The sequence below is a fragment of the Nitrospinota bacterium genome (assembly GCA_027619975.1).
GTDB lineage: Bacteria > Nitrospinota > Nitrospinia > Nitrospinales > VA-1 > JADFGI01.
Genome location: JAQCGX010000017.1, coordinates 1 through 57,671 on the forward strand (window position 1 = coordinate 1; position 57,671 = coordinate 57,671).

Consider the following 57,671-nt stretch of genomic DNA (forward strand, 5'->3'; position numbering starts at 1 on the left):
CCCAAAAATAGTTTTTCAGCAACCTGCTAATGCTCGTTTTGCTCACGAGTCCACACACGGGGAAAAGGTCAGGGGCTCGCAAGCCCCTGATGACCTCCTGATTAAATGGGTCCAGCGGCACGCTGGTTAATTATTTTTTTCAAAATATTCCTGCGAGCCTTTAGGATCGGGCTTCATTCCGCCCTCGCCTTGTTTCCAGTTCGCTGGACAAACTTCGCCGTTATTTTCGTGGAATTGCAGAGCGTCCACCATTCTCAGGGCTTCGTCAATATTTCTTCCCAACGGAAGATTGTTGATCAACTGGTGCTGAACAACGCCCTCCTTGTCGATCAAAAACAGACCGCGAAAGGCCACGCCAAAGTCGGCCAGAACATCGTAGTCTTTGCTGATCTGCTTGGTCATGTCCCCCACCAGAGGATAATTGATTGCACCCAATCCGCCTTTTTTGCGGTCGGTGTTTCTCCAGGCCAGATGGGAAAACTTGCTGTCTATGGAAACTCCAATAACTTCAGCATTGCGCTTTTTAAAATCAGCGGTTTTTTCGCTAAAAGCAATAATCTCCGTCGGGCAGACAAAGGTAAAGTCCAAGGGGTAGAAAAACAAAACCACATATTTTCCCCGGTAGTCCGAAAGCTTGATCTGCTTGAAACTTCCATCGGGCATGACCGCATCGGCAGTAAAATCAGGTGCGGGCTTGGAAACTAAATTGGACATATTATTAACTCCTAAATGAAAGATATTTTTGTGAAGGGAACTAATCTATCATAAATATATCTTTAGGTTCAAATTTGATCCACCATAAATCGACTTTCCAAAGAAAGCGTTGGGTATGCTGTTAGAAAGCTTGAATAAGCCGAAGGGCTCACGGCTTCCCTTGACAGGGTAAAAATCGCTATTTAGAATGAATAGATGCCTAAGGCAATGTTTTTTTACGCTTAACGAAAGCTCAAAATATGGACTCGATCTCTACCCGGAAACGCCTGACCCTGGCAATATTTTTGACGTTTCTGGTCCTGGTAGCGGAAGCTGTCGGCGGTATCCTCGCCAACAGTCTGGCCCTCTTAAGCGACGCCGCACATATGTTTGGAGATGTGTTTGCTCTATGCCTGAGCTGGTTTGCACTCAAGATCGCCTGCCGCCCCTCCACCCAGACCAAAACTTATGGCCTCCATAGGCTGGAAATTTTTGCGGCCTTTCTCAACGGAGTGCTCTTGGTGGTCATGGCGGGGTGGATTTTTTATGAAGCTATTGATCGGTTCCAGCACCCTACGGCCGTTAACAGCCAGACCGTTACCGTCATTGCTGTTATCGGGTTGATCACCAACCTGACCGTTCTTTTCGTTTTAAAAGAACATGGCGCACACTCCCATGACCTCAACATGAAAAGCGCGTTTTTCCATGTACTGGGGGACACCATCGCCTCGGTCGGTGTCATCATCGGCGCCATCGTCATGATGACCACCGGTTGGTATATTGTCGATGCGATCCTGAGCGCCGCAATCGCCACCCTCCTCATCTGGGGAGCCAAGAGTGTTCTGGCGGATTCGGTACACATCTTACTTGAAGGCGTTCCCAAGGGCATTTCCGTTGCCGATGTGGAACGGGAATTGACGGCGATTCCGGCCATCAAGGAAATTCATGAACTGCACATCTGGTCCATCTGCTCCAACATTTATGCACTGAGCGCCCACGCGCTGGTGAATGACCAGAAAGTCAATCAGGTCGAGTCGGTCTTGACCGAAATTCAGGAATTGTTGAAAAGTAAATTCAACATCACCCATTCCACCGTTCAATTCGAGTCGCGCCCTTGCCAGGAAGGCGAGATCCTTTGTCAAATAAATCACTGATGACATGAAAATTCTTTTTTTGGGAACGGGCACCTCCACGGGAGTCCCTTCCCTATGTTGCGACTGTGACGTTTGCCTGTCGAGCGATCCTAAAAATAAACGGTTGCGGGCATCGGTTCTGATCAGTGAAAACGGCCACAATATGCTGATCGACACCTCCACCGACCTTCGGCAACAATGCCTCACTCACCGGGTTCAACACATCCACAGCGTGCTCTACACTCACCATCACGCCGACCATGTGCATGGCATCGACGAGTTACGGAGTTTTAATTTCTTCAATAAAATCGTCATCCCCTGTTACGCGAATGCGCCCACTGTGGCGGAACTGAAAAAAAATTTCAGCTATATTTTCACGGGAACCAAACAGATAGGTGGAGGCATCCCGCAATTGGAGTTACATACGATTAACGAAGAATCTTTCGAACTTGGAGGGATTCCCATTCAGCCGCTGGAAATAACGCATGGAAAGTTGGATATCGCGGGGTATAAAATTCATAACACCGCCTACATCACCGATTGCAGTGAAATTCCTGAAAAAACCAAAAACAAATTGCATGGCCTGGATTTATTAATACTGAACGCCCTGGGCTACGACCCGCATCCCACCCATTTCAATTTGCACCAGGCCCTGGCAGCTATCGAAACGTTAAAACCCAAACGTGCGATTTTGACCCACATCAACCACAAGTTTGATCATTCCCTGGTTTCCAAAGATCTGCCCGAAAATGTAGAACTGGCATATGACGGGCTGGAACTGAACCTTTGAGGATAAAACGTTACGTTTAATCAAGATCGAAGTCGCGGATGGGTTTGTCACCGGATTTATCCACGTTCTTAGCCGATTCCTTAAATTTTTCCTCCAGCAACCGATTGCGGTCCTTATGCGTTTCGCTTTGCTTCCTGAACAGCTGTTCCTGCGCTTTTTTCTGGGCATCCAGCCCCTTGACCATGTCCGAAAGCGAAACCACAGGCTTGGCTTTCTTTTCGTGCCAGATGACCTCCCCTGTTTTAACATCCACCGTCAGTTTGGCTTCGCAACAGGGACACATCACATCAATCGAATATCCACTCATAAATCATCCTCGCAAATAATATCCCCTAAAACCCATTATTTCCTTAACCTTAATGTTATTATAGCAAATTCTTCAGAGACCTTTAGCCCGCTTTTTCTGGGGATTTTTGCGTAAGCCGAGAATCATAATGAAACTTACCTAAACTATCAAATACGTCATCGCGAGCCGCAAGGCGGCGTGGCCGTTATAATGCTCCAAAGCTTTCGTGCCCCGCAGGGGTAGATCCAGAGTCTCTGGATTGCTTCGTCGCTAACACTCCTCGCAAAGACGAGGTTATGCAAAGGTCTCCTTTTTCGAGGCTTCTTCTTCAAAAACTATAAAAAATGAAACCTCAGGGATTTTTCATCACAGGAACCGATACCGGCGTCGGAAAGACCGTCGTCACCGCCTGCCTGCTAAAACTCTATCAAAAACACAATTTGAACGTTGGGGTCATGAAACCTTTGGAAACCGGGGTTGACCCGGAATGCAGTGCCAATTCCGACGCTAAATTTCTTTTGAAAATCTGCCGCTGCGATGATCCTTTGTCGCTGGTGTCTCCTGTCCGCTTGAAAACGGCGGCCTCACCCTATCAGGCGGCTAAGATGGAAAACAGCCACATCAACGTAGACACCATCATCCAGAGCTTTCACACCCTGGCCGGTAAATATGAAAACATGCTGGTGGAGGGCGTTGGCGGTCTTTTGGTTCCCCTGACGTCCAACTATCTGGTATGCGATCTGATCCGTGACATGGGCTTGCCCTTACTCGTGGTCAGCCGCAATGCCTTGGGAACTCTGAACCACACCCTGTTGACATTGCGTGTGGCCAAACAGGAAGGAATTCCTGTCCGGGGAGTCATCTTGAGCCGAACCGAACCGGGGGAAAGTAATGCCATAGAAAAAGGGCACGCTGAGATCATCACCGAATTGTCCGGCGTTCCGGTGCTCGGGGAAATTCCCTTCATCGGCAATATCTCCGATGAAAGTTTCACGGAGGAGAGGCTGAGTCAGCTGGAATCCAACCTCTGTTTTGATCTTTTAATTCCAGAAAAAACGTCAGACGGAACCAAGGGATTTTAGTCAGCTAGGGGTCGGGATTGAACTGGTAGCCTTTTTCTCGAACCGTGATTATAAATCGCGGTTTTTGGGGTTTTTTCTCAAAGTATTTTCTCAACCTAGCGATGAAGTTGTCCACCGTCCGGGTTTCTGTTTCAGGATCATATCCCCAGACTTTTTCCAGCAGTTCTTCCCGCGTCACCGCCTGACCCTTTTTAGAGATCAGCAGTTTCATCACCAGAGCTTCCTTGGCGGTGAGATAAAATTCTTTGGAAACCCCTTGGGCCTTTCCGGTGTCAAAATTAATCCACATTTCGCCAAAGTGAAACGTCTCCTGATCATGGATGGGTTCCTTGTACCATTCCCAACGCCTGAGAATGCCCTTCACCCGGAGCAATAGTTCCGGAAGATGAAAGGGTTTTGCCAGATAATCGTCGGCGCCCGCTTCCAGCCCGGCGGCTTTATCCTCCTCCGTCGATTTTGCCGACAACATCAGGATCGGAAACCGGGTATTGGTTTCACGAATTTTCCTTGCCACCTCGATGCCTCCCATCTTGGGAAGCATCAGATCCAGAACCATCAAATCGAAGGTTTGCCCCTTCATGAGTTCCAGGGCGGCTTCGCCATCGCCGGCCACCACCACGACATACCCTTCCCGCTCGAGGTTGAACTTGAGTCCCTTGGCCAGATGAGATTCATCTTCGACCACCAGTATTTTTTTGGGTTGAGCCATGATTTAAATCAATCCCCTTCCCTATTTGACGGCGGCTTTTCGCTTGACCACCCGGTTCAATGGCAAAGCAACGGTAAAAACCGACCCTTTTCCGCGACCCTCACTGAATACGCGTATCTGCCCCTTGTGACTCCGCACAATTTCATTGGAAATGAAAAGCCCGAGGCCCGCGCCCTCAATATTCTGCGAGTCCTTATTCGTCACCCGGTAAAACTTTTTGAAAATTTTCTTCATATCTCTTTTATCAAGACCCATCCCCTGGTCTATAAATTCAATTTCGCAGTATTTTTTATTTTTTTGCATCCGGATAGTCAATGGAGAGCCCACCGGTGAATAACGAAGCGCATTCCCGATCAGGTTATTAAACACCATGCGCATGGCCCGCTGATCCAGCAGAAGGATCAGATCCTCCTCCCCCTCCAACTTGACCTGACAGTTCCTCTCCTCGAATTGACGCTTGAGCCCTAACACCACCTCACGAATAAACGCTCCCATTTCTACCGGCTGAAACTGCAACTGCATGCTTTTGGGATCGTATTTACTCGATGCCAGAATATTGTCGATCAGGGATGCGAGCCTCTCGGTATCCGTCAACATGGTCTCGACAAAATCTTCAGAATCTTCTTTAGATACTTCCTGATATTTCAAAGTCTCCAGATAGAGCTGAATTGATGCGAGCGGAGATTTCAATTCGTGGGAAACGCTGGAGACAAAATTACTCTGTAACTTGTTCAACCGGGCCTGTTTATTCCAGTAAACAAATATAATATAGACCCCCGCCAGGATAATCAGCATTAGAAAACAGCCTTCCAGCAGGATGATCCAATTGAACTCGTCGGCAAACAGATCCGGGCGGATTTTTTGTGCAAACTCCTGAAATTTCCGGCTGTTTTTTAAATACCAATTGATCCAGACAGCCATCAGCACAATCCAGGCAACCTGGATGCCGACGAAAATAAAAATAGGGTGAAATAAGGCCTTAAGCTTACTCATTCCTCACCCCTCTAATTCCTCTTGAGTTACTATTTCTCACTCCTCGAATCTCCATTAGGAAACAATGGACCACCACTTAAGTTCCAATTTATAGCCCCTTTTTCCGGGAGTTTCCCGGGAAACCCCCAATATTACATAAGTTTTACAATAGTTTTGATAAATGATGGTTATTATAAAACCAAGTAATATTAAAATATTTTTTACTTTATAGAGGAAATCCATGACGGCCACAATCAAAGAAATCCAACCGACCTACACGTTCAACAAGGGGACCGCAGGTTTTTTTGTATTTTTACATGTGGGGGCTTTACTCGCTTTATTTCCATTTGCGTTTTCCTGGAGCGCCGTTGCGGTATTCTTTTTCCTCCATTGGCTGACTGCCTCCATCGGCATTTGCCTTGGGTTTCACCGCTACCTCACTCACCGGGGAATGAAACTTCCGCAGTGGCTGGCCTATTTTGTAGTCTTTTGCGGCACCCTGGCCTGTGAAAATGGCCCCATCAAATGGGTCGCCCAACACCGGATGCATCACGCCGGGTCCGATACACCCCGCGACCCTCACAGCGCAAAAAAAGGGTTTTGGTGGGCGCATTTCAAATGGATGTTATATACCCATCCGGAATTCGATGACAAGCAAACCCTGCTCAATTATACCAAGGATTTTGCGGACGATAAGTTTTACCGTTTCCTGGACGATCACTTCGTTAAAATTCAGGTGGCCTTCGGATTGATTCTCTTGGCCATCGGCGGGATTCCCTGGGTGGTCTGGGGTGTTTTCCTGCGACTCGTCATGGTTTATCATAGCACCTGGTTCGTAAACAGCGCCGCCCATTATTTCGGCTACAAAACAATCGCCTTAAAAGACGACCTCTCCACCAACTGCTGGTGGGTCGCTATCATCGCTTACGGGGAAGGCTGGCACAACAACCATCATGCATTTCCTAAATCCGCCAAGCACGGACTGCGTTTCTGGGAAATCGATATGACCTGGATGGCGATTTGCGTTTTGAGATTTTTTGGATTGGCCAAAGATATCAAAATCGCGAAACTAAAGCCACAAACCTGCGAGATAACTTCGAAAAAAATATTTGTCGGGGAAGTGGTGGAACAAGCCGCCTGAACCGGAATCATTTTCTATACAGCCGCTCTGTGCATCAGCACGGGGCGGCTTTTTTTTATTCCACGATCCCAGCCTCCGCTTACCAAATCACTCTTTTGACCCCGGCCAATCGGGATATTTCCAAGACCATCTCTTCTTTCGAGCCTCCCTTTTTAAATTTAACTGTATATTTGATTTCTATCTCGGTGATCGGACGGTCGACGATCAGATGTTTGTCGTCGACATTAATTCCAGCCGCTTTCAAAAGCGTTTCGCATTGCCCGGTGACACTTTCATAGCTTTTACCGTCGACCTTCACGATCAGATCCCTGTATTCAAGACCACTCACCCAGTTCTCCACATAACGGAACAAAACCAGAACCGTCAGTGCCGCCAGCGTGGAACAAACCGCCAGGGGATAAAACTTCTTACCGATCACAATCCCCAATCCTGCCACAAACCAGATGCTTCCAGCTGTCGTCAACCCCCGCACCATGTTTCCTTCCCGCATGATGGCGCCGGCGCCTAAAAAACCAATGCCTGTAATGATCCCTGCGGACACGCGATCGGGATCAAACACCCCCCGGCCCGTTGCCACTAGGGTGCTTTGGGAATACTCCGACCCCAGCATTAAAATAGCGGACCCAAGGCATACCATCATATGCGTCCGCAAACCCGCTGGACGTCCGTGCATTTCCCGCTCCAAACCGATGGCTCCTCCCAACACAAGCGAAAGAAACACACGGAAAAGCATCGAAGAATCTATAAACCAATCGCCAGAAAACATCAATTTCTCCCCTCGATCCCGAGTGACCGATTAATCTTGAAGCGCAAATTCGACATGGTATCCCGCGTATTTTCTCAGATTAATCACCGTTTTCTCAAATATCAGATATTGCCCCTTAATTCCTGTCAATACCCCCGTCAATTCGCTGACTTTGTCCAGGTTATGACTTGATATCTTATCGGGAACCGCTTGCACTGGATAAGTGAAATTCTGCACCGGTTGATCCGTCAGGGCATATTCACGTAAATCCGGCGGGATCCATTCCAGGGCCTGACCGCGAACCTGTTGCAAGTCAACAGCATCCACCTCTCCTTTCAGCATTTTTCGCCAATTGGTCTTATCCGCCATATGTTCCGAAAGAGCCACTTCAATTTTCCCAGAAAGAATCCGTTCGGGAACTTTGGCGATGATCAATCCCTGAACCGCTCCCTGGTCGATCCAGCGCGAGGGAATATTGAAATAGCGGGTGATCCCAACCTTCACCCCCGAAGTCAAAGACAAGTAAACATAATGATCGACCGCGCAATAGTCCCGATAAAATTCCCGATCGGCCTCATTGCCGTGTTCGTGCTGACACAATTCAGGACGAACGGAACACATCGCGTTTTCAGGAAGGTCACGGGCGCAGGGAAAACAATATCCCTGATTATACGTTTTCTTTATTTTCCGTCCGCACTCGACACAGGTGATGGTTCCGGAAAACGTCAGGGTGATTTCATTGCCTACCTGGGCCGTAATCGGAACGGGGTTTTCATCCAGACTTAAAAAGTACTGGATGGGGCTGGCGGCTTCATGGGTCATTTTTCGCAACTGACCTGAAATTTTCATAGGACCTGTTCTGTAAAAAAAAGTAGAAGAGAAACTCAACGCTGATTCTTTTGAGCCAGGTTGTGGGTAAAATGATAAAGCGCGACCAGGGCAACAAAAACCCCGATCATCAAGGTTGCAGAATCAAACACCATAAAAGACATTAAAAATAAAAACAAGTAAACTAATATGTTTCGAAACACCTGAATCTTGCCCATTATGACACTTCCATTCAGCTAAAAAATTCATTCATTATAAACTATTTTTTCTCTGACCGAATTTTCAGCATGGAGAAGCCTCCTCACCAGGCAGATGCCTCACCGAGTGCCCGATTGTTTTTTTTCTTCAAATAAGGTAATTTGATACTAACTCTCCCCGACTTCTGGATAAAAAACGTGCAACACTTGGAAAAACTGGTTATTTTAACCTTATTGATTTTAGTGTTGATTTACACCATTTTAGTCAACCGGACCATTATCCCTAAAGATCTGGCTCCCGCTCCAAAGCCGGAAACCCACCTCTCGGGCTCTTCCAGCGCCACAAATAAAGATAGTTTTTTCCCTCCCCCTGGGCCGCCAATGGGGGAAGATATTACAGAAGAAAGCTTTACGGAGTCTCCTTAACGGAATATCCACATACTGAAACAATATTGGAACATTATTTTCCTAGTCAGCTTGCCATCTTTCCTTTAAAATGTTTATTGTAGTAGTGAATTGCTAGGAAAATAATTTTTGAAATCTTAGGGTTTGTTTTCTCGAAACAAAAGTTAGAAGCTTTGTCTTAAGGAGAAAAAAGTACTATGAAGAACTTAAATATTTCAAAAGGCTGGTTTAATGAAGACAAACCCGCAGAAGCCAAGCGGAAGTTTTGTGAACATGACAGCGCAATCACGATTGATTATGATCACGGCATAGAACATTGTCCCTATTGTGGCGCCCTCGGCCATTACAGCGTGGATTCAGACTCTGTTGAATGGACTCTTCCTGAATATCTGGCGAAGAAGAATTACAACTGAGGAAGGGTTCATGAGCAAGACTTCGCTTGGACCCTCAATGGGTCCAGGCGCTGTAGTTCCTTAATAGTTTTAGATCGCTTTAAAGCGGTCAGACTAATTGAGGGCTGTTACTCGACTTTTCTTCCTCATTTTTTTCAGCGGGTTTTCTAAAGAAACTCCCTTTGGCTGGGTGCCGTCCTGCCGCGGTCTCAAGGAAAGATGAAAAGCATCATCTTGAAAAAAATTATCGAAAAAACCGCCGTAAATGGAATGGTAGCCGCCCAGGAAACAAAAATTGTTTTTATGATGGACAGATTTAAGGTAGGAAGCCCCCGCGCCAACCCGACCCCAACCACAGACCCTACCAATGTATGAGTTGTCGAAATGGGCAATCCCAGTTTGGAACAAATCAGAACAACGGTGGCAGCGCCGAATTCTGCGCAAAATCCGCGTGATGGAGTCATTTCGGTAATCTCTTTGCCCACCGTTTGCATCACCCGTCTTCCCCATATCAAAAGCCCGAGAACGATACAAGCGCCGCCCATCCCAAGGATCCAAAGCGGCATTTCCACCTTCATTTGCACGGAACCTTCCTTGAGGATGGAAACCACAGCCGCCAGCGGCCCCACCGCGTTGGCCACGTCGTTGGAACCATGCGCAAAAGCCACATAAAACGCGGTGATAACCTGCAGGTATCTAAAAATGGCCTCTGTTCCCACAAATTGTGTCTGCAAATTTTCGCCACGATGATCCTTATTCGTCGGAACCAAAAATTTCGCCCCAAAAAATGCGATGAACCCCACCGCAATGGAAATCACGGCGGCCTGACTGAATTGCAGGTCCAGATGAAGATTTTTTAGCCCTTTGTAAACCATTGACTGAGATAATATGACAAAAACAAGAAAAACCAGGTAGGGAAGAATTTCTTTTGTGTGCTGCAGGGGATTGCGGGTACTAAAAATCTGTCGCTTGAGGAAACGAAATAGCAGATACGAAACCAAAGCCCCAAGCGCCGGCGAAATGATCCAACTGAGAACGACTTTACCAACCTGGACCCAGTTCAAGGCATCCCATCCACCGGCAACGATCCCAAAACCCACCACCGCACCCACAATGGAATGGGTGGTCGACACCGGCCATCCCAGAGAGCTTGCAATGTGTAGCCAGACACCGGCGGCCACCAGGGACGCGATCATTCCATAGACCAGGTGTAGCGGAGTGTCCTGAAAAATTACCGGGTCCAATATACCTTTACGAATGGTATCGGAAACATGCCCGCCGACTAAAAATGCTCCCGCAAATTCCGCCACCGCCGCGATCATTATGGCCTGCTGAAAAGTGAGGGCTTTTGAACCGACGCTGGTTCCCATGGCATTGGCAACATCATTGGCGCCAATATTACAGGCCATGTACACACCTGCTAAAATCGCAACGGCTAAAAGTATGGTGTTAAAATCCAAAAAAAAACTCCGGGATCAAGTTGGGGAATTATAGTGTGAACAGGGTGGGTTAATGTGCAATGAAAAGACGAAGGATTTTACCGATTTTCTCCGATTTATCAGAAACAGATCCGAGATTTTTTAAAACCTCATTCCACAGTAATAAATCAGTAGCTTTTATCTGATCCCCAAGGGAAAACAGCTGTTGCGCCAGTAAAAATTGTTTGCGGTCTGCTTCCCACTCGGCCGTCCCTAACTCAGCAGCTGCCTTCTCCACTTTTTCCGCCTCCGCTCCGCCAAAAGATGCTTCCAGCAGGGCATCCAGTTCACAGATCAGGTCACATGCCATATTGGCCGTTTTTACAACATGATTCACCAGATTTTTTAAAGGTTCCCTTATCTGGTCCGGAGTTTCAAGATTCTTGATGCGGAGAAGAACGGCCAGGTCTTCGACGGAATCGGCAATATCGTCCTGGGCTGACAAGAGGTGCATGAAATCGCGCTTATCCACCGGCAAAAAAACGCTTTGCGGTAAAGATTGGCGGATCTGGTCCTTGATGGAATCCGCTTCGTGCTCAAATTTGACTATGACCTCGGAGATGTCCATCACCCCCTGATAGTCATGGCCTTCCAAGGCCGCGAACAGGGGCTTCAATTGCCCCACACACGCTCTGACCTTTTCAATATGGCTCGCCAAAGGCCGGAAAGGAGATTTGGAAAACATAGATAAAATGGAACGCATGATACCTCCGAGCCAAGTGGGTTGGATGCGACCTGATTAAATCAACCCATATAAATTAGGTTATTTGCCCACCATATGCAAGACCATTAAATGAGGTTCGAGTTGGGATGGCCCCTACCACCCCATGACCTGAAACCAATCCTCAAGCCGATTGATTTTGAGATAGGAGTTGTTTTCTCGAACTTCTCCCATAGGAGCATGAGATTTTCCTCCATAATTATGTCCCGGATAAAGAATGATCTCGTTCTGAATTTTTGCCAGACGCTGGGTGAGCGTCCGAAACAGCTCCTCACTGTTGCCTCCCGGCAGGTCCACACGGCCGCATCCCTGTAGAAATAGAGTGTCCCCAGCTACAAGGGTATCCTTAACCCGGAAGCATTGAGACCCTGGCGTATGCCCCGGTGTATGCAAGCAGGAGATCTCCACTGACCCAACACGGACGGTGTCCTCCCCGTCCAGCTTACGCATGTCTGAGAGGGAGATTCCGGTCACCTGATTCAAACCCTCGGCTTCATGCTTATTCACATAAATGGGGACAGAAACTTTTTCCATCAATTCTGCAAGCCCGGTGATCTCGATGCCAAAGATCTCTCCGCCAACATGATCGGGATGGTAGTGAGTCACCAACGCCCCGGTCAACTTCATGCCCTCCTGTTCCACGACGTCAAGAATGCCGTCGATATCCCAGGCCGGGTCCACCACAACGCATTCGCTCGTTTCGCGGTCGCCCAGTAAATACACAAAATTCGCCATCTGTTTGGCGGAGGAATCGGCCTTGGCAATATCCTGACCGCAAAGCAACTGCTTAAAATAAAACGTACTTTCTTCGTTCAAAATGGACTCCACTTTATCCGTTGCGGCATCCCGGGTTTATTTCAACAAACGATTCAACAAACCCGCAAGGCGAACTCCCGCTTGGGTCAACCGCAAATCAATAATTTCCCGGCTTTTTTCAATATACCTTTTAGACAAGGTTCCACTGTCCGCCCTCTCTAAAACATAGGCATGATCGAGAGCCCAAACCCGCGACTCATTAGCCCACTCAGTCACATGCGATTGATTCCAGTCGTCGGCCTCCCTGTCGGTGACCCGGCGACTCAAATCGCTCGCGTATTGTACCAGACTTTTTCCGGCAAGGTAAATCAAGCCGCCATCCCACAGAGCGTGCAGGTTCGTGCGTCGCCCTTTAAAGCTCAAGGAAATATTATTGCCCCCACGGTCTCTGGCATTGCCCAGATGCAGTGGTTGATGAATGTCTCCGACAAAATGCACCAGATACATCAACGCTTCCCTGCCCTCTTTTTTGGAATGCCCCCTCCCCTGAAGGATGTGGACAAATTCCGAAATTTTTTCAACCACACAAGCGCCATGAGAGCAATCCCGGTCCCTGTCATAGGACCTGTTCAACTCCTTAATATTACAATAATGCCAGGAACCTTGCGATCGCTTTTTCTTGATCGTATCCGCCCAATTCGCAACATCGGATAATTTCTTTATGCTAAAATTTTTCTCAATTTTGATCTTCACTGAGGGCAAAAGGTGGCTATCTGCTATTTCACCCACAATCCTGTGCGCTGGCGGTCCCCAGGCCCAAACGTTTTGCACGGAGAAGAGGATCAGGAACAACACAATCTCTGGTATCCATTTTTTAATGGGGGCCATAAATTTTTTCACTGGATTATAACCAGCACCGATCAACAATAGAAAAAGAGAGATGGACTTTGAAGTTTTTAGTACAATTTTTTAACACCCTCAAATTCTGGATTTTAATCGCACTTCTTTCCCCCATACTTGGAACCTGTGCACTACTGGCAGCCTGTGTGGACCGTAGCGGCAACCGTTCGCACCGAGTCTCCAGCCTGTGGGCCCGCTGGCTCTGCCAATTCAGCGGCAGCCCCGTTGAAATTATCGGCATTGAAAATATTTTACAGGACCGAGCCCAGATATTCATTGCCAACCATCAAAGTTTTTTCGATATTTTTGCGCTTTCGGGTTATCTGCCCGTGCAAATTCGATGGGTGGCCAAGTCCAGCCTGTTTCGCATACCATTCGTGGGTTGGTCGATGAAAGCGGCGGGATATATCAGCGTGGATCGGAGTAATAAAAAAAAGGCGTACCAATCCTTCGTTGCAACCGTTGAAAAAGTAAAACAGGGAAATTCGGTGGTGATTTTTCCGGAGGGCACGCGGTCGGAGGATGGGACCATCGGTCCTTTTAAGAAGGGAAGTCAACTTTTGGCCGTTCGGGCCAAAGCGCCCATGGTCCCGGTGACACTCATTGGAACGGGAAACATCATTAAAAAAAACAGCTTCGTCATCACCCCCGGCCCCATACGCATTATTATTTCCCCGCCGGTTTACACGGATTCTTCAAACACTAAAGATGGAGAAAGTATGCTGGAAGAAATCCGCGAAACCATTTGCACAACCTACGCGGAAAAAACCCGCAAGGGCCTGTAGTTATTCAGCCCGCCCCTGCGCTAGAGATGAAACCGGGAGGGGGGTTATTTCTTTTCCTTCTGAATAAATTCCCAAATCTCTCTGGGATGTTCCCGAAGATCCTCAATATTACGCCATATGCCGCGGATCATGCCGGTTTTATCAATGACAAAGGTTGTTCTTTCGATCACCTTCACCATCGTTCCCAAATCATCGATTTCTTTGATGACTCCATAGGAATCCGTCGCCTTTTTGTACTCATCGGCCAGCAACGTGAAACCCAATTGATACACTTCAATGAACTGTTGGTGAGCATTCACTCCGTTCCAACTGCACCCCATTACCTCGACTTCACGGGTTTTGAACTTGCGGTTCCATTCATTAAAACCGATCATGAGACGCGTATCTTCAGGACTGCTGTCCTGGGCGTAAAACGCCAGGACAACCCACTTTTTATCTTCAAAGTCCTTCAGCTTGATATGAACTTTTTCTTCCGCAGAAGGACTTGTGGCCCCCGCTTTGTAACCATAAACCGCAGGCAAATCAAACGACGGCGCACGGTCCCCAACTTCTAGTTCATCTGGCATGCCAACCTCAAGGGTAGAGTTTTAAAGTGAATTAAGAACGTTTAGTCGCCAAAAGCAACTTTCAGCAAAGGTTCCACTTCTCCCTTGGTTTCCATTTCATCCAGGATGTCGGTGTCGCCGTAAAATTTTCCGTCGATAAATACCTTTGGCAGTGTGGGCCAGTTGGTCATTTTATTCAGAGCTTCACGCTTGTCCATATTCTCTAAAACATTAACGACTTCAAATGGATATCCATATTTGTTGAAAAACTGAACGGTCTCTGCGGTGAATCCGCATTGCGGAGCCGTTTTGGTGCCTTTTCCATAAATAAGAATTTTGTTGTTTGCGATTTCTTCTTTAATCTGATCATCAATACCGGCCATTCGAAAACTCCTTCTAATTTTTTTTATAAATGTTAAATAACGCCATCCCAAATAACCACAGGTTATTCCGGGGTGGCGGTTTTGATTTCAACGGCATGAATTCTTCCATCCTGCATGGCGGGGGTCAAAATTTCCTGAACCGCCCGGTGCCGCGCCATGAGATCCAGGTCTTTAAAAATCTCCGATGTCACATGAACCATGAAATGGTCCTTCATCCCCGTCCGGTCCATGACGTTGACTTCCGCATCGGCGATCTTACTTGTTATCAGCCCGACTAAATCCTCAATGCTTATCATTATACTATTTTTCTCCCCTCAACGATTCGTGTTTGATCCCCTAATAGGTTATTGGATTCAAAATCCAGCAAAAGGTTCTAACTTTTGGCTTCACTTGACGACCATCATACCACAAACAAAATCTGCAAAAAACGTCCACATAACTAATTGAATTTATTGCTATTAAAGCAAAATATGAACAACTTAAACAAACACATTTCAGTGAGGATGGAGAATTATTTTTATTTCACGTATAATGGGTGAATCTTTAGTCGCACTCAAACTATCTAAGTCAGGGTATTCAGGATTTTACTTTTCACAGGAGGCAGTAATGGCCACAGTTTCGGATTTTGTAAAAATCACTCCCAAAGCTTGCGAAGAGGTAAAAAGACTGGTCGCGGCTGAAGGCAAACCCGAAATCGGACTTCGACTTGGGGTTAAAGGCGGCGGCTGCTCCGGGCTTTCTTATGAACTGAACTTCACCCCTACGGAAAAAGGCGATACTATCCTTGATTTTGAGGGATTCAAAGTATTCATGGATGCGAAGAGCATGATTTACCTGAAGAATATGCAACTGGACTTTAATGACGGACTTCAGGGCAAGGGCTTTGTTTTTTCCAATCCCAATGCAACTTCCACCTGTGGTTGCGGAGAATCGTTTTCCATCGCTTGATTCTGAGAGACCCAATAAATAATCTTCACCACCGTCGGGTTGTTCCTCCTCTTTAAAGAGGAAACGATGGACTGAATTTAGTCTTTCAAAAAAGCGCGTTTGAAATTTGTCAAATGCGTTTTTTTTCTTATCTCTATGGAAACCACAATTAACATAAAAGACGAGCACGAAAAAGTCCGCGAGCACTGCGGGCTGTTTCCTCTGGATGCATGGTGCCTGGTTCAGGCTACGGGTAAAGATATTTTCACCTATTTTCAGACCCAGACCACTAATAACGTCCTCCAACTGGAAGAAGGCCAAGGCCAGAACAGCGCCATCGTCGATCGCAAGGCCCGCCTCATCGCCTCCTTCTCCATACATCGCAACGGAGACCACTCGGTCATTTTTCTGCTGGAGTCTCAGCTTAAAGAAACATTTCTAAAACACCTTGACAGCTACCTTTTTCGTGAAGACGTTCATGTCCAACCTTTAAACGATAGCCTGCTCGCCTTACAGGGCCCCAAAAGCGCCCTGATACTCGAAAACCTTGTTCAAGAGATATCAGTGCCTGAAAAGCTAAACTCCATTGGCAGTTTTAACTATCAGGGAAATGATGTTGTTATTATCAACAAATCCCTGACCGGTGAGGAAGGATATATTCTCGCTTGTGATCCCTCTCAAAAGGAAAGTTTAATCGCAGGTTTTGAACAAGCTGATGACAAATGGGTTCCGGTATCTGTCAGCCCCGAGACCGTCGAGGTCCTCAGAATCGAAGCGGGCATTCCCCTGTTCAACAAAGATATCAGCGAAAAAAATATCCTCCCGGAAACAGGTCTGGAACATTCGTCTGTAAGTTATAACAAGGGTTGCTACATTGGTCAGGAGGTCATCGCCCGAATCAAAACTTATGGCGCTCCCAGTGTTGCCCTCATGGGACTGATTATAGAAGGAGATTCCCTGCCTCCCAGCGAGGGTGTCATCCTTTTAAAGAATAAAAAAATCGGCACTGTAAAAAGCTCGGCTTATTCCTTTTCCCTAAGCAAAAATATCGCGCTCGCTTACATTCAAAAGGAGCATAGAAGCCCCGACGTGGACATGGAAGTGACCATTGATGGACTCCCATTCAAGGTAAAAACCAGCTTGACGCCTTTTTACCAACCCCAGACCCGAAAAGACCACTCCATACGGATTATGGACCAGGCGTTAAAAATTTATAAAGAAAGTGACGATCTCGATCAACCGATCGCCCTTCTCCGGGAAGCCATTGATCTGGACCCAAAAAATGCCGCCGCTTATGAAGCCCTGGGGGTTTTTCTTTCCAGGCAGGACAAGCTGGACGAAGCCATTGCCCTGATGAAGCGACTGGTGGAAATCGATCCCACCGAAATCATGGCGCATTCCAATTTATCGATCTATTACATGAAGCAGGGTCGCATCGAAGATGCAGAGTTGGAAAAGGGCGAGGCCACAGCCATAGAATTTGAACGGCTCGTGGAGAATAATATGGCCAAAAAGAAAAAAGAAAAAATGGCCGCGCAAGAAAAGATCGAACGGGAAAGAATGGTCGGAATGTTTGAACAGGTTCTGGAAATCGACCCCGTAGATCAGGTTGCCAACTTCGGCCTGGGCTCCATTTATCTGGAAACGGGACAATACGAAAAAGCCTTGCCACCGCTACAAATTGTCATTCAGGAAAATAAGGATTACTCTGCGGCTTATCTGCTGTTGGGGAAAAATCTGGAAAAGTTGTCAAAAAACGAGGAAGCGATCGAAGTCTATCGGCAGGGAATCGCCGCCGCTTCTAAAAAGGGCGATCTCATGCCCTTAAAAGACATGCAAAGCCGCCTCAATCAGCTACTGCATTCGGACGACTGACTTTTTAAAAATCCCCACAAATCAAATCCAGGCAGGAAAACCCCCTTTTGCACCAAACTTGGCGTTATTGAAACCCCATGGTCTTTCAAAAACCAGAACTTAAGCAATAGTTTTTCCTCAACCGTTGTATAGGAATCCTCCCAGAACGTAATCGACCGGTGCTTCTCAAGCGCAGTCAAAAGATCTTCAGGGATCGTTAAGCGCTTCTTAGTGATAAACTCCTTCAATCCTTCACGGAGAAGAGGTTGCAGTTCCTTGCGACTGATCTTGATCAATTCAGATACGCTGGGAACCTGCTCGGCATGATATTCAAAAAACTTCAACTTGTAATATTGATGTATCGTTTCCAGACGAAAATAACAATGCAGGTTAACGACATTCTCCCCATAGATTTTAATCATGTATTGGCGAATAAGGGATTTTCCAGCCTGAAGGAGTAATTTATTCAACCGTCCACGTTCAAATAAATGAATACGAACCGTGCTCAAATGCTTGCAACATTGTGCCTCGATGGCTTCCTTAATCTTAGGGGATTGAGGTGGAATCCGGTACCAGTAAATTTCGTCCTGAGCCACCTGCAAGGCAAATTCAAAAGCTTCGGAAATCTGGTGGCTGTTGGACTTCTTGGCTTGCCTAGCGATTTGATAGGAGTTCTTGTGGGAAAATCCAAGATCAATTAATTGATCCTGAAATCCCTTACGGCGACCCATTAAATTTCCGCCACGTTCACGAATATGATCCTTGGCCTTATTCACCCCGCGCAATGCCAGACTGACGTCTCTGGGAGCTAAATTCAGTCCCAACTCTTGTGCGAAATTATGGATTTCCTCAAGGGTCTTATAGTTTAATTTATCAATATATAAAAATTTTTGAATGCTCGATTCTTGAAAATCACAACTCTCAAAAATTTGAATTTTTTTATATTTAACTTCTTCCCAATATTTTCTTGTTCCTTCCTTTTTCTTAAACTGAGCCTGGATTTCAGACTTCGCCTTAAAAAAGTAACTGCGAAGCAAAAACCATTTTATTTTAAGAGTCGACTCAAGAATCCATCGATATTTAGAAGTCAAAATATTAAGTTTGGGATCCTCCAGCAGTTCCACTTCTTCGGTTTCTAAAATATATTCTAAAAGTTCCAGATGTCTCTCTAGAAGAATGGGGTTGATCTGCTCAATAAATTTCCTGAAAATGGTTTTCCATCGATAGACTGCGAATTCTTGAATATCATTGCAATTTTTGGCATTTCTCTCGCGCAACTGGAGTTTAATGGACAAAATCCCGCCTTTTTCAATCTTCTCGAAAAGTTCGTCTCGAGCCACAATGTCCCGGATTTTGATTTGCTTTAACCGATTGATGACAGGGGGAATACTATTGGAGATCGCTAGATCAAACTCTTCGTAAGTTCGAATGGGAAGAAAATAGAGTTCTTGCAAAATCTTGCTGATTTTTTCCAGGGAAATATCAGTTGTGTTCGCAATTCTCTTATAGCTGTCAAAGTTCAGGGTTTTCGCTCCTGTCTGGCAGGCCCGAATATCTTTTAAGTAATTTCGTGCTTGTTTTAACTCATCCCTTTGAGAATAAGGATCATTAACTATGCTCAAAAACAAATGCTCTGCCCTTTGCAGCTCCCTTTGTGAGAGCAATTCCAGGCCTTGATTCAGGGGATCAAATATGAACATGGGGCATTAAACTCCGGCCTGCTTCTCATATTACCCTCGGGGGCCTTATTACGACCCAACACAAAAGTAAAGTGATGCAGACTAGGGATTCAAAAAAACTCCACCGAATGCGGGGCAGGCCCCAAAACCAAATATGCAAATAAAAGTTTTGGATAAAATCAGATAATCGGCTAAGCGATTCAATGGTGCCTGGTAATAAACGCCCGGTTGAGTCTAAAAAATTGATTGTCGAGTTTATTACGTGAACGGTTCCCGTACAAATTCGGGAATAGATGGGAACCATTCCCTTATAGTTCCTTTTAGATGCGTTTATTCAGGTTGGGGATTTCTTTAAAAAAAGAAATTGAACAAATTTCACAAGCGGTTTTAGGGGAAGGGTGAAAAGAGGCAAAAAAAAACCCAGAGACAGGCCGGTGACGGCTTGTCTCTGGGTTAATTCCTGCAATCAGAGAGCTTAGTATTTCAACTCATGCCACTGGGTGACACCTTTCTGACCGTTTCTTTCTTTATTCTGACCATTCCATACGGCCATCGCCATCGGGGTTTTACCCGATTTGAACTGCGTATCGTTCTCGTCACCGGTAGCCAAAGCACGCTTGAACACAACCGCCCAGCGGTTGTTGCTCCAGTTGCCGGCACCCATTACATCCTGATGCGCCTGGGTCGTCAATGTGCTGAACCCTTCTGCATTAAGATCTTCAACAGGAGATACTCTCATGCTGGCATCGGAAAGAATGTTGCCGGTTGCCCGACCAGTGTTATAAACACCCTCATTTTTGCCCATACCAAAGTCAACATAAGTGCTCCGCTTGGTGATGTCACCGGTTCCGGTTGTTTCGGACCCAGTTGCATTCCGTGCGGATTTACTGCCTGACTCATGCTTTGTGTCGATACCACCCAATTTTCCATCGGGTTCATATATGTAGTAACTACCAGAGCCCATGGCCATATTTCCATATTGGTCTTCCATATCAGCCATACCCGTATTTCCGGCAGATCCAGCGCCCTCTTTGTCCCAGGTCGCTTTCCATTGCCAGATGTTGACGCGTTCACCCTCTCCACCCATGGTGAAGGGAGGCTCTTCGCCAGCCTGATTCACAGGAAACATAACCGCCGCTTGGTCCTTATACTGCTGAGACTGAACCATGACGTCGTTTCTGGTAGCATCGGTCCATTCCAATCGAACAGCGATTTCCTTACCATTGTTCACAGCTTTCACGTTTACCCATTTTGTAGCCGGGTTCGGCCACATGGGATTGGTGATCATCTGTGGGTCGAGATCAATAACAAGATGCTTTCCCTTGGTAGGACCGTATTGAGACCAAAATGGGTCAGTCGGATCCGTGGGAATGTCGCCCTGTATTTTCAATGCCTGAATGGTTGTTGCACCCACATTGGATACAAACATTCCAAACAGAAAAAAGCTCATGAAAATTAATAATAATGGTTTCTTCGTATTCACAATCAATCCTCCTCGTTAGCAGATAGTTGAATCCTTGGACTTGACGAGAAGCTTCTACCTCGGCTCACATTCAGCAGGAGCATTAGCAATCAGATCGTTTTCCATACTATAAGATAATGATCGATATTCAGGCTCTTCAACCTTAACAGCCTGGACATCCAACAATGTCATTTCATTTTTAATGAAGATTGACAATATATCTATAATATCCTTATACAATCCACGTTCGGCTTTCCTGGCGGTAAAGATGCAAAGCAAGGGTGTCCAGCGTCCCAGATGGTTACGCAAAAACTTTTTCATGCTGCTTAGCAGAACCCCTACTTTCCGTTCTTCATGACCATGCTGTATTCCATAAGCAGTCCTAAAGCTCATGTAATACATGAAGGCCAATTCGATGGAAACATGATCGACTCGCTCTTTAGACTGATTTCTTGGCAATTCAAAACCAAAAGTTTCATAAAACCCACCCAGCTGAATCAACACGTCCGTTTGCGATTGAATGCCACCTTCTGTTCCATACTGCATTTCATATGGAGGGCATTCCATTGAAACAGCGTGTCCGAAAACATGGACATATTCTTTTTGCACTTGCGCGATGGTCATTTTCGGCAGGTATTTGCTGAATCCTTTAACAATGGATTCCACCTGCTTCCAATCATCCTCATCCACAATCACAATGTCCATCGCTTCCATCAAGGACTTGGGCCTGAAAAACTTTCGATTCCATGGGTAGCTTAAAGCACGTGACAAAATGTCATATGCTCTTCCCCGGGCAAGATGCAAAGAAATTCTCTGCTCCTTAAGCTCATCAAGAGTGCCCGTTTCACCCAGTTTTGCCAACATAGGATCAGTTGCTTGAACAATATCAACCATATCAATTCATCTCCAAATACCGCAGGTTACCGCCCCTTCGGGGCAGGGTTTGAGCCCTGCCCCGGAGTTGCCGGAAATACTCATACTTCAGTGTCCAATCGTTGAGCTTCGCCTTCGCTTCATACTCCTTAGATCGCGCCGGGATGCTCCTCGGGCCGTACATAGAAGGGCTCCTCAACCGTAACACGGATGATTTCTTTACCCTTCCTGTTAAACCCGATAACAGTATCGTTATACATCTCAAACTTCTTGCCGTGAATATTGGTCTCGAAAATCTTCGGACCGGGCTCACGTTTCCATTTGAAGATGATGCGCTGGGTCGTTCTGAAAAGTTGAAGCACTCCCAACAGATCCCGATCCGGAACCATGTACTGATCGATCGAATGATCGACGCCAGGTCCGAACATCTGCTGCGAGTAGGCCCTGGGAACGTGACGAGACGGTACATAGTAGCCGTTAGGCTCCGTTCCGAGCTGCGGGTACAACGGCAGTGCGACTTTACGATCCCGAATCAGATAATACTGTGGATTATCAGGATCATGCGCCCATTCGCCGTTGCTGCCGATTTTCACCAGGCCCTGCAAACGAATCTTGCCCACACAAGCCGCCATACAACGCGTTTCCATCTGATCACCCTCGGTCAAAGGATCCAATCCTTCGATTCGGGGGTAACAGGCGATGCACTTCTCGGAGATCCGGGTCGTGCCGCGAAACATCGGCTTTTTGTAAGGACACTGCTCAACACACTTCTTGTAACCACGGCATCGGGACTGATCGATCAGAACGATCCCGTCTTCCTGACGTTTGTAGATTGCCTTACGCGGGCAAGCTGCCAGACAGCCAGGATAGGTGCAGTGGTTGCAGATGCGCTGTAAATAGAAAAACCATATTTTATGCTCGGGCAATACCGATTTCACACCGTTGTCGCCGCCAAATGTTCCTTCGCGGGACTGGGTGAACTCACGGCCGTGAGCGGTGTCTTCTCCGAAGTTCGGGAAACGCCACTCTTCGTCCGTCGGTACGTAACCGACCGCCTGCTGATTCAAACCAATCTTGGCAGGCGCTTCAAAGATCGTTACTCCTTCGTATACGCCGTGGATCGCTTTGTTCGACGTCTTACGAACGTTCCATACGTTCTGACCGGGATTGGACTGCTCCAGCATCTTCAGAATCTTCCAGTCCCAGAACTGCGGGTAACCGCCGTAAGGTTTCGTTTCTACGTTGTTCCACCACATATACTCCTGGCCCTTGGAAAAGGTCCAGGTGGATTTGTGAGCCATGGTACAGGTCTGACAGGCGATACACCGATTCGTATTGAATACGAACGTAAACTGCTCTTTCGGATGTTTCTCCTCGTAGACATATGTAGCCATGCGACCCAATTGCCAGTTATAGACTTCAGGCATTATCATACCTCCTTAGCTTGCGTGTTAAGTTCCGTTAAATTTCCAACAATGCAGGGCGGGCCCACAAGGGCCCGCCCCCGTGACTAGATCTTCACGCGGATGTACTGTCCTGCCAGGTACATCTCTGCAAATCGGTCTTTCAACGGTGACTCAGGCGTATACCCGGTTCGTACGGGCTCCCAGAGTCCTTTACCATGTAATCCACCGTCCTCAGCTTTCGAGAATTTAACCAATGTCTCTTTCGGGACCGCGTTGACCGCGTGGTTGTCAGCCTCGTAACCGTGAAGGAACTTCATCTTGGATTTTGCCTTATGAAACAGACTGTCCGTCTGATGCATCGGCATCAACCAGGATCGGGTGATGGACTGTTGTCCACCGTACCTGAAGTTTGATTGATACGGCGTCGTCATTGACATCGCGCGTCCGTCAGGCCGTTCCTCATGTGCCTTGACGGTTCGCTCTGTACCAGTCCACGTCGCATGCTTCATCATGGTGGTGTGATACGGATATGCCGGGTTGTACTTGGCTCTCAGCATCAAACGTGCCACTTTGTACCTTGGATCTGAAGGTTTCCAACCCATGTACGGTCGATCCGCGGGATTCGCGTCACAATATACATAGTCACCATCATTGATTCCAAGATCCTTACACAGGAACGGATTCATGTGTACCTGCCACTCACCAACACCAGGAGATCGTTTATCCATTCGATAAGGATCGCCGAAGTTGTTGTTCCAGATCATGTTCCAGTCAGTCGTCGCCCATGACGAATGCGCGGTATGTCGGGATTTTGGAGTGACACAGTAGAAACGATAACCCTTCTCCCACAAGAAGTTTTTGGTCGTTCGTACGGAAGACCAGGGCTTCTTGATGTTGCGGACATGACGAAGATCCGGATCCTGCTCGTCTTCCGGAATCCCGTAATCATCCGGGCGGATGTAGGGGTTGGTTGAAACAATGACGTTCGGCAGGTAAGGCGTTGCTTCAGGGCCTTCTCTGTGAACGATGAAGTTTTCACCGAACTCGATCGCTTCCGGCTCATCGTTGTAGAACTGGATGCGGCCATTAGGCGTATAGAACGGTTTGGACTCCGTGTACATCTCCCAGAAGGGAGACCTAGGATAGGTCCGGAACAACAACAGACACGCACCCGGCTCGCCGTACTTGCCGTTGATGATGTCATCGATGTTGTAACCCATTCCTGTGGTAGACGTCGTGAACAAGCGACGGATCATCGCTTTCGTCCGGTTGGGAGCTTCACCCTCATATACTTTCATATGATCGGCGAAACGCTTGTCACCGGTAACTTCAGCCAATCGGCGAGAGAACTGGCGATGGATCAAGTTATCATCAATGGTGTCGAAAATCGGCTTGATGCCGGTTCCGCCCCAGATCTGATGAAACGGATTCGAACACGCGGATGTGATCTCGTAACTTTCGAACTCGGCCCATGAGTTCGGCGCGAGCACGATATCCGAGTACTCACAGGAACCCGTGAACTCGATGTCCTGAGCCACGATCATGTCTACGTTGTTGTTGGTGTTGAACACCAGCTCGTAGAACCACTTCGCGTTGTTGATGACGTTCACGTTAACGAACCATACCAGCTTCGTCGGTGTCGGCATATGGGTTCGACCCGTGAATACTTTTCGACCATACCGTGGGGTATTGACGATCAGCGCCTTATCACGATGCGCCCAGTAGCTGACTTCCTCACCCTTCAAATAACCCTTGACGTTCTTCCAGTCGATATTCTTGGAAGCGTCGAGGACTGTATTGAAAGGATCTTCCGCAACCATCGCTGCGAATCCGGGTCCCGACCAATGCGATCCCTGGTAGTTGCCGGCTTTGTAGTTACCTGCCCAGGTGTGAGACCCTGAACCCTTCGGTCCTACGTTACCAGTCAGCATCAGGGGCACATAAGACGCCCGGTTATGCATCGTTGCATGGAAGTAATGGTTGATACCCTCTCCGTAATGGATCTCGACAGGCTTGATCGTGCCTATGTCGCGAGCCAGACGCAGAATCAGGTCTTTAGGAGCATGACTGATCTGGTTTACAGTATCGATGTCATAGTCCTTCAGATGGACTTTATACATCTCGTAAAGAGGCATGACAGTGATCGTCTTGCCATTCACGAGTTTGATGTCATAAACACCGTCCAATGCAGGATCGATGTTCTTTTTTCTCATTTTAGCGCCGATGTCCTCGCGGGTGATCGCAACCGGTTTGTCGGTATTGATATCCCATACGGTGAAATCGGGCATCTTGTCGCGGTTGAAGTTCTTCATCCACTTGGTGGTGAAGCCATCCTTCGGCAACGGTTGAACCTTATAACCAGGAATGAAATCTTCTGGATGCAGGCGGATCAAGTTGTCCGTTCGTACCAGAAGAGGCATGTCGGTATAGTCTTTAACGTAATCTATATCGACCAGGCCTTCATCCATGATGATCTTAGCGACACCGAGGAAAATGGAGATGTCAGACAATCCAGCCCGTACCGGAACCCAGTAGTCAGCTTTCGTCGCAGGAGGATTGTACTCCGGCGCGATAGATACCAGCGTACCGCCGCGCTCCATGATCTCGGTGTACCAATGCGCTTCAGGCATCTTGTTCTCGATCAGATTCTTACCCCACTGAATGGTCAGCTTCGCATAACGATGATCCGCAAAGTCGATATCAGAGGTCTGCATACCATGCGTCCAGGAATGTCCCGGAGCCTGATCGCCATGCCAGGTGTAGTTGGACCATGCGCGTCCGCCCAATACCTTGCCGGGACCGCGACCACGAATGATCGAGTCCAGAAGAGCTACCTGATTGGCCAGACGGTAAACACCGTATTTACCGATAACGCCGAGAAGACCCATGCCGCCACGATACTTAAATGTACGCGGACCAGATCCACCCATGGCTTCGATCATTTCAGGCTGATAACCTTCGTTCTTCAGACGTTGAGCACCACGTACGCCACTGTAAGCCTTAGCAACCGCTACGTGACCCTTCGCCAGATACGTGAAGGTCTGATCCCAGGTCATGCGAACGAACTCGTCCGTGCCTCGGCTCGTGAACTTATATTTTTCCCGGTTCTCTTTGTCCAGATACGGAAAACCGTCGTCCGCCCACTGCTTCCAGCCCACGCGAATCATCGGATACTTGTTCCGATAAGGACCGTAAGCACGTCGGGGATACGTCATACCACGCAAACACATGCGGGGATTCCATGCCGCGTCGGCCTGGTTTCCATACAAATCACGCACCTTGTGATGATCGTAGTTCTGCTCGATCCGCATCAAAATGCCATTACGAACGAATCCACGAACACGACACTGATGGGTGTCATTCGGAGAACAGCAATAGGTAAAAGACCGCTCGTACTTATACTGATCGCGGTAAACTTCTTCCCAGCGCCGATCCGGATACGAATCCAGAGGATTGCCCACCTTGACTACGGGCTTCAACTGCGCTCCAACCTTCTTGCTTGATAACGCCATAGCTGTCGCTACACCAGCGCTCACCTGCAAGAATTTCCTTCTATTTAACCTCATAAATCTTGCCCTCCTTTTCGGTTATAATAATTAATAACCAATGGATCAAATGATTGAGCCAACTATCAACTCAAAACACACTTCCTAAAAAACCTAAAAACTTTCGTCCCCCCTTCTTAATATTTTTAAAGTTATACCCAAGACTGCTTACTCGCAACTAAACTTAGCAACAATACTTTCATCCGGCTCACCCTACGCCGGCTCTTAACTCATACACTTCAACACAACGATCACAGGCGCCATCCTTGCTTTCCCAATCCGGAAAATCAATCTGTATCGCCTCAATGACCATTTCATCACAAATACTCTCTGGATCATCCACCCAGTTATAGGTCGGAAATTTACAAAGCGGACAAGGCGAACCCTGAAGATGAATATAATCTCTCTCCTCCGCCCCCATTTCGCTCACTTCCACAAACTTACTCATCAAGGTGTCCAGATCGGTCGCCATCGACAGAAGCTCTTCGTGATTAAATTTCTCTGTAAGCCAAAGCCCTTCAAAAATCCCTTTTCTTTGTTTCTCAGGAATCTTCCTGTAAAAGTTATCGAACTCTCTAAACCTTGCCTGCTTGGACAAAACAGAAACGACCCCCATCCTTTCCAACCTGGAATCTACAAAAATATTCCACAGCAGACGAAACCGCGCGGTGATCATATTTTTCACAGACGGATTGCCGGGAATAAAGGCATCTTCATAGTCGAACTCAGGATCAACCATGTCTTTCGCATGCATGAACTCATGAATGAGAAAAGCGTTCAACTCTTGAGCTTCTTCAGGATTATTGAACCGACTGGCCAAAACCCGCATCTCGATAATAGGTTTGTTGGAGGTTCGGGATAAAACGTTGGACCCTTCATCCACTTTATTAATTGCCCTTTTAACGAAAACCGCTTGAATCCTCTCTTCAAATTCCCGAGCGAGATCATAAGTGACCTTGCCTTCATTCTCTTCTTGAACTTCAGAGACTGAAGACGGGTCAACTTCAACTAAATTCTCATCATTATTGGAGTCTGGGGTATTTGACGGGACTGCTTTATCGGTTTCTGAGGAAGGGGATTCTATGCTGGCTTGAGGGATGGCTGGAGTTTCGGAGACCGCTCTCTTTGCGGTGCGCTGTCTTTTGGGAATTAATCCCACCGCCTCCAAAGCCCGTAATACATGGTCACCCAATTTAATTTTCTCGACAAAGAAAATTCGGTTAACCTTTTCAAATGCTTCTTCTCGGTCGTCTTCAGGCAGTTCATATATTGGATCCGCGAGAGAATGATACTCATCGTAATCCGCACGATACCCTGAACGTTCGTGATGGTTCAGATACCGAAAGACGGCCTCTTCCATGAGCTGAGGACTATAGGTTACTTTCATACACCCTATTTCGTAATAATTGCAGTGAATAGCACTGGTTAACAGGGATTTCTTTTGCTTCTTCTAACCTAGATGACTCACGTTATATTTAATTTCCCTACAGTTGTCAAGAAAATACACTAAACTTTTTCGGGGGAAATCTGGGGGAAACTTTTGAATTTTCCCCGTTGACTTCCTGTTTTTTATTTCCTTGAGACAAACAATCCGAAAAAACCATCAATAAACTATTGAAACAAAATAAATTAATCAAACTAGAGTTCTTTACAAATCCTTACTTTCTGAAATTTAAAACGAATTATTCCGCAACAAGCACTTTGTTTACACATTTAACTACAATTGCAGTATTAAACATTTTGCACCCAGTTTCTGGAATATTTCCGCCTACTCCATTTGTAGGAAAAATACTTACTATTTAAATGGTTATGAACTGAGATCGCGTTATTTTTTGTCGATTGAGTCTTTCAACTTATCAATCTCTTGAATCGCCTTCATCAAATGTTCAGGGTCCCCCATTTCTTTTGCGATGGCCCTGGCTTTATCCAGATATTTATCCGCTGGATCTTTACGACTCACAATCATTTCCATGCGTGCCAACGTTAGGCAAAGCTGAATCTGGTTGCCCAGGCTTTTCGCCGCAGCAAAATTCTCACTGGCTTGATCGAAATAATTTTCGGCTTCATCAAATTGACCTTCTTTAAAACGCAAATTACCAATATAAGTTAAATCCTGCGCAGAGCCTACCTTATCGCCAATTTCTTCAGTCAATTTCAACGCCTTCAGATAGTTTTCTTCAGCTTTTCCTCTTTCTCCATTGCTAAAGCAAAGATTGCCCAGGTTACGGTAATCTTCCGCCAACTCTTTTTTATCACCAGTTTTTTTTGAGATATCAAAGGAAGCCTGAAATTTTTCCCGCGCTTTTTCTTTATAACCCCGGTCCATATTGTAATTCCCTAGTGCTCTGAGGTCGAAACAGGTTTCTCGCGAGTCATTCAACCCACTGGATTTTTCAAGGGCTTTTTCCAGATAATTTTCCTGTTTCTGCCGGTCCTTTTTCTCGCTGTATATATTGGCAAGATTCCTGGCATCGTAGCAGGCAGCGCGCAGGCTCTTAAGTTCCTCGGCAACTTCAAAGGCTTTCAAGGCATATTTTTCAGCCTGACCCCAGTTCTCTCTTTGCACGTAAAGGGTACACAGATTCCGGTTGTCTTCCCCCATTTCCGGCTTATTACCGTCTGCCGTATTCAATTCCAGAGCCTTCAAGTAATTCTGCTCGGCTCCGGCCCAATCCGTTCTCTGTAAGGACATATCCCCCAGGTTTCTATAATCGCTGACAACTCCCGAAGAGTTTCCCAGTTTTTGATTCAGCTTGATGGATTTCTTAACGGTTTTTTCTGCCAACTCGACCTTACCGAGCTTCATCAGAGCTTTGGCGCGATTTTGGTACAATTCAGGAAGACTCTGATACTCCTGTAAATTTTCCTTTATTTTTATGGCCTTAGAATAACTTTCCTCAGCTGACTTGGAATCGTTGCTCTCGAATTGAACATTCCCCAGGTTTGCCAGTGTCTCACCACACCCCGCTTCATCTTTTATTTTTTCCTGCAGAGAAACCACCTGATTAAAAATTTCAACCGCTTTTTCAAACTCCTGAGACAAATAATGAGCATTGCCCAACTCACCCATGAGGGCGATTTTCAATTTATCGTCTTTCTCGACTTCAGGCTTTTTCAGCTCTTCCTCGAGTTCCTTTTTCCGCCGGCTCAGGTATTCGGGTTGGCTCATGATGTAAAGTAGCTTTTCCTCGACCTGGGACACACTTTTTGAGTCCTTCATGGCATCGAACAAAGCGCTGGCACGGCTGAGATGAATTTCAGCTTCCTCCAAATTGCCTTTTTTAAGAAAGATGTCTCCTAAAACCTCGCACTCCTGAGCGATTCCCGGACGATTCTCCATCTTTTCCATAAGTTCGAGAGATCTCTGATGATTCTCCCTGGCGGCATCCCAATCTTTTTGCAGAGTTTTAACGTTGCCCAGATTGGAGTAACTCCGCGCTTCCCCTAAAACATCGCCCAACTCTTCCATAGTCTTCAGGGATTGGCTGTAATAATCCCAGGCGTTGTCCAAGTCCCTCTTGTGCAAACAAATATTTCCCATACTCCCCAATAAATAGGATTGCCGTCTTTTATCCTTCCCTTCCCGAATAAGATCCAAAGCTTTTTTGCAGTTTTCTTCGGCCAGATCAAAATTTTTGGAATCACCGGACAATCCGATTTGCAGGTAAGTGGTCGCCAGGTTTCCATAGCAAATCCCCGCCGAATGCTTGTCTCCCAGCTCCTCAAATATAGCAATGGAATATCGAGTCGTTTCCGCAACCTTGTCCATTCGGGCGCCTTTATAATATATCTCTTCCAGGTCCTGATATTTTTTCAGCAATTCACGCTTATCGCCTTTTTGGGCAACTTCTTTAATCTCAGAAAGCAATCCGCTTTCTCTGCTTTTCAGGTAGCCGGGATGCTTCTCAATGGAACCGGATTTTTCCTGCAATTGCAGGATTTTATCTTGGTCTTTCGTGCTATCCAGACAATCACAGGCCTTGGTGAAATAGTCCCTGGCGGAATCAAACGCCTCCCGTTGCAGGTGAACGTTGCCCAGATACTCATAATAAAGCCCCTGCCCCTGAGCATCTTTTTGCTGCACCATCAGATCTAACGCCTTCCTATAATTTTCTTCCGCCTTATCCAGGCTTCCCTGATAGAGGTAAACACTTCCCAGGTTGCCCAATGAACTTTCCATGCCTTTAACATCCGCCACCTTTTCCATCAATGCCAGGGATTTGGAATAGTAATCCTCTGCCATGTCGAGGCGTTGGTTCTGGAAACAGATGTTTCCCAGACTGCCCAACACGTAGGCCTGCCCTGTTTCGTCTCCAGATTTTCCCATCAAATTCAGAGCTTTCAGAAAATTAGATTCTGCTTCCTGAAGGTTATTATTTTCCAGGCTGGCATAAGCAAGCTTTTCAAATTCTTTTCCGTTATCCATTGGGTCCATCATCCTCTGAAATTTTTAAGGAACAAATCGCTCCCACCCCTCTGCCAAATCGAGGTGTGTTGAAACGCACGGTGGCGCAACAAAACAATATTTTGTTATTTTTTGATTACCCGGAATTATATTGGGAATGTCGGCAGGATGTCAACCCACGGAAATTCTTTGACAAATCAGCGTCTGGGCCAAAACCTTCCACCCAAACCAGAAGAACACCGGGGCCATTAAAAGATAAATTGATAGAATCCACCCTCAACAAGTCTGCATACGGCTTAAGCGTGGAGTTTAAGTTCAAATTGTGAGCGCTTTATTTTAAGCTGGATTCTATATACCCTGATTTATCATGTGGTTAGAAGCTGTTCGATCAATCAAAAAATCAACGAACTCCAACGAAAAATAAGCTTTCATGATAGTTCATTTTCAAAAATTTTTAAACGGTTAATTCAAACTATTAACATATAGCTTCAAACTGCCTGTATTACCACTGCCTGTTTGGGAGTTCAAACCCAATGTTTAACAGCGTGGTTTTCACGGGTTCTTAATTTATTTAAATTCAGGGCACCTCTAAAAATTAGTTTTTAAAAGGGAATTGAACATTGTAAAGAGTTTCTTAAATCAGTGGCACGGGCGACCTATCCTTAAATTTTATGCGGAAGTGCGGAATTTAATTCCGCCTTTCCAGCCCGTGCGAACAGGCTGGAAAGCCTGTCCCACTATAACAAAGACACTTCTTTGAATTGACGATATAAGAACATTTAGTCAGTTTTTAGAGGTGCCCTTCAGACTATCTCACCGTTTCGATGCCGGTGGCTAAATCCTCATCTTCATCGGGGCCCTTCACATTTCCATCCAAGCCCTTAATCCTTCGGATCATTCTCAGGCTACCCATGAGGTGCTCGTTGCATTTCAGGCAAATCCATCCTTCCCCCGAATAAATCCAGCATTCGTCCTCGACCCAGTCCTGAGCTTCCTCCTCACTGTCGCAAAACTCCCCATTTTGCAGGCAGTCTTTGGCCACTTGGGTCTGACAGCCCACAGAATATTGATTGTCCTGCTTAATGATAAAGTCTGGCACCTTCTCCTGCCTGTTTTCCTCATTCACAACCATTTCCCTTTAAAATGGAAACCAACGCGGCAATTATAAGTGATTTTAAAGATGGGAATTGTGCGGTAGCGGCAGGGTCAGGTATTTGCCGCGTTCGTGGTAGATTATTTTTTTATCTTCCAAATCATGAAGCGCTTGGGCGACAGCCTCCTCCTCAACATTATCAGGCGCGGATTTCTCCTTCACATGCGCCTGTATTTTTTCAAGGGACATGGGCTTCTCATTGCAATAAGACAGTATCCACGCCGGAATTCCCTCAAAACGCGTTTTGGTGGATTCGTTCACCGACCGGCCATCGTACACAGTCACAAAATCCAGCGATTTGGTAAAAAACAGAAACGGAACTTGCTCCGATTCATGGCGGCTCCGCCACTCCGCGACGGTTTCCTTCAATTTTTGACTCATTTGCGGGCTGACCTGATTTTCCGCTTCAAACTCGAAATCGTAAGCGATTTTCATCAGGTCCATTTTATTGGCATCGTATACATACGGATAAGCTTCGCTGGGGCCTTTAATCGTAACGCCGTAATCACCAGGGCGGGTAAAATACGGACTGAACCGCTCCAGCCAGAGGTCGCCGACGCCAATCGGCGGTTGCAGATGCGTCAACGATTGGAGGATGTCGATCTGGCCCTGGTAATCGGCATCGATCTCGCCGGGAAACCCGGTCAGAATGTTCCAGGTCACATCGACGCCGTAATACAGCGCCCACTTCAGGAAAAAAATGTTCTGCATCGGGCGCACGCCCTTGTCCATGTCGTTTAACTGATTGGCGCTGAAGCTTTCAATTCCCGGCTGGATCACGTTGACGCCGCCCAGGGCCAGGGTTTTGATCTGCTGTTTGTTCAGGTTGCTCTTCACCTCAATAAAAAACTGCAGGTCGTAATTTTCTTTGGCAAATTCCTGGAACACTCCGTCGATATAGCTCAACTCCAGAATATTGTCCACCAGCCGAAACCGAAAGGTATCATAACGTTTGGATAGCTCCGAGATGTCCGCATGGACTTGCTCAATGCTCCTGGCTCTGAATTTCATGGTGGAGGCATTCAGTCCGCAAAAAGTACAGTGATGCTTCTCACCCCACCAGCAACCCCGGGCCGTTTCGTAAAGGATGATGGGGTTTTCCAGCAGAGGGGATGCGGGATCGATGCTTCGCAATTGCTCGAAGTAGTCTTCATAATCCGGCGGACCGTATTCTTCAAAGCCCTTAAACATTTCGGTGCTCTCACGGTAATGCACTTCTCCATCCCGGCGATACACGACACCGGCGGGAATCTCGCCGCCGTTTTGCATGGCTTGCATCAATTGCGGCAAAACCGGCTCCGCTTCGCCCTGCACCACATAATCGATCCAATCAAAAGCGCGAAAATATTCCAGCCCCATCTCGGAATCGAAATTCGAGCCACCGAACAAAATTTTAATATCAGGATATTTTTCTTTGATCCCTTTGGCCAACGTCACACTGGCCAGGTTCTGATTGAAGGTGGACGTGAACCCCACGGCGGAATATTGCCCCCAATCCACCGACTCCACTGCCCAGTTTAAAAACTCCGGGACCATTTTTTCTTTCACGTCCAACAAAAATTGCGCGGGCCGGTCGATGGATTGACAGACATCCTGAACATACCCGCCAAAAGTTTCCATATATTCCTGGTTTTTCTCGGAATCCCCGAACAGGGAGTGAGAAAACAGCCACTCGCCGATCAGCAGTCTTTTTTCGCAAAGTTCGTTGTATACGGGGAGTCCCAGCTGATTGGCGAATTGCAGGTTGAGGTAGAAACTGGTGACTTCGTGCCCATGACTCTTGAGCAGGGTGGAAAGCGTCCCCAGTTGAATCGAGGGATAGATATGGAAGCCAAACGGCATGTTTACTAAAGCGGTTCGAAACGGCATGCTTGAATTTTAGCAAGTCAGGGAAAACAAATCACAATAAAATGGAGTTTTTAAATTTAATTATCTGCTAAAGGCTTCGCCATGCGAATATTTCCTGTCATTCAATCAGAAACAACACACAAGGTATCAATTGACAGGCCGGGGAAAGCCTTTCTATAATCGGTCCATCCTGAATACTAATCTGCACAAGGTCGTCATCAAATGTATGATAAAGAAAAGTTTCTCTCTGCCCTCAAAAGACCGGGTTCTATCCTTTTCCCAATCAATCAGAGCTTCGTGGAAGCTTTTGAAGATAAATTTCCGCAGTTGAAGAACGTTCAAATCGACGGGGCCACCTACTGGTTTGAAAACGACCAACCGGGCGTCGCCAACACCCGCATTAAAGTCTATCCCACGGGACACATGGCGTTTTACAACCTGGAAGGAAGACGCTTTTTCACTGCAGACCCAGGCGGAGAACCGCTCAACGAATGCGAATGGGCCACAGCCGGAGCCTTGGGAGAAACAAGGCTTGTCCATGCCCGCATGCAACTCGACTGCCAACAATGGATCGGCATCAAGCCCAGGGCGAAAACTTTCAGCACCGTCATCGACATCAAAGGGCAAGACGGATGGGAAACTCTGTCGCTGGACGACCTCCGGAAAAAAGCCGCCGAAGCCTGGCGCGTGCCCTTCTCGGAAGTAAAGTATTTTTATTCAGATGAAAACATGATCCCCAAGGGCGACGGCAAGTACGACATCCACCTCACCAAGGACGGCCTTTATGCCTTAAACGACGGCGCATTCGACAAAACCCTGTTCATCAGTTTCATGTTCACAGTCAATTGGGCCAGGCTGGATCTCATCCCTGTGGTCGAATTATTTCAGTCAACCCTGCCGGGCAGTGGCGGGGCGACGTTTGAACTCATTTGGGGGCTTTATGAAGACCAGTCCCGCGAGCAGGATTTAGGACCGTTGCGTTACCGGGGGCTTCCCACCTACCCTTCCAAGGAAGCGTTCAATATTTTTTCCGCATTTTTCATGCCCGAAGGCCCCGAGGGCAAGGACATCATGAAGGTGTTCACCGACCCCGACCGCTCGCACCAGATCACCTGGACACCCAAAGCCAATCCGCCCTGGCGCTATTTCAGCCAAAGCCATAAACTCACGTTAACGGTTCAGGATAAATTTTTATACAAGGTGACGGTACATAACGATCCGTTAGCCGTTCCTTTTGTCAATTGTTTCCGGGGCGCCAAACCTTCCTGCCAGCGCGAACTGCAAGTGACCCATAATTCATTCATATTGGTTGAGGGGGAACTGGGCCGGGAAATTCCGTTCGAGCCGCTATGGGGAATCCTTCCGCAAACGGAACCCTCTAAACCCCCGACTAAATTTCCCTTTGGCTGGAAGTGGTTTTTTAATAACTTCCCACCAACCGTAGACCCGGTCAAAGTCCTGTACACGGTGCCCTTTTACCCCGAGGGAGCCACGGCGATCGACGAAGCCGCTCTCCAACCGATGGTTCTCGACCAGATGTTTTATTATCTGGAAATGTCGCCGGCGATGCCGTCGAAACTGGAAAAAATCGACAAGGTACTGATTCACACTTTCGATACCGTACTCGCCGGTTGCATCGATTGCACCCGCGACCGGCAATACACCGTGCTGTTCAGCGACTCGGAATTCAGCCAGAAAAACGCCTGCCTGCTGTGGAACTACGCGGCCTCCCGCAATCAACTGCACAACCTGAGCAAGGTGTCTTTTCTGCCGGAACGGGAACACGTGATCGATGTCTATAAGGAAAAATACGGCCTGATATTCAAGTGGATTCCCTTCATGTATTTTCAAGACCGCGAGGCCTGCCAAAGCATGCTGCAAAGTGCGGTCGAGGCGCTGCAGCCTGAAGGCATCCTGTTTCTGGTCGGCCCCAAGCCCATTCAAGGACTGTTCGACCACTACGGAATGGAATGTTTATACAACGACCCGGTCATGAACATGCCCTTTTATCGTCAGCATTTGAAGATGTGCCCGGAGAACCAGGTGAACCCGGACTTGACGGTCTTCCTGCTTGAGAAAAAACAGATGCAACTTGAGGAAGAGACGCCCCCTCCCCCACCGGTGGAAACAAAAGAGGGCCTGCCACAACCCAATTTGCGCGGCTTTCGGCGGAATTAAGTTCTAATAATTTTAAACTCGTTTTAGGGAATTTGTAATTTTCCTTGACTTATGGACCAATCGGTCCCATAATAAACCCATCATGAATATCGGACGCCCCAGAGAATTTGATTCGGACCAGGCGCTTCAGGCCGCCATGCAGGTGTTCTGGAGCAAGGGCTACGAGGCCACTTCCTTAGCCGACCTCATCACTGCGATGAATATTTCCAAGAGCAGTTTTTATCAAACCTTCGAAAACAAGCATCAGCTTTTCCAGAACTGCATTAATTATTATCAGGATCGTTTCATTAGTGATTTGATCGACTCTCTTAAAAAAGCCAAAACGGGCCGCACCTTCATTGAAGATACCTTTATGTCGATGGCGGAAAAAGCCAGGCCTAAAAGCGACCGCCGGGGATGCCTGATATTAAACTGCGTCAGTGAGTTTGCGCAAAAAGATCCGGTCATCTCCAAAATAATCACAAAAAGCATCCAACAAATGACCGATGTGTTTTTGTCAGCTGTGAAACGCGCTCAGCAAGAAGGGGGCATACCAGCCAATAAAAAACCGCTTCCTCTGGCCCGCTATTTATTGAGCAGTATGAACGGTCTGACAACGATGATTAAAGCCGGTGCGGGCACAACCGAAATTAAAGAAGTGACCCAGGTTGTCCTGGCGGCCCTGGATTAAAATTTTATTCCTGATTTTGAACTGGTTGGTTCAAATTCATCAATGCTCTCAACTGAAAGGAGATAAAGTCATGCCTCTCGCTCAAATTAAAGGAATCAGTGGATTATTAAGCCTTGAGCAAAAGCAGGAAATTATCAAGAAAGTCACTGATGCCATCGTATCTGTGGCGGGCGAAGGCCTGCGTCCCATCACCTGGGTCATCCTTGAAGATGTCAATTCTGGCGAATGGGGCGTCGGCGGAACCCCGGTGACCACCCGAGGGGTGCAGGAATTGGCCAAAATGAAAAAATAGCCCTGGTAACGGACGCCAACAGAGGAATTGGCCGCGCCCTTGTCACCACTGGCGACTGCGGGGAAATACTGCCGACTTCAGCTGTCCGACTTTCCGTTTTTATTATTTTTTCCTTAATTGAATCTATTCATGGAGGCTATCGTGAAAAAACTGCTCGTTCTGTTCCTGGTTTTTGGCATCACCTCGATTGCAAATGCAGGAGTTCACACTCAAATTATCCAGTACGAATCCGGCGGAACCCAGTTGACGGGGTTTCTGGCCTATGACGACAGCATCAAAGGCAAGCGCCCCGGTATTCTCGTCGTCCACGAATGGTGGGGACACAATAAACACGCCCGGCAACGGGCGCAAATGCTGGCGCGGCTGGGTTACACCGCCTTCGCGCTCGACATGTACGGCGAAGGCAAGCTGGCGGATCATCCGGAAAAAGCCGGCGAGTTCATGACTGCGGCGTTCACCAACTGGGAAGCCTCGCAAGCCAAATTCAGGGAAGCCAAAAAGTTTCTGCAGGCGCATGAGACTGTCGATGCCGAGCAAATAGGAGCCATCGGGTTCTGCTTCGGTGGAGCCGTCTCGATACGCATGGCGCGCGGTGGTGAGGATCTCAAAGGCATCGTCGCTTTTCACAGCGCCCTGCCCGACCAACCCAAAATGGAAAAGAATAAAGTGACCGCCGCCATTCTGGTGATCAACGGAGCCGAAGATGCTTTTCTGAAATCCGACACCGTAGCGTCTTTCACTAAAGAAATGGTCGAGGCCAATGTCGATTTCACCTACAAGAGCTTAAAAGGGGTTCGGCACAGTTACACCAACCCCCAGGCCGATGAATTCAGCCAAAAGTTCAATCTGCCCGCTTTGAAGTATGACCAGGCGGCGGACAAACAATCATGGAAAATGATGGACCAGTTTTTTAAACGTGTGTTTGGAAAATGAGAGGAAACCACAGAGGAAAGTTTTCACCGCAAAGACGCAGAGGACGCAAAGAAAACTAAAACCATTAGACAGGATTAACAGGATGAAAAACAAACTCCCCCTTTCATAAAGGGGAGGGTGGCTAATGCCAGCAACGAATACCGATACGGAAAAAACAAAATTAACCAAGCAATCCGCTAACCTATTTGGAAGGACTTCTATGGACACCTTTGACGCTATTTACAAGCGCCGCGCCATCAAACAATACGATCCAAAGCACCAACTATCCAAAGAGGAAGAAACCAAACTTCTGGAAGCCGCCATTCAAGCGCCGACCAGTTTCAACATCCAGCACTGGCGGTTCGTGATACTGCGCGATGCGGAACTCAGGCAGAAAATCCGCAAGGAGTTTGGCAACGATCAGGCGCAGATGACCGACGCTTCGCTACTCATCCTGATGACGGCGGATACCAAAGCCTGGCAGAAGAACCCCGAACGCTATTGGCAGAATGCTCCCAAAGAAATCAACGACCTTCTGGTCAACTGGATGAAACCCTTCCATGAAGGCAGGGAATGGTTACAGCGCGACGAAGCCCAGCGCTCGATCGGCATGGCCATGCAGACTTTGATGCTGGCCGCCAAGTCGATGGGTTACGATTCCTGCCCGATGATCGGCTTCGACATCGAAAAAGTTGCAGCACTCATCAACCTGCCCGACGATCATGTGATGGGCGCGATGGTCGCCATCGGCAAGGGAACCAAAGCCCCGTGGCCCAAGCCCGGCCAGTTACCGCTCAGCGAGGTGGTGGTAGAGAATAGGTTTTAAAAGGGGGGAATTTTGCTCCCCCTTCTGTGAAGGGGGCTGGGGGGATTTTCATCCTGCCAAGCCTTACAAATCCCCTCACATAGGGAGAAATCACATCATCACTCCGGAGGCGAGTTTCCGACTGATGGTAGGATCGTTTTTGACGTAGAGTTGCGGCAGGTCGTTGGTGCCGAAATGGGTGATGTACAGGAACACATGCTCGCGGGCGTTGATTCGCATCGCCCAGGGATCGAAATCGTTTTTGTAAAAATCCTCGTAGCGGGCCATGGCTTCTTCCGTGGTCTGGCCGGATTCCGGCGTGTAGTAAAAATCCAGCGCCAGGTCGTGCTCGGGGTTGGAATGCACCTTGATGCCAAATGTTTCGGTTTCATGCATGACCGGCGCGTTGTTGTAGAGCACGAAAAAGTACATCTCGACAGATGGAATCTTGTCCTGATGCTGGAGCAGAAACTGCCGCGTGTCCTCCGCTTCTTCCGGCGTTTCGCTGGGGAAGCCGTAAAAACCCATAACGTGGCTCCAGATACCGACGCGCTTGGCTTCGGTCAGGTTCTTGATCGCCACTTTGATATTCGTGTCTTTTTTGACCAGCCGTATAATGCGCTCGTTCGCCGATTCCAGCCCGAAATAAAGGGATCGGCATCCGGCTTTGGCCGCCATGTCCCACATTTCCGGTTCCAGCAAACTCGCTTCAAAGCGGATCAACGTCGTCCAGTAAATATCAAGCCCCGCCTCGATCATCATCGGCGGCAGTTTGACGAACAGCGCCGGCGGGAACGATTCATCGGTGAACATAAAATGCCTGGCGTTGTATTTTTCCTTCAACTGCTTCAATTCATCGACGATCTGGTCGGCATGTTTGGCGCGAAATTGATCGATGTAACCCGCACCGTGATCGCAGAAGGTGCATTTGCCCCAGTAACAGCCGCGCGTTCCCAGATATGGCACCAGTTTTTCCGGCGAAAAATATTTCTCCCAGGGGATGCCGTCAAAATCAGGAATGGGCAGTTCATTCACCCGCTCCTGATACAATTCATTGACCCGGACCAAACCGGACTCGTCTTTATAGACTAAATTGGGTACTTCAGAAATCTTGCGCTTACCGTCCAGCGCTTCCACCAGCCAAACTAAAGCATGCTCGCCTTCATAGGTGATCATGGAATCGAACGCGTTGCCCCAGAATTTATCCTGTTTGGGCAATTCGTTTTTGAGCCTCGTGATGACGTTGCCGCCGACGGTGACATGAATGTGGGGATATTTTTCCTTAATCAGGGTGCCGAAGGTGATGCCGGACATGAGCTGAACCGGCGTGCCGATAGAGATGCCGATGATGTCCGGCTTTTCATCCTCTATGTGTTTGAAGACCAGTTGACGGCAGACATCGGCGTACACGTTGACCTTATCATCATGCGGAGCTTTGAGGAGGTCTTCTGATACCCAGGGCCGATACACGTTGAGGTTGCTTTCCACCGGGTAAAAATTGACGCTGGCGGGGAAATACGAAACCGAGATATATTCCATCACTTCCCGGAAGGCGTTCAAGGCCCATTCGGCCTTGTCCACTTCATAAAATTCCTCAGACCGCATGATGACTTTCGCCCGCTCCACCTTGCGGATGTGGTGGTCCAGGTCGAGCTTGGTATAGTATTTCATCATCTCCAGGACTTCTAAATCTTCCTGGCTGGCGGTGCCATCCCATTGCTGTACTTTTAGTTCTTTTTTCCGCTGGTTGATCCGGTCGCGGGTGAATTCCAGGTATTCGCGGGTGAAGAAATGGTCGTACATTTCGACATTGATATCTTTCTGCACCACCTCAATGCCGTTCTGCCTGAGCACCGCCGTCAGGCTCGGGAGAGCCAGGTACGGAGCCGTGGGCACCCATTCGGGCGGAAAAAGCAACATGACCTTCTTCATAAAATCATCTTTCTAAAATTAAGTGAAAGGCTTCTTTTCCAGCCACTCTAGCCTGCTATAATAACAATGGTATCATATCAACCTGGGGCGGAAAACATTGTAAAAACCTCCCTGAAACCACATCTTCGGAATTCCTAACTAGACACGTGGAATCCACGGGGAACTCAGCCAGGCGGATTCCATTGATTTTTCTGGGATTCAGTTTGCGATGATGATACCATGGTGGTATTCGAAAAACCACTTGATCTGTTTAACCTTACCCTAGGGAAACGGGGCCGCATCAGGAGCCGGACAGCAATCTTTAGGGTAGTATTAGACTTGAGAACATATTTCCGGGAGTTAATTTTTTATCATGTCAGAGCATGAAACAAACGCCGAGAACAAAGCCAAAATCCTTCTGGATGAAGCAAATTTAACATTTTGTGAAACGACTGAACGTAAAGACACCCCCAATAACAGAACGCTGGACGGATCCCCCTGGGATCAGGGAAAAATGGACGGGGAATTTGACGAAGAAGATTATAATAAGATTCTGGAGTTGCAGTTGCAGGCCGCAGTGATTTGCGATGAGCACCCTGAGCTTGAGGAAAAAACCGGGGAAATGTTTCAAACAGTCACCGCTGAAAATGCGGATGAAGTGTTGAAGCAGATCATGGAGGAACCCGATTTGCGCGACCTGGCAAAAATCGCCGTCATCATATTCCTGCTGCGTTTTCCATCCGTGCAGTCGTTTGTCAACAAGGGGCATCCACTGGTATTGGCGATGGATGAGTACATGCTGGAAAACGCCAACGCGCAAAACTGGCAGGATTATGTAAATATCGCCGAAGAATTCGGTTGGTCCGTTAAGGCTTAACAATAAGGATTAAAGGTTGTCACCCTTAATATTTTCCTTAAATTAACCTTGCCGTAAGGCGCAATATACTTCTTTAAACCATCATGCAGTTTCGCTACAAACTGGCAAAAGAAACTTTTAAGGGCAAAAAGCCGCCCAAGAAAAGAGCCTCAGGTGAAGATAACATCTCTGCCGACCAACGGGGGGACCACACCTGGACGGATTCCCAGTTGCTCAGTCTGGACAAGACCACCAAACGGGTGGAGCCGAAGCTGGAGGAAACCAAAGAAGTTTCCCGGAGAGAGTTATTTTCCTTTGGCAAGCTGACGGACTTTGCCGATGCCGTGGAAGAAGGCGAAAAAAACCTTCCGAAAGCTAAAAAAGCCGATTCTGAAGTCAGCACTCCCGTTGAAGGGGAAACCGATCCCCAGGAATTAGCCGCGCCGGTTCCTGAACCTCAGGCAAAAAAGGGATTTTTCCGCCGCATGGTGAGTAAAATCCGCCCCGCTGCTAAGAAAGAAGAACCCGAAAACCCGCCTGAAAATGCCGCGGCGGAAACCAGCACCACCGATGAACCTCAAACGGACGCGGTCCGTCAAGCCTCCCCTCCTCCACAGGAAACGATTCTCGGAATTCCCGTCGATGATGAAGAAGTCGACCCGGAGTTCAGCCGCCGTAATCTGTTAAAGCAGGGAGTGCATTTCTTCGCCAAACCGGCGATGGAGTCGGTGCAAAGCAAAATAGACCGGGTGAACGAAACCGTCGATAAAATCACCAAACGGGTTCCTCTCATTCGACCCCCGGGAGCCATCTCGGAGCGGCAGTTCCTGCAGGCCTGCACCCGTTGCGACAAATGCATCCATGCCTGCCCTAAGGACGCGATTCAAAAAGTCCCGAAGAAAATGGGATTTCTCATCGCCGGCTCGCCCTACATCGACCCCATGAAAATACCCTGTGTCATGTGCGACGATCTTCCCTGCATTACCGCCTGTCCGGACGGCGCTTTAGTCCCGCCGCCCTATAACGACAAGATGGAAGTCAAAATGGGTTACGCCATCATGGATAAAAACAAATGCCAGGCCTATGGCGATACCTTCTGCCAGCAATGCGTGATCGACTGCCCCATCCCCGGCGCCATCACCCAGAAAGACGACAAACCCATCTTCCACAAAAATACCTGCACCGGCTGTGGGGTGTGCGTGCTTTCGTGTAGCACCGTGAATATTCCCGTTGCCATCAAGATCAAACCGCAAATGGTCATTGAAAGCCAGATCCAGAAAAAGCGGCTGGAAATAGAAACAGCCCGCATCAAGGCGGAACGGGAAGCGGCGGAGAAAAAAGCCCAGCAAGAGGAAGAAAACGAAAACGCACAGGCGATGGAAAGCGAAAGGGATTGACGCTCAACACCTCCCCCACCCCTGCACTGCATCGTGCTCTTTTCAAATTTTAATTGGATAACTCCTTCTCTGCTTTATTGACAGCGTCTCCCAGGACTTCATAGGCATTTGAAAACCCGGTTTTGATTTCCTCCCACGCATTGGCGGAACCGTGTTTCAATCCACCGTACCACTCGGCAACCTCGTTTCTCTTTTCCTTGAGCGCGTGGATGCTTTTTTGCTTCTGCTCTCTCGCCGACTCGGTCATGTTTTTCCATTTTTTATTCAGGTCAGATTCCATCTGATCGATCCGTTTGTCCATTTTATCCAGCGTCGATTTGGTACTTTTAACCGCCTCATCCCGTTGTTCGATGGAGTATTTCTTGATCGTTTCGGTGGCCTCCTGAACTTCTTTCTTAACTTCCATTTTTGATGTTTTCTCTCCAAAGACGGTTTCGGCAAAGAAAACTGTTAGAGCTACTGCAACCAACAGAATCACCCACTTCAATTTTTGCATGTGCAAAATCCTTTATTGAAATTCTTAAAGAGCCGATATTCGGAATTGTCCACCTGTTTAACAGCAAAACATAATTGATAACTGGCATCAAGGAATTTGCAACTCATCTCTATCGGGTATTGGGTCGCCTGTTTAATAGAAAAATGCTACAATGGGCCTTCAAGTTTTTTGTGGCCCTGTATCCCGTTATTTTTCACAATGCGCTTGATACTCCCTTAAATTTTAAGTATTTTGGTCATTCTTTGATCCCTTTCCCGTTTTGCGATAATGCGGGCTGAGGTGTTTCCGGATGCCCCCAATAAATAGACATATACTATTGTTTTTATTTGCCTTATAGATTTTACGGGAAATATTCAACGGCCCTGAAGTCTGCAAAGCACCCTTGAACCAGGAACTTTATGACCCAGAAACTGCGAAGAACCCATCACTGCGGCGAACTGTCCGAAAAAAATATCGATGAATCCGTCACCCTGTGCGGCTGGGTTCACACCCGGCGCGATCATGGCGGCCTGATCTTCATCGACCTGTGGGACAAGGAAGGACTCACCCAGGTGGTGCTCAACCCGCAGATAGACTCGCTGGCCCACCAGCACGCCCAATCCCTGCGCGGCAATTATGTCATGGCCGTGCAAGGAAAAGTGCGGAGCCGCCCGGAGGGCATGGTCAACGCCAAACTGAAAACCGGGAAAATCGAGGTCTATATCGATGACCTGCAGATCCTGAATGAATCCAAAACACCGCCGTTTTCCGGTTGGGACGATCAGGACGTTTCAGAAGTCCTGCGGCTGAAAAACCGTTACCTCGATCTCCGTAGCAACCGTCTGCAAAACAACCTGAAAATACGCTACCAGATCACCCGCGTGGTTCGGAATGTTCTTGACCAACACGGGTTCATGGAAATTGAAACTCCCATGTTGACCAAAAGCACGCCGGAAGGCGCCCGGGACTATCTGGTCCCCAGCCGGTTGAACCCAAAAAAATTCTACGCCCTGCCGCAGTCGCCACAGTTGTTCAAGCAGATTTTGATGGTCGCGGGCATGGACCGCTATTTTCAGATCGTCAAATGTTTCCGCGACGAGGACCTGCGGCAAGACCGGCAACCGGAATTCACGCAGATCGATATGGAGATGTCTTTTCTCGACGAAACGCAGTTATTTCCTCTGGTCGAGGAAATGATGCAAACCGTCTATAAGGAAATCCTGGGAATTACCATCGAGACACCCTTCCCTATTCTAAAATACAAAGATGCCATCGACCGGTTCGGCTCAGACAAACCCGATTTACGCTTCGGGCTGGAATTGGTGGATCTCGGCGATGTGGTTCAGGGAACCGGCTTCAAAGTATTCGCGGATGTTCTCAAGAACGGCGGCCAGATAAGAGCTATCAATGTCAAAAACAGCGCCGAGGTTCTTTCACGTAAAGGCCTCGATGATTTGACCGAGCTTGCTAAAACTTATGGCGCCAAGGGCATGGCCTGGATCAAAATTCAAAAAGGCGAACTGCAATCGCCGATCATCAAATTTTTTGAAAAAGATATGATCGACCGCCTGATTGCCACCATGCAGGGTGAAGACGGCGACACCATCGTATTCATCGCCGACAAACCCAAGGTCGTCGCCGATGCGTTGGCGCACATCCGTCTGGCGGTTGCTAAATTATTGGGCCTGATAGACGATAAAAAAATCAACCTGGCATGGATTACAGAATTTCCTTTGCTGGAGTATAACGAGGAAGAAAAACGCTATGCCGCCATGCACCATCCGTTCACCGCGCCAAATGAAGGTCATTTGGAACAGTTTGCAGATACCCCGGAAAAAATTTCCTCCCGCGCCTACGATCTGGTGCTGAACGGCAACGAAATCGCCGGTGGCTCTATTCGTATTCATCAGAAAGAAGTTCAGGAGAAAATGTTCAGTCTGCTGGGCATTGGTCAGGAGGAAGCGGAACTGAAATTCGGCTTTCTTCTCGATGCCCTGCAATACGGCGCTCCTCCGCACGGCGGCATCGCCTTCGGGCTCGATCGCCTCACCATGTTGATCTGCGGAGCGGAATCCATCCGCGACGTCATCGCTTTCCCGAAAACCCAGAAAGCCACCTGCCTGATGACCCAGGCGCCTTCCGAAATAGATCTCAAGCAATTGAAAGAGCTTAAATTGAAGTACGATTTATCGTGATGCAGGGATTGTTGCCGGAACAAACTTGAGGCAACTGGGAACTTTTTGGGGTCGTAGAGATTCGCCCCACGGGAAGGAGCCGAAGTAAACCGTAAGCCGGGTTCTGTCCTCCATCTTGCGATGGAGCGATGGTCATTAATCTAGGCCTGCCGTTGCCGACAGGCTCGAGCGATCAACCCGAAAGTATCGGACGGGCCGCCCTCAAACACTTTCCTATTCGATCTTGCTCCGGATAGGGTTTACCAAGCTACCACTGTCGCCAGCGGTACTGGTGAGCTCTTACCTCACCTTTTCACCATTGCCGCCGCCGAAGAATTGCTCCTCCGCCGGGTGGGCTGTGTCTTTTCTGTGGCACTTTCCTTGAGGTCACCCTCACTCCGCGTTACGGAGTATCCTGCCCTGTGGAGCCCGGACTTTCCTCTCTCCCGGCCATAAAGCCGGAACAGCGACCACCTGGTTTACTTCGGCCCCAATTCGTGGGGTAATCGTAATAAGTCTATTTTGGCACTGCCGGATGTTCTTCAGTTTCTTCCACCCAAAAAAGGAAACGCGAACAATGCGGGCAGGGGTGGATTTCATTCCCAACTTTCACATCAATCACCACTTGCGGCAATACCAGTTGAAAACACCCCTGACACACGCTGTCAAGGAGGCGAACGACAGCAACGCCATCTCTGTGACTTGTAATTTTATTATAGCTCTTAGCCCATTCTGGCGCAATACAACCTATCAGTCCCTGGCGTTTATCCCTGGCATCTTCCAACTCCTGTTTGACCCGTTCACCTTCTGCTTCCTTCTTGGCTTTATACTCTTTAAAGGTGATTTCCTCTTCCTTAAACCGGGCTTCAATGGCGGGAATTTCACCCTCCTTGATTTCTAAAGCTTCCATGATCTCCAGCTCTTTATCTTCGATACTGGAGATTTTTTGCTTTACAGAATCGACTTCCGTCACGATTGCAGTGTATTCCTTATTGGTTTTGACCAACGGCAATTTGGTCTTGGTCTTTGCCATGTGGTCATTTTCTGTCTGGACATCCGCCTGCAACTGCTTCTGCGATTTCCGCATGGAGGCGATGACTTCACGGGCCTGCTCTATTTCCTTGGTCAAGGCCGCCATTTCCGCTGTGGCCGACTGGATTTGATTGGGGATGGAAGCCAAGGCATTCTCAAATTCGGAAATTTCCCGATCAAGAGCTTGCAAATCGATCAGCTTTTGCAATTCGGCATTCATAGAAAAACTCCGGCCTTCAGGCTTGCAGTTAAGTTAATTTGGGATGGTATTGGGTTTCAAAGACTTGTGAGGAATGTAGCACGGGGGTCGGTGGGAATGCAAATTTTTAAGAAAAATACCCGTTGCGCAAGCTGAGTAAAGGTAGGGTTGCCGGGGAGATGGACTGGAGCCGACAAACCCTACCAAAGAAGAAGATTCAAGCCGTTTTCTTGTCCTTAAATTTTGCCTCCCAGTAAACAAGAAACACGCTGGCAACAAAAATTGAGGAATACGTCCCGATGACAATTCCCACCAGCAGGGCAAAGGAAAAATCATGGATGATCGCGCCGCCCTGGAAAAACAGGGCCAGCACCACAAGCAACGTGGTCCCCGAAGTCAAAAGCGTGCGACTGAGGGTCTGGTTGATACTGGTGTTGATCAACTCCATGAGCGGGATTTTTCCCCGGCGCCGCATATTTTCACGGATGCGGTCAAAGATGACAATGGTGTCGTTGAGGGAATAACCGATGATGGTCAGAAAGGCGGCAACGATCACCAAGGAGAACTCCTTATCGGTGATCGAAAAAGCGCCCATCGTAATCAAAACGTCATGAATGAGGGCAATGACCGCACCAATGGCATACTGTAATTCAAAGCGCCAGGAAATATAAATGACAATGCCAATAATGGCATAGACGATGGAGAGGAGTGCCTTTTCGCGCAGGTCTTGCCCCACCTTGGGCCCCACCATTTCAACCCGCTCCACGATAATATCGTCGAGGTTAAACTTATCCTTTAAACTATTTTTAACTTGCGAACCAACCTCCTCCAGCTTTTCCTCCGACCGCTGAACCCGGATCAGAATGTCATTTTTCGTTCCGAATTCCTGGATCGTGCTCTCGCCCAGACCAATGGTCTTGAGGCCATCCCGGATATTATTAATATCTGGAGCCGTTTTAAATTGCAGTTGAATCAAAGTTCCTCCGGAAAAATCAATGCCGAATTTTAATCCACCTTGCACACCAACCGATATCAAGCTGGCAAGGATAAGAATTCCTGAAAAAATCAGGGCGGCACGCATTTTCCCCATGAAATCGATTTCAGTGGGTCGCTTAAATATTTCCATAATAATTCTTCATAGGTTTAAACAGGAGGTTCCTGATTTCACTGGGGACCCTCAAATGCTCAAACGGGTTATTTTTTTCCGGCTCATCGCGCTGTCAAACATAGCGTGGCTGACGAAAACTGCGGTGAACATACTCGCGGCAATGCCGATACACAAGGTAATGGCAAAGCCCTTGATCGGCCCTGTGCCGAACTGGAACAACACGACGGCGGCAATGAATGTTGTTATATTTGCATCCACAATCGTCCGGAAGGCTTTGGCAAACCCTGCATCAATAGCAGCGCGAACGGTTTTTCCAAGGCGTATCTCCTCGCGAATGCGCTCAAAGATAAGCACATTGGCATCGATGGCCATGCCCACGGTCAATATAATGCCAGCAATTCCAGGCAGGGTGAGCGCCGCGCCAAAATAGGCTAACGCTCCCACCAGTATCACTATGTTTAAAAACAGAGCGGTCACCGCCACCATACCCGACAGCTTGTAATAAATGATGATAAAGACGAGCACCAAAATGCCGCCCAGAATGATCGAGCTGATGCCTTTATCAATCGAATCTTTTCCGAGGGAAGGTCCTACTGTGCGGTTTTCAAGGATCACAACCGGAGCAGGTAGGGCTCCCGCTCGCAAGATGATCGCCAGATCGCGCGCTTCTTCAGTGGTAAAACGCCCGGTGATCTGGGCGCGACCCCCGGAAATTTCATCCTGAATCACGGGTGCGGAATACACATTGTTGTCGAGAACGATGGCCAGCCGTTTCTTGACGTTCTCGCGGGTGATTTGTTTAAAGATCGATGCCCCGACTCGGTCAAAGGTGATGGCCACATAAGGTTCATTATAGTCCTGGTCATAACGGACTTCTGCGCTGGTCAGGGTTTCGCCAGTCAAAATGGTGCGTTTTTTTAACAGATAAGGCTCCTGCTTAACCTCTCCTGTCTCTTTGTTTTCCCGACGCTGATAGAGAATCTCATCTTCTTCAGGGAGATCGCCCTGAATCGCCGCCTCGACACTGCGGCCCTCGTCCACGAGCTTAAACTCCAGGCGGGCGGTTTTGCCGATAAGATTGATGGCCCGTTTCGGGTCCTTGACGCCGGGCAACTGGATCAGAATGCGATCTTCCCCTTGGGCCTGAATCGTGGGTTCGGACACTCCAAATTGATCCACCCGGTTACGGATAGTTTCCAACCCCTGATTAACGGCATTTTTACGAATTTTATCTGCCTGCCCCTCGGTCAACTGAAAATTCAGAGCCAGACCGTCTGGAGAAACCTCTTTTTTCTCCAAAAAAGGATAGCCATCCATGATCTTTTGCACCTGGGGCTGGTCCACAGCATCGACCAGATAGACCGTGACCCGTCGGCCCTCCAGTTTCGATGAGACCTTCTCGATTTCGATGTCTTCGTTCTCCGCATCGCGTTTGATATCGTCCGCCATACGTTCCAGGCTGGCCTCAACCGCTTTTTCGACCTGAACTTCCAGCATCAGATGCATCCCTCCCTGCAAATCCAACCCCAACGCAATCTTTTCCTTTATGGGATAGGACAGCCATACGGCTCCCAGAACAACTGCCAGAATCAGGGGAATCTTCCACTTAAGGTCTTTATACATTTATCACTTTCCTTCGGTTTTTAGGGCGGCGATAGACGTCCGGTTGATTTTTATTTTTACGTTGTCAGCAATCTGAAGCATGACCGTGTCGTCTTTGATTTTTTTTATCGAGCCATGAATGCCACTCAGGGTCACGACATTGTCGCCCTCTTTAAGATCGTCCAGTAATTTTTGGACCTCTTTCTGTTTTTTCTGCTGAGGCCGGATCAGGATGAAATAAAAGATGGCAAACATCATAATCATCGGCGGCAAAAGCGTCAAAAAGCCACCGCCCGCCCCATCCGCACCTTCTGGAGGAGGTGACATTGCAAATACGACATCAAGCATAAAATGATTCCCTATTTATAGTGGATTCGATTATTCAAGGTATGACAGCCCTGGCTATCTTATCGTCAGACTGTGCCGGGAATATGGACAACTATTGTACAGAATTTCAAACTCTTATCAAGAGAACTCCGTGGGAAAAACCAAGTCCGGTTGAAAGCCCTGCTTCTATCAAATCTATAGAGGCTTGTCAAGATAACCCGAACAGCCCAAGAAAATCACTAATAAAATTTCTGCTCCACGGTTGCTTCCTGGGTCAGTTCGCGGTACAAACGGTGAAATTCTTCGGTTGTGAGCTTGCTATCCCTCAGTGCCGCCAGTTGATCTGGAGTGATTGGTGTTTCAGATTTATCATCCCAGGCGGAAGTCGCGATGGCGACGTAGTTCGGAGGGTTGAGACGCTGGTGGATCAACCCGTTAATTTCATCATTATATTCCAACGCCAGGTCGATTGCCCTCCGGGCATCTTCGGCGCTCAAACCACTGCCGAGTGCGATATTTGTCGGCGGGTGCCCCCCTTTTGGCTTCCAATACTGGATGGTATTTCTTAAAACTTTTATGGATTTGGATTCAAGGGTTCCCTGCAATTCTTTTTTGCGCTTTTTCTGGTTATGACCTAACCAGATCTCTATGGTGCAAATGGTGGTGATCGAAGTGTCGCAACTGGATGCAGCAGAAACCAATGCCGGTGATGACGGCATCCCCGTTAGAAAAAAAACCACCAATAAACTACAAATTAATTTACTCATGAAACCCTCACTCCTTCCAGATTAGAAATTCCGTATTTATAAACCAATTACCAAACCGGATGCGTCAGATATAGCTATTTTGCAAATAAAATAACATTTTAGCCCCTCATCTTCGATCAGAATTCTATAAAAATCAACTATTCCATACAAAACAGGAAATTTTATCCCCAAACCTTAAAGTTATTACTTTTAATTCCGATATGCCAATTAAGTTTTGGTTTAATTAATCCAGGAGATTTATTCATGAGTTCCATAGGTAATGTGAGCGCAGCATCTCATCAAATTCCAGCCGCCACCACTGGCAAGGCACAGTCCGCCCAGAAACAGGAAGGACAGGCGGCTCTTAATTCAGCCGAATCGACAACTCACGCCACCCAAGCAACTACTTCCAGCGGCCCCAAAGCCACGGGAAACATTGTTGATACCACAGTTTAATAACGCTTCCTATCCCTGAGTTCTGTAATTGAGCAGGACTCAGGGACTTCGTCTTCCAGCTTAAGACATCGCTCGTAATGAGATACCAAAGGTCCGTGATTTATTCCAGGACCAGGGTTTGCAGGTTCGAAAAGTTCTCGCTCTCCTTCAGGAGTTTCTTCCCTTCTTCCGTCAGGGAATTTCCAAAAACCTCCAGATATTTTAATCCCGTCAAGGTCTGACTTTCAGCCAGGGCCTTGGCTCCGTCATCCCCCATCTGGTTTTGCGCCAGGTCCAGGGAATCCAAACTCACCAGATTGATGGACTGGGCCAGTTCCTTAGCACCTTCCGATCCTATTTTATTTTTCCACAAATTGAGTATCGACAGGTGCGAGAATACCGGAGATTTTGCGATGGACTTCGCACCCTCATCACCAATGTCATTGCGCTCCAGATGCAGGACTTTCAGCCCGGTAATGACTTTTGAATCGGCCAGGGCCTTGATCCCCGCATCGGTGATTTCATTTCTCTCCAGATTCAATTCCTGCAACCCCACCAGTTCTTCACATTCGGCCAGATATTTCAACCCTGCATCGCCAATGTATTTGAGCCTGAGGTCGAGCACCGTTCCTGCCCGGGTCAGATGCTTTTTGACCAGAACTTCCACAGGTTCGTCATTAAAAGGTTTATTCATATTTGAGACCCTTTTTTCTTTTAGTTTGGAAGAGCTGTCAGCACAGACTGTCCGGGCCGTTCCGGATTCTAATCTGACGCAAGGTTTTATTGTATAAACCTTTATTCCATTGTCAACCGGCAAGGTGATGGAATTTGGCTTCCGAACAGGGAACCGGCCTTTTTAATTTGCCAAACAGGGCCTTAAATTCTAAGATTATACTGCGAATACCGCCCTATCCCTTTGAATTGAAAACCTGTCATGCAAGAAAAAGAGTCCTTTTCCTACGATCCTGAAGTTCTATCCAAGGTCTCCTCCTTGAAAATGCGGGCGCTGAATCTGGTGGAGGGGTTGCTGTCCGGCCAACACAGAAGCCGCCATAAGGGGTCAAGCGTCGAGTTTGCAGAATATAAGGATTACTCTCCCGGCGATGAAATTCGCCACATCGACTGGAAAGTGGTGGGCAAGACCGACAAATATCATGTGAAGCAGTTCGAGCAGTCCACCAACCTCAAATGCACCATTTTGCTCGATTGCAGTGGGTCGATGGGCTATGAGTCCCCGAATCAAACGGACCTCACCAAAATGGATTACGCCCGGACTCTGGTGGCCTCCCTGTCCTGTCTGCTTTTGAAACAATTTGATGCGGTGGGGCTGGCGTTATTTAACGATCAAGTCATTCAACACATTCCGCCCCGGTCCAAGACCTCGCACCTGCAACACATCCTGCACGGGCTTGCCACCCTGGAACCCGGAGGGACCACGCGCATCGACACGGTGGTCGGCAAGCTGGTGGAACGTTTGCAAAGCCGCGGCATGCTGATTCTGGTTTCCGATCTTCTGGCCAAAGAGGACGATATCCACAAAGATCTCAAGCTTCTGGTTTCGCGGGGGCTGGAAGTGGTGCTCTTTCACGTTCTCCATCCAGACGAAGTGTCGCTTCCTTTTGAAGGAGATATTGTTTTTGAATCGCTGGAAGACGACCCCGACATCGGTCTCGACCCGCAAGACGTGCGCGAGGAATACCAGCAGGCCATCCAGAGCCAGATCGAGTCGTACCGCAGCCTGTGCCTGGGCTTGCGTGTGGATTATGTTTTCCTTGAAACCACCACGCCGCTGGAACAGGCCCTGAGTTACTATCTTCTGAAGCGCCAAAGTTTAGGTAAAGTATGAAAGTGATTATTCAGCTATGGAGAATAAATTCCCCCTTTTTAAAGGGGGTTAGGGGGATTTCTCCTGTGGGTCTTTCATTATTCCAATTTTTCTTATTAGCAAGAGGTTCGCAAGTCCCCCTAACCCCCTTCACAGAAGGGGGGACAAATAACCTCTCTTTTTGCCAGGGAGGGGGTCCCATTCTATGAACCTGAATTTCCTCTCCCCCATTTATCTTTTAGGGTTACTGGGAATAGCCATTCCCGTGCTGATTCACCTGATGACCAAGCGTCAGCAGAAACACATCCGTTTTTCCGCCGTCTATCTTTTGCTTCAGTCGCAGAAGCGGTCGGCCAAAAAATCCCCCCCCAACCGCTTACTGTTGCTGTTGATTCGCTGTCTGGGCATCCTGCTGCTCAGCCTGGCGTTGGCCCACCCGATATTCTCTTTTGGCGGACCGGAAGATTTTCTTCCCCAAGCCCCGTCGGCCACCGTTTTCATTCTCGATGACTCCTACAGCATGGGAATGCGTTCGGACAAACACACTTTATACGCCAAAGCTGTAGAATCGTTGCTTCAGCCCATCGGCAACCTGGGAACCAAAAATGTTTTCAGCATCGTTCTGGCTTCTGCCTCCACCCGCCTTTTGCAAGATTGGACGGCAGACCCTTCCCTGGCGGAAAAACTGCTCAAGACCTCCAAGCCCTCGTTTCAAACCACCAGCATCGGCAAAGCCGTGGAAAAGGCAGTCCAGCTCCTTGATAAAACCTCAAAAAAGGATAAGCGGATTATCATCTTCACCGACCGCGATAAAAACGGCTGGAAGGCGGAAGAGTTTCCCGAAGAGGCACTGTCAAAACCCTACTCTGTGACCCTTGTGGATTTTTCCGCATTGCAAACTGGGCGGAATCAAGCGGCGGTGAAACAGACCGAAATCATCCAGGAGTTTTTGACCAACAGCCGGGTCCTGCGCGTGAAAGCCCAGATTGCCAACCTCCTGCCGGACCGTGCCATTCACAAGCTGGACGTGTCTCTCTCAATCAATGGCAAACAGCAATCAGAAGGGACGCTGAAACTGGATGCAGGACAAGAGGTCAAAAAGGAATTCACCTTCCCACTCAAAGGCAGCGACCCGATTCAGGGGAGCGTCGAAATTCCCGACGATTCCCTGCTTGCGGACAACAAACGGTTTTTCTCCTTCCAGCCGGATCAAAAGATCAAGGTGCTGGTGGTGGACGGCGACCCCAGAACTGTGGCGCATCAGCGCGAATCATTTTACCTGGAAAACGCTTTAAACCCTTTCACTGTGGCACTGTCCAATATCGAACCCACCGTCTCGACGCTGGAGGAACTGCCGGTGCGCAACCTGTTCGATTTTTCGGTGGTGATGCTGGCGAACATCCGCGACCTGCCGTTCGATTACGAGCGCGAGTTGGAAAAATACGTTAGCCGCGGCGGCGCATTGTTCCTCTCGCTGGGCGATCAAACGGACCCTAAATACTATAATGAGAAACTCGGCAACCTGCTTCCCGTGTCCTTAGCCTCCCTGCACCAGGTCGGAAGGAGTGATGAACCCTTCCGCCTTGATGTCAAAAAAAGCGATCACCCGGTTTTAAAAATTTTCACAGCCAAATCTCTGGAAGAGATGAAGACCATCCGCTTCAATTCCCTCTACAGCGTGGAACCCAGAGAAAACCGCGAGTTCACCGTTCCCTTAAGATTCACCAACCAGTACTCCGCCGTGGTGGAGTCGGAGTTCGGCAAGGGCAAGGTGGTGCTCTACGTGTCCAGTGTGGACCGCGACTGGAACAATTTTCCCATTCAACCGACCTTTCTTCCCTGGATTCAGCGCTGGGTGAAGTATTCGGCACGCGGGCTGGAAAGCATCCTCCAACAGAATTTATTAATAGGCGAGCCGTTTGAGTGGAAAGAAGCGGCTCCGGGAAGCCAGCTATTTGTAGAATCGCCCAGCGGGCGCATCTCCCAACTGGCCGGGGCAAGATATGAAGAAACTTTTCGTCCCGGTGTCTATCGGCTGTTCCGCCAGGATGATGCCGCGAAAGAAAAATCTGCGGATGCGCAAACGCTGGATTCGCAAACCCTCCCCAAACTGCCGGACAACGCTCAGCCTGCAGGAACCTTCACGGTGAACATCGACACGCGCGAATCGATTGCCGATAAAATTACCAATGAGGAAGTAACGAAGCTGATGGGCAACCTGCAGGTGCGGTTTGCATCCGGCACAAAATTTCAGGAACCCGGCAATGCCTCCGGTGGCACCCCTCTATCCACCCCGTTTCTCCTCTTGGTGGCGGGCATGCTCCTCTGGGAGGGGTGGATGGTGAGGCGGGAGTGAGAATTTCTGATCTGAAAAGTAGAAAAATCATTTGACCATCATTGCGAGCGTAGCGACGCAATGACGAACGTGACGATTTGTAAATAGCACGGGTGGAGGGAATGCTCCTCTGGGAAAATTTTATGGTAAGGCGGGAGTGAATTAGATATTTATCTGCTCAAATTTTAAAGAAAATAGTTTTTCCTCTTCTGCTGATTGGAATAATTCTATGTGTGAACATTCTTTATCCTTTTTTAATATAGATTTAATTTCTTCGCGCCTAGCTTGGGTCATTCGACACCCCATGATTATTGATTTTATCGCCTCCAAAGGACACGAAAAAAGATAAATATCATTGGTTTGATTAGAGATTCTATTTTCTTCCCCTTTTAAAGGTCTCAACATTCGCCACTCTTCCTCGTAGGCCCACTCCTGGCTTTTCGTTAAAAAAACATTAAAGCTCTCTACCTCCATTAAATTCCAATTTGGTCTTTCTGTAGAATATTTTACCTCTCTTAAATGAAAAAACTCATCGTTTCCAGATCTTTTACTATTTAAAAAGGGATGTAATTCATCAAATTCAATAACAAAACCCTTGTGGCTATCTGTATAATGAGCCCACATTAGCAAATTTTTTGGATTTTTTGTTAAACAAAGAATACCGATTATTTTTTCAAATGTTGAGTTTATAGTATTTCCAATTTCACCAACAACATTATTAGTTTGATTGACTTGAAATAAATTATCCTTAACAACATATTTTTGGGTGTCCGCAATGGTTTTAAATTGGTCTAGAGAAATCATTAACCTATGTTGTTCGGATAATGTCATATACTCCTGTTCTAATAATGAATCCCAATTTTTATTTAAATGTTTCTCTAACTTGCATTCGGAACCTAGAGAGTCCAAAAATGGTTTCATTTCAAATGGGTCATTGAACGCATTGGGTTGCGTAAATCGGATAAGCCTATTTGTTAATATATCCAACCTATCTTCCGTAACGTATTTAAAAATACTCATCTAGAACCCTATCCAAAATAAAATTGTAATTTCAATCAAACCAAACACCCCCTCACCCCTTCCTCCAAACGCTCCCGGTCCAGGCCGCGGCCAATGAAGACCATTTTATTTTCCCGTATTTCGTCGCCCCAGGGGCGGTCGCTCTTACTGTCGAACATCATGTACACGCATTGGAAGATGTGACGCTGATCCGAATCTTTCAGGTTCATAATCCCCTTGGCGCGCATGACGTCCATGCCCTCAAAGATGAGCAGCATCTGCAACCAGTTCACAAACCGACTGCGATCCAACTCACCGGGAAGGGTGATGCTCACGGAGGTGATCGCCTCTTCCGGGTGGGAATGGTCGTGTTCGCCCTCATGAATAGAGAAATCCTCTAGGGGTTTGACCGTCTCCAGATCGAAGCCACCGGTATTTAAAATTGCATCCAGGGGGACGGCGGCGTTTTGCGTGGGGATAATCCGCGCCGTCGGGTTGATACTGCGGATGCGGCTTTCCACTTTCTTTAACTCTTCGGCGGAAACAAGATCGATCTTGTTGAGCAGGATGACGTTGGAAAACGCGATCTGTTCCCACATCACCTCCACCTCTTCGAGATGCTTCCAGATGTTCAGGCAATCGACCAGCGTGATCACGCCATCGAGCTTGAGGGAATGATTGATTTCGTCTTCGAGCAAAAATGCCTGCGCGATCGGACCGGGAGACGCAAGCCCGGTGCTTTCGATCAATATAGTGTCGAATTTATCGTGCCGTTCGATCAAGCGGTTCAAGGTGGCAATGAGATCGCCCTTGATCGAACAACAGATGCAACCGTTGTTCATTTCAAAGATGTCCTCGTCCGCGCCGATGACCAGATCATGATCTATCGGAATTTCGCCAAATTCGTTTTCGATCACGGCGATGCGCTTGCCGTGATTGCCTTTGAGAATGGTGTTGAGGAGCGTGGTCTTGCCCGCCCCCAGAAACCCGGACAACAGGGTCACGGGCAATATTTTTTCATCAGGATTCGTCATGGAAAGGTGCCTTTGGTTTCTGCAAAAATGTTTGCCGGTTGCCTCAACTACAAATGAGTTAAAATAGGTGGCTTTAAATTATCAAATTTGGGCAATAAATATCGGAAAATTCGCCATCGCCAGGATTTTTCTGCATTAGAACGGGGCTTGAGATTCCTGTTATTTCTGTCAAACTAAAATCCGGCAAGAGCCCCGGCCCTACCTTCTCAATAAATAACGCTTGGACCTCATAAGAATATGAATTCACGGTTCTCCTTAGGAAATTT

General features: G+C 47.8%; 53 protein-coding genes and 1 other RNA gene (1 of these 54 running past the window's edge). 21 read left to right on the plus strand and 33 right to left on the minus strand.

Features of this window, described 5'->3' with window-relative positions:
- Positions 1–126: 126 nt before the first annotated feature.
- A complete protein-coding gene (locus O3C58_07540) occupies positions 127–714 on the minus strand; it encodes a peroxiredoxin (protein ID MDA0691704.1) in 588 nt (195 codons plus the stop codon).
- A gap of 239 nt (positions 715–953) precedes the next feature.
- Between O3C58_07540 and O3C58_07545 the strand changes: the two genes are divergently transcribed.
- Positions 954–1,847 (plus strand): cation diffusion facilitator family transporter, encoded by an 894-nt coding sequence (locus tag O3C58_07545; protein MDA0691705.1) that lies wholly within the window; start codon positions 954–956, stop codon positions 1,845–1,847.
- 4 nt (positions 1,848–1,851) lie between these two features.
- Positions 1,852–2,616, plus strand: coding sequence for an MBL fold metallo-hydrolase (locus O3C58_07550; protein MDA0691706.1), 765 nt, complete (start codon positions 1,852–1,854; stop codon positions 2,614–2,616).
- A 16-nt stretch (positions 2,617–2,632) separates the two neighbouring features.
- On the opposite strand, the gene O3C58_07555 is transcribed toward O3C58_07550, so the two are convergent.
- A complete protein-coding gene (locus O3C58_07555; protein ID MDA0691707.1) occupies positions 2,633–2,923 on the minus strand; it encodes a 2-nitropropane dioxygenase in 291 nt (96 codons plus the stop codon).
- A 323-nt stretch (positions 2,924–3,246) separates the two neighbouring features.
- Here O3C58_07555 and bioD point away from each other — a divergent pair, with 323 nt between their 5' ends.
- Complete coding sequence (gene bioD, locus O3C58_07560; GenBank protein ID MDA0691708.1) at positions 3,247–3,984, plus strand: dethiobiotin synthase; 738 nt, start codon at positions 3,247–3,249, stop codon at positions 3,982–3,984.
- A gap of 4 nt (positions 3,985–3,988) precedes the next feature.
- On the opposite strand, the gene O3C58_07565 is transcribed toward bioD, so the two are convergent.
- Together O3C58_07565 and O3C58_07570 are read right to left on the minus strand one after the other, a co-directional pair.
- Positions 3,989–4,693, minus strand: coding sequence for a response regulator transcription factor (locus tag O3C58_07565; protein ID MDA0691709.1), 705 nt, complete (start codon positions 4,691–4,693; stop codon positions 3,989–3,991).
- A 21-nt stretch (positions 4,694–4,714) separates the two neighbouring features.
- Entirely contained in the window at positions 4,715–5,686 is a 972-nt protein-coding gene (locus tag O3C58_07570) for a HAMP domain-containing sensor histidine kinase (protein ID MDA0691710.1), read from the minus strand.
- A 220-nt stretch (positions 5,687–5,906) separates the two neighbouring features.
- Here O3C58_07570 and O3C58_07575 point away from each other — a divergent pair, with 220 nt between their 5' ends.
- On the plus strand, positions 5,907–6,806 hold the full coding sequence (locus tag O3C58_07575; GenBank protein ID MDA0691711.1) for a fatty acid desaturase: 900 nt from the start codon (positions 5,907–5,909) through the stop codon (positions 6,804–6,806).
- A gap of 79 nt (positions 6,807–6,885) precedes the next feature.
- Here O3C58_07575 and O3C58_07580 read toward each other — a convergent pair whose 3' ends face one another.
- Positions 6,886–7,572 (minus strand): MgtC/SapB family protein, encoded by a 687-nt coding sequence (locus O3C58_07580; GenBank protein ID MDA0691712.1) that lies wholly within the window; start codon positions 7,570–7,572, stop codon positions 6,886–6,888.
- Positions 7,573–7,602: 30 nt separating this feature from the next.
- Positions 7,603–8,400 carry a DUF2797 domain-containing protein gene (locus O3C58_07585; protein ID MDA0691713.1) on the minus strand — a complete coding sequence of 266 codons (798 nt, stop codon included), beginning with the start codon at positions 8,398–8,400 and terminating at the stop codon, positions 7,603–7,605.
- Positions 8,401–8,774: 374 nt separating this feature from the next.
- On the opposite strand from O3C58_07585, the gene O3C58_07590 reads away from it, so the two are divergent.
- Together O3C58_07590 and O3C58_07595 are read left to right on the plus strand one after the other, a co-directional pair.
- On the plus strand, positions 8,775–9,002 hold the full coding sequence (locus O3C58_07590) for a hypothetical protein (protein ID MDA0691714.1): 228 nt from the start codon (positions 8,775–8,777) through the stop codon (positions 9,000–9,002).
- Between the two features lie 176 nt (positions 9,003–9,178).
- A complete protein-coding gene (locus tag O3C58_07595) occupies positions 9,179–9,394 on the plus strand; it encodes a hypothetical protein (protein MDA0691715.1) in 216 nt (71 codons plus the stop codon).
- Between the two features lie 188 nt (positions 9,395–9,582).
- Here O3C58_07595 and O3C58_07600 read toward each other — a convergent pair whose 3' ends face one another.
- From O3C58_07600 to O3C58_07615, 4 genes are all read right to left on the minus strand, one after another.
- The gene (locus tag O3C58_07600) at positions 9,583–10,833 is read right to left on the minus strand and encodes an inorganic phosphate transporter (GenBank protein ID MDA0691716.1); all 1,251 of its coding nucleotides are present in this window, start codon (positions 10,831–10,833) and stop codon (positions 9,583–9,585) included.
- 49 nt (positions 10,834–10,882) lie between these two features.
- Positions 10,883–11,554 (minus strand): TIGR00153 family protein, encoded by a 672-nt coding sequence (locus tag O3C58_07605; GenBank protein MDA0691717.1) that lies wholly within the window; start codon positions 11,552–11,554, stop codon positions 10,883–10,885.
- Between the two features lie 114 nt (positions 11,555–11,668).
- Positions 11,669–12,388, minus strand: coding sequence for an MBL fold metallo-hydrolase (locus tag O3C58_07610; protein ID MDA0691718.1), 720 nt, complete (start codon positions 12,386–12,388; stop codon positions 11,669–11,671).
- 36 nt (positions 12,389–12,424) lie between these two features.
- Positions 12,425–13,216, minus strand: coding sequence for a S1/P1 nuclease (locus O3C58_07615; GenBank protein ID MDA0691719.1), 792 nt, complete (start codon positions 13,214–13,216; stop codon positions 12,425–12,427).
- Between the two features lie 59 nt (positions 13,217–13,275).
- Between O3C58_07615 and O3C58_07620 the strand changes: the two genes are divergently transcribed.
- The gene (locus O3C58_07620) at positions 13,276–14,013 is read left to right on the plus strand and encodes a lysophospholipid acyltransferase family protein (GenBank protein MDA0691720.1); all 738 of its coding nucleotides are present in this window, start codon (positions 13,276–13,278) and stop codon (positions 14,011–14,013) included.
- A gap of 44 nt (positions 14,014–14,057) precedes the next feature.
- On the opposite strand, the gene O3C58_07625 is transcribed toward O3C58_07620, so the two are convergent.
- From O3C58_07625 to O3C58_07635, 3 genes are all read right to left on the minus strand, one after another.
- On the minus strand, positions 14,058–14,579 hold the full coding sequence (locus tag O3C58_07625) for a redoxin domain-containing protein (GenBank protein ID MDA0691721.1): 522 nt from the start codon (positions 14,577–14,579) through the stop codon (positions 14,058–14,060).
- Between the two features lie 41 nt (positions 14,580–14,620).
- Positions 14,621–14,941, minus strand: a complete 321-nt coding sequence (locus O3C58_07630; protein MDA0691722.1) for a glutaredoxin domain-containing protein — start codon at positions 14,939–14,941, stop codon at positions 14,621–14,623.
- Positions 14,942–15,003: 62 nt separating this feature from the next.
- A complete protein-coding gene (locus O3C58_07635) occupies positions 15,004–15,237 on the minus strand; it encodes a BolA family transcriptional regulator (protein MDA0691723.1) in 234 nt (77 codons plus the stop codon).
- 310 nt (positions 15,238–15,547) lie between these two features.
- Here O3C58_07635 and O3C58_07640 point away from each other — a divergent pair, with 310 nt between their 5' ends.
- Together O3C58_07640 and O3C58_07645 are read left to right on the plus strand one after the other, a co-directional pair.
- Complete coding sequence (locus O3C58_07640) at positions 15,548–15,889, plus strand: iron-sulfur cluster assembly accessory protein (protein ID MDA0691724.1); 342 nt, start codon at positions 15,548–15,550, stop codon at positions 15,887–15,889.
- Positions 15,890–16,024: 135 nt separating this feature from the next.
- Positions 16,025–17,743: a tetratricopeptide repeat protein gene (locus tag O3C58_07645; protein MDA0691725.1), complete on the plus strand. Its 1,719-nt coding sequence runs from the start codon at positions 16,025–16,027 to the stop codon at positions 17,741–17,743.
- On the opposite strand, the gene O3C58_07650 is transcribed toward O3C58_07645, so the two are convergent.
- From O3C58_07650 to O3C58_07690, 9 genes are all read right to left on the minus strand, one after another.
- A complete protein-coding gene (locus O3C58_07650) occupies positions 17,719–19,422 on the minus strand; it encodes a hypothetical protein (GenBank protein MDA0691726.1) in 1,704 nt (567 codons plus the stop codon). The two genes, O3C58_07645 and O3C58_07650, sit on opposite strands and share 25 nt — an antisense overlap.
- Before the next feature lie 454 nt (positions 19,423–19,876).
- Positions 19,877–20,884, minus strand: coding sequence for an ethylbenzene dehydrogenase-related protein (locus O3C58_07655; protein ID MDA0691727.1), 1,008 nt, complete (start codon positions 20,882–20,884; stop codon positions 19,877–19,879).
- Positions 20,885–20,938: 54 nt separating this feature from the next.
- Positions 20,939–21,757 carry a molecular chaperone TorD family protein gene (locus O3C58_07660; GenBank protein MDA0691728.1) on the minus strand — a complete coding sequence of 273 codons (819 nt, stop codon included), beginning with the start codon at positions 21,755–21,757 and terminating at the stop codon, positions 20,939–20,941.
- Positions 21,758–21,885: 128 nt separating this feature from the next.
- On the minus strand, positions 21,886–23,163 hold the full coding sequence (locus tag O3C58_07665; GenBank protein ID MDA0691729.1) for a nitrate oxidoreductase subunit beta: 1,278 nt from the start codon (positions 23,161–23,163) through the stop codon (positions 21,886–21,888).
- 83 nt (positions 23,164–23,246) lie between these two features.
- Positions 23,247–26,678, minus strand: coding sequence for a molybdopterin-dependent oxidoreductase (locus O3C58_07670; protein ID MDA0691730.1), 3,432 nt, complete (start codon positions 26,676–26,678; stop codon positions 23,247–23,249).
- 217 nt (positions 26,679–26,895) lie between these two features.
- On the minus strand, positions 26,896–28,074 hold the full coding sequence (locus tag O3C58_07675) for a hypothetical protein (protein MDA0691731.1): 1,179 nt from the start codon (positions 28,072–28,074) through the stop codon (positions 26,896–26,898).
- Positions 28,075–28,512: 438 nt separating this feature from the next.
- A complete protein-coding gene (locus O3C58_07680) occupies positions 28,513–31,113 on the minus strand; it encodes a tetratricopeptide repeat protein (protein MDA0691732.1) in 2,601 nt (866 codons plus the stop codon).
- Positions 31,114–31,900: 787 nt separating this feature from the next.
- Positions 31,901–32,218 (minus strand): hypothetical protein, encoded by a 318-nt coding sequence (locus O3C58_07685; GenBank protein ID MDA0691733.1) that lies wholly within the window; start codon positions 32,216–32,218, stop codon positions 31,901–31,903.
- Positions 32,219–32,266: 48 nt separating this feature from the next.
- Complete coding sequence (locus O3C58_07690; protein ID MDA0691734.1) at positions 32,267–34,114, minus strand: RiPP maturation radical SAM C-methyltransferase; 1,848 nt, start codon at positions 34,112–34,114, stop codon at positions 32,267–32,269.
- A 201-nt stretch (positions 34,115–34,315) separates the two neighbouring features.
- Here O3C58_07690 and O3C58_07695 point away from each other — a divergent pair, with 201 nt between their 5' ends.
- The 5 genes from O3C58_07695 to O3C58_07715 all read left to right on the plus strand — a co-directional run bounded on the left by O3C58_07695 (position 34,316) and on the right by O3C58_07715 (position 38,971).
- On the plus strand, positions 34,316–36,271 hold the full coding sequence (locus O3C58_07695) for a hypothetical protein (protein MDA0691735.1): 1,956 nt from the start codon (positions 34,316–34,318) through the stop codon (positions 36,269–36,271).
- 82 nt (positions 36,272–36,353) lie between these two features.
- Positions 36,354–36,941 (plus strand): TetR/AcrR family transcriptional regulator, encoded by a 588-nt coding sequence (locus O3C58_07700; GenBank protein ID MDA0691736.1) that lies wholly within the window; start codon positions 36,354–36,356, stop codon positions 36,939–36,941.
- A gap of 70 nt (positions 36,942–37,011) precedes the next feature.
- Positions 37,012–37,233, plus strand: a complete 222-nt coding sequence (locus O3C58_07705) for a 4-oxalocrotonate tautomerase family protein (GenBank protein ID MDA0691737.1) — start codon at positions 37,012–37,014, stop codon at positions 37,231–37,233.
- A gap of 141 nt (positions 37,234–37,374) precedes the next feature.
- Positions 37,375–38,166, plus strand: coding sequence for a dienelactone hydrolase family protein (locus O3C58_07710; GenBank protein ID MDA0691738.1), 792 nt, complete (start codon positions 37,375–37,377; stop codon positions 38,164–38,166).
- Positions 38,167–38,365: 199 nt separating this feature from the next.
- On the plus strand, positions 38,366–38,971 hold the full coding sequence (locus tag O3C58_07715; GenBank protein ID MDA0691739.1) for a nitroreductase family protein: 606 nt from the start codon (positions 38,366–38,368) through the stop codon (positions 38,969–38,971).
- A 90-nt stretch (positions 38,972–39,061) separates the two neighbouring features.
- On the opposite strand, the gene O3C58_07720 is transcribed toward O3C58_07715, so the two are convergent.
- Positions 39,062–40,882 carry a radical SAM protein gene (locus tag O3C58_07720; protein ID MDA0691740.1) on the minus strand — a complete coding sequence of 607 codons (1,821 nt, stop codon included), beginning with the start codon at positions 40,880–40,882 and terminating at the stop codon, positions 39,062–39,064.
- Positions 40,883–41,234: 352 nt separating this feature from the next.
- Here O3C58_07720 and O3C58_07725 point away from each other — a divergent pair, with 352 nt between their 5' ends.
- Both O3C58_07725 and O3C58_07730 read left to right on the plus strand, forming a co-directional pair.
- Positions 41,235–41,738: a hypothetical protein gene (locus tag O3C58_07725; protein MDA0691741.1), complete on the plus strand. Its 504-nt coding sequence runs from the start codon at positions 41,235–41,237 to the stop codon at positions 41,736–41,738.
- An 83-nt stretch (positions 41,739–41,821) separates the two neighbouring features.
- Positions 41,822–43,114, plus strand: a complete 1,293-nt coding sequence (locus tag O3C58_07730) for a 4Fe-4S dicluster domain-containing protein (GenBank protein MDA0691742.1) — start codon at positions 41,822–41,824, stop codon at positions 43,112–43,114.
- 49 nt (positions 43,115–43,163) lie between these two features.
- Here O3C58_07730 and O3C58_07735 read toward each other — a convergent pair whose 3' ends face one another.
- Positions 43,164–43,610, minus strand: coding sequence for a hypothetical protein (locus tag O3C58_07735; GenBank protein MDA0691743.1), 447 nt, complete (start codon positions 43,608–43,610; stop codon positions 43,164–43,166).
- A 398-nt stretch (positions 43,611–44,008) separates the two neighbouring features.
- On the opposite strand from O3C58_07735, the gene aspS reads away from it, so the two are divergent.
- Positions 44,009–45,784 carry an aspartate--tRNA ligase gene (gene aspS / locus O3C58_07740; protein ID MDA0691744.1) on the plus strand — a complete coding sequence of 592 codons (1,776 nt, stop codon included), beginning with the start codon at positions 44,009–44,011 and terminating at the stop codon, positions 45,782–45,784.
- A gap of 77 nt (positions 45,785–45,861) precedes the next feature.
- On the opposite strand, the gene rnpB is transcribed toward aspS, so the two are convergent.
- The 6 genes from rnpB to O3C58_07770 form a co-directional block, all read right to left on the minus strand.
- An RNA gene (rnpB, locus tag O3C58_07745) (RNase P RNA component class A) lies at positions 45,862–46,249 on the minus strand.
- Positions 46,250–46,280: 31 nt separating this feature from the next.
- On the minus strand, positions 46,281–47,015 hold the full coding sequence (locus O3C58_07750) for a C4-type zinc ribbon domain-containing protein (GenBank protein MDA0691745.1): 735 nt from the start codon (positions 47,013–47,015) through the stop codon (positions 46,281–46,283).
- A gap of 196 nt (positions 47,016–47,211) precedes the next feature.
- The gene (gene secF, locus O3C58_07755; protein ID MDA0691746.1) at positions 47,212–48,120 is read right to left on the minus strand and encodes a protein translocase subunit SecF; all 909 of its coding nucleotides are present in this window, start codon (positions 48,118–48,120) and stop codon (positions 47,212–47,214) included.
- 51 nt (positions 48,121–48,171) lie between these two features.
- Positions 48,172–49,725 (minus strand): protein translocase subunit SecD, encoded by a 1,554-nt coding sequence (gene secD / locus O3C58_07760; protein ID MDA0691747.1) that lies wholly within the window; start codon positions 49,723–49,725, stop codon positions 48,172–48,174.
- A 3-nt stretch (positions 49,726–49,728) separates the two neighbouring features.
- Entirely contained in the window at positions 49,729–50,052 is a 324-nt protein-coding gene (gene yajC / locus O3C58_07765; GenBank protein MDA0691748.1) for a preprotein translocase subunit YajC, read from the minus strand.
- Positions 50,053–50,270: 218 nt separating this feature from the next.
- A complete protein-coding gene (locus O3C58_07770; protein ID MDA0691749.1) occupies positions 50,271–50,798 on the minus strand; it encodes a hypothetical protein in 528 nt (175 codons plus the stop codon).
- Positions 50,799–51,041: 243 nt separating this feature from the next.
- Here O3C58_07770 and O3C58_07775 point away from each other — a divergent pair, with 243 nt between their 5' ends.
- Positions 51,042–51,233 carry a hypothetical protein gene (locus O3C58_07775; GenBank protein ID MDA0691750.1) on the plus strand — a complete coding sequence of 64 codons (192 nt, stop codon included), beginning with the start codon at positions 51,042–51,044 and terminating at the stop codon, positions 51,231–51,233.
- Between the two features lie 100 nt (positions 51,234–51,333).
- On the opposite strand, the gene O3C58_07780 is transcribed toward O3C58_07775, so the two are convergent.
- Positions 51,334–51,906, minus strand: coding sequence for a hypothetical protein (locus O3C58_07780; protein MDA0691751.1), 573 nt, complete (start codon positions 51,904–51,906; stop codon positions 51,334–51,336).
- 240 nt (positions 51,907–52,146) lie between these two features.
- Between O3C58_07780 and O3C58_07785 the strand changes: the two genes are divergently transcribed.
- Together O3C58_07785 and O3C58_07790 are read left to right on the plus strand one after the other, a co-directional pair.
- Entirely contained in the window at positions 52,147–53,058 is a 912-nt protein-coding gene (locus tag O3C58_07785) for a DUF58 domain-containing protein (GenBank protein ID MDA0691752.1), read from the plus strand.
- A 184-nt stretch (positions 53,059–53,242) separates the two neighbouring features.
- Positions 53,243–55,393: a BatA domain-containing protein gene (locus O3C58_07790; GenBank protein ID MDA0691753.1), complete on the plus strand. Its 2,151-nt coding sequence runs from the start codon at positions 53,243–53,245 to the stop codon at positions 55,391–55,393.
- Positions 55,394–55,534: 141 nt separating this feature from the next.
- Here O3C58_07790 and O3C58_07795 read toward each other — a convergent pair whose 3' ends face one another.
- Both O3C58_07795 and O3C58_07800 read right to left on the minus strand, forming a co-directional pair.
- A complete protein-coding gene (locus O3C58_07795; protein ID MDA0691754.1) occupies positions 55,535–56,392 on the minus strand; it encodes a DUF2971 domain-containing protein in 858 nt (285 codons plus the stop codon).
- Between the two features lie 35 nt (positions 56,393–56,427).
- Complete coding sequence (locus tag O3C58_07800; GenBank protein ID MDA0691755.1) at positions 56,428–57,405, minus strand: GTP-binding protein; 978 nt, start codon at positions 57,403–57,405, stop codon at positions 56,428–56,430.
- A gap of 237 nt (positions 57,406–57,642) precedes the next feature.
- Here O3C58_07800 and O3C58_07805 point away from each other — a divergent pair, with 237 nt between their 5' ends.
- Positions 57,643–57,671, plus strand: the start of a protein-coding gene (locus O3C58_07805; protein MDA0691756.1) for a CHASE domain-containing protein. It continues 2,494 nt past the right edge of the window; only the first 29 of its 2,523 coding nucleotides appear in the window; its start codon is at positions 57,643–57,645; its stop codon lies beyond the right edge, outside the window.

What these genes read in the sequence shown, in the direction of transcription:
- O3C58_07540 (MDA0691704.1), bottom strand. Translation starts at nt 714, where the DNA reads ATGTCCAATTTAGTTTCCAAGCCCGCACCTGATTTTACTGCCGATGCG.
- O3C58_07545 (MDA0691705.1), top strand. Translation starts at nt 954, where the DNA reads ATGGACTCGATCTCTACCCGGAAACGCCTGACCCTGGCAATATTTTTG.
- O3C58_07550 (MDA0691706.1), top strand. Translation starts at nt 1,852, where the DNA reads ATGAAAATTCTTTTTTTGGGAACGGGCACCTCCACGGGAGTCCCTTCC.
- O3C58_07555 (MDA0691707.1), bottom strand. Translation starts at nt 2,923, where the DNA reads ATGAGTGGATATTCGATTGATGTGATGTGTCCCTGTTGCGAAGCCAAA.
- bioD (MDA0691708.1), top strand. Translation starts at nt 3,247, where the DNA reads ATGAAACCTCAGGGATTTTTCATCACAGGAACCGATACCGGCGTCGGA.
- O3C58_07565 (MDA0691709.1), bottom strand. Translation starts at nt 4,693, where the DNA reads ATGGCTCAACCCAAAAAAATACTGGTGGTCGAAGATGAATCTCATCTG.
- O3C58_07570 (MDA0691710.1), bottom strand. Translation starts at nt 5,686, where the DNA reads ATGAGTAAGCTTAAGGCCTTATTTCACCCTATTTTTATTTTCGTCGGC.
- O3C58_07575 (MDA0691711.1), top strand. Translation starts at nt 5,907, where the DNA reads ATGACGGCCACAATCAAAGAAATCCAACCGACCTACACGTTCAACAAG.
- O3C58_07580 (MDA0691712.1), bottom strand. Translation starts at nt 7,572, where the DNA reads ATGTTTTCTGGCGATTGGTTTATAGATTCTTCGATGCTTTTCCGTGTG.
- O3C58_07585 (MDA0691713.1), bottom strand. Translation starts at nt 8,400, where the DNA reads ATGAAAATTTCAGGTCAGTTGCGAAAAATGACCCATGAAGCCGCCAGC.
- O3C58_07595 (MDA0691715.1), top strand. Translation starts at nt 9,179, where the DNA reads ATGAAGAACTTAAATATTTCAAAAGGCTGGTTTAATGAAGACAAACCC.
- O3C58_07605 (MDA0691717.1), bottom strand. Translation starts at nt 11,554, where the DNA reads ATGCGTTCCATTTTATCTATGTTTTCCAAATCTCCTTTCCGGCCTTTG.
- O3C58_07615 (MDA0691719.1), bottom strand. Translation starts at nt 13,216, where the DNA reads ATGGCCCCCATTAAAAAATGGATACCAGAGATTGTGTTGTTCCTGATC.
- O3C58_07625 (MDA0691721.1), bottom strand. Translation starts at nt 14,579, where the DNA reads ATGCCAGATGAACTAGAAGTTGGGGACCGTGCGCCGTCGTTTGATTTG.
- O3C58_07630 (MDA0691722.1), bottom strand. Translation starts at nt 14,941, where the DNA reads ATGGCCGGTATTGATGATCAGATTAAAGAAGAAATCGCAAACAACAAA.
- O3C58_07635 (MDA0691723.1), bottom strand. Translation starts at nt 15,237, where the DNA reads ATGATAAGCATTGAGGATTTAGTCGGGCTGATAACAAGTAAGATCGCC.
- O3C58_07640 (MDA0691724.1), top strand. Translation starts at nt 15,548, where the DNA reads ATGGCCACAGTTTCGGATTTTGTAAAAATCACTCCCAAAGCTTGCGAA.
- O3C58_07645 (MDA0691725.1), top strand. Translation starts at nt 16,025, where the DNA reads ATGGAAACCACAATTAACATAAAAGACGAGCACGAAAAAGTCCGCGAG.
- O3C58_07650 (MDA0691726.1), bottom strand. Translation starts at nt 19,422, where the DNA reads ATGTTCATATTTGATCCCCTGAATCAAGGCCTGGAATTGCTCTCACAA.
- O3C58_07660 (MDA0691728.1), bottom strand. Translation starts at nt 21,757, where the DNA reads ATGGTTGATATTGTTCAAGCAACTGATCCTATGTTGGCAAAACTGGGT.
- O3C58_07665 (MDA0691729.1), bottom strand. Translation starts at nt 23,163, where the DNA reads ATGCCTGAAGTCTATAACTGGCAATTGGGTCGCATGGCTACATATGTC.
- O3C58_07675 (MDA0691731.1), bottom strand. Translation starts at nt 28,074, where the DNA reads ATGAAAGTAACCTATAGTCCTCAGCTCATGGAAGAGGCCGTCTTTCGG.
- O3C58_07680 (MDA0691732.1), bottom strand. Translation starts at nt 31,113, where the DNA reads ATGGATAACGGAAAAGAATTTGAAAAGCTTGCTTATGCCAGCCTGGAA.
- O3C58_07690 (MDA0691734.1), bottom strand. Translation starts at nt 34,114, where the DNA reads ATGCCGTTTCGAACCGCTTTAGTAAACATGCCGTTTGGCTTCCATATC.
- O3C58_07695 (MDA0691735.1), top strand. Translation starts at nt 34,316, where the DNA reads ATGTATGATAAAGAAAAGTTTCTCTCTGCCCTCAAAAGACCGGGTTCT.
- O3C58_07700 (MDA0691736.1), top strand. Translation starts at nt 36,354, where the DNA reads ATGAATATCGGACGCCCCAGAGAATTTGATTCGGACCAGGCGCTTCAG.
- O3C58_07705 (MDA0691737.1), top strand. Translation starts at nt 37,012, where the DNA reads ATGCCTCTCGCTCAAATTAAAGGAATCAGTGGATTATTAAGCCTTGAG.
- O3C58_07715 (MDA0691739.1), top strand. Translation starts at nt 38,366, where the DNA reads ATGGACACCTTTGACGCTATTTACAAGCGCCGCGCCATCAAACAATAC.
- O3C58_07720 (MDA0691740.1), bottom strand. Translation starts at nt 40,882, where the DNA reads ATGAAGAAGGTCATGTTGCTTTTTCCGCCCGAATGGGTGCCCACGGCT.
- O3C58_07725 (MDA0691741.1), top strand. Translation starts at nt 41,235, where the DNA reads ATGTCAGAGCATGAAACAAACGCCGAGAACAAAGCCAAAATCCTTCTG.
- O3C58_07730 (MDA0691742.1), top strand. Translation starts at nt 41,822, where the DNA reads ATGCAGTTTCGCTACAAACTGGCAAAAGAAACTTTTAAGGGCAAAAAG.
- O3C58_07735 (MDA0691743.1), bottom strand. Translation starts at nt 43,610, where the DNA reads ATGCAAAAATTGAAGTGGGTGATTCTGTTGGTTGCAGTAGCTCTAACA.
- aspS (MDA0691744.1), top strand. Translation starts at nt 44,009, where the DNA reads ATGACCCAGAAACTGCGAAGAACCCATCACTGCGGCGAACTGTCCGAA.
- O3C58_07750 (MDA0691745.1), bottom strand. Translation starts at nt 47,015, where the DNA reads ATGAATGCCGAATTGCAAAAGCTGATCGATTTGCAAGCTCTTGATCGG.
- secF (MDA0691746.1), bottom strand. Translation starts at nt 48,120, where the DNA reads ATGGAAATATTTAAGCGACCCACTGAAATCGATTTCATGGGGAAAATG.
- secD (MDA0691747.1), bottom strand. Translation starts at nt 49,725, where the DNA reads ATGTATAAAGACCTTAAGTGGAAGATTCCCCTGATTCTGGCAGTTGTT.
- yajC (MDA0691748.1), bottom strand. Translation starts at nt 50,052, where the DNA reads ATGCTTGATGTCGTATTTGCAATGTCACCTCCTCCAGAAGGTGCGGAT.
- O3C58_07770 (MDA0691749.1), bottom strand. Translation starts at nt 50,798, where the DNA reads ATGAGTAAATTAATTTGTAGTTTATTGGTGGTTTTTTTTCTAACGGGG.
- O3C58_07775 (MDA0691750.1), top strand. Translation starts at nt 51,042, where the DNA reads ATGAGTTCCATAGGTAATGTGAGCGCAGCATCTCATCAAATTCCAGCC.
- O3C58_07780 (MDA0691751.1), bottom strand. Translation starts at nt 51,906, where the DNA reads ATGAATAAACCTTTTAATGACGAACCTGTGGAAGTTCTGGTCAAAAAG.
- O3C58_07785 (MDA0691752.1), top strand. Translation starts at nt 52,147, where the DNA reads ATGCAAGAAAAAGAGTCCTTTTCCTACGATCCTGAAGTTCTATCCAAG.
- O3C58_07790 (MDA0691753.1), top strand. Translation starts at nt 53,243, where the DNA reads ATGAACCTGAATTTCCTCTCCCCCATTTATCTTTTAGGGTTACTGGGA.
- O3C58_07795 (MDA0691754.1), bottom strand. Translation starts at nt 56,392, where the DNA reads ATGAGTATTTTTAAATACGTTACGGAAGATAGGTTGGATATATTAACA.
- O3C58_07800 (MDA0691755.1), bottom strand. Translation starts at nt 57,405, where the DNA reads ATGACGAATCCTGATGAAAAAATATTGCCCGTGACCCTGTTGTCCGGG.